The 55096-nt window shown below is 34.5% G+C and carries 81 protein-coding genes and 2 tRNA genes (2 of these 83 cut by a window edge); 58 read left to right on the top strand and 25 right to left on the bottom strand.

What is annotated here, in order from left to right:
• From D1B32_RS12150 to D1B32_RS12030, 24 genes are all read right to left on the bottom strand, one after another.
• Window positions 1-1061, bottom strand: partial view of a hypothetical protein gene (locus tag D1B32_RS12150; RefSeq protein ID WP_118889542.1) — the 5' portion only. Its footprint begins 1033 nt before the window's first position; the window shows 1061 of its 2094 coding nt (coding positions 1-1061); the start codon lies at window positions 1059-1061; the stop codon falls past the left edge of the window.
• 33 nt (window positions 1062-1094) lie between these two features.
• Window positions 1095-3014, bottom strand: coding sequence for a hypothetical protein (locus D1B32_RS12145; RefSeq protein WP_118889541.1), 1920 nt, complete (start codon window positions 3012-3014; stop codon window positions 1095-1097).
• A gap of 52 nt (window positions 3015-3066) precedes the next feature.
• Window positions 3067-3462, bottom strand: coding sequence for a hypothetical protein (locus D1B32_RS12140; RefSeq protein WP_118889540.1), 396 nt, complete (start codon window positions 3460-3462; stop codon window positions 3067-3069).
• 66 nt (window positions 3463-3528) lie between these two features.
• Entirely contained in the window at window positions 3529-4614 is a 1086-nt protein-coding gene (locus D1B32_RS12135) for a phage major capsid protein (protein WP_118889539.1), read from the bottom strand.
• 41 nt (window positions 4615-4655) lie between these two features.
• Window positions 4656-5870, bottom strand: coding sequence for a hypothetical protein (locus tag D1B32_RS12130; RefSeq protein WP_118889538.1), 1215 nt, complete (start codon window positions 5868-5870; stop codon window positions 4656-4658).
• Between the two features lie 20 nt (window positions 5871-5890).
• The gene (locus D1B32_RS12125) at window positions 5891-7336 is read right to left on the bottom strand and encodes a hypothetical protein (protein ID WP_118889537.1); all 1446 of its coding nucleotides are present in this window, start codon (window positions 7334-7336) and stop codon (window positions 5891-5893) included.
• Between the two features lie 7 nt (window positions 7337-7343).
• Window positions 7344-9476, bottom strand: coding sequence for a phage portal family protein (locus D1B32_RS12120; RefSeq protein ID WP_118889536.1), 2133 nt, complete (start codon window positions 9474-9476; stop codon window positions 7344-7346).
• 87 nt (window positions 9477-9563) lie between these two features.
• Complete coding sequence (locus tag D1B32_RS12115) at window positions 9564-10799, bottom strand: hypothetical protein (protein ID WP_118889535.1); 1236 nt, start codon at window positions 10797-10799, stop codon at window positions 9564-9566.
• Between the two features lie 154 nt (window positions 10800-10953).
• Window positions 10954-12738, bottom strand: a complete 1785-nt coding sequence (locus D1B32_RS12110; protein ID WP_118889534.1) for a phage terminase large subunit — start codon at window positions 12736-12738, stop codon at window positions 10954-10956.
• A gap of 10 nt (window positions 12739-12748) precedes the next feature.
• The gene (locus D1B32_RS12105; protein WP_118889533.1) at window positions 12749-13162 is read right to left on the bottom strand and encodes a hypothetical protein; all 414 of its coding nucleotides are present in this window, start codon (window positions 13160-13162) and stop codon (window positions 12749-12751) included.
• Window positions 13163-13176: 14 nt separating this feature from the next.
• Window positions 13177-13608 carry a hypothetical protein gene (locus D1B32_RS12100; protein WP_118889532.1) on the bottom strand — a complete coding sequence of 144 codons (432 nt, stop codon included), beginning with the start codon at window positions 13606-13608 and terminating at the stop codon, window positions 13177-13179.
• Between the two features lie 5 nt (window positions 13609-13613).
• The gene (locus D1B32_RS12095) at window positions 13614-13955 is read right to left on the bottom strand and encodes a hypothetical protein (RefSeq protein ID WP_118889531.1); all 342 of its coding nucleotides are present in this window, start codon (window positions 13953-13955) and stop codon (window positions 13614-13616) included.
• Window positions 13956-13965: 10 nt separating this feature from the next.
• The gene (locus D1B32_RS12090; protein WP_118889530.1) at window positions 13966-14289 is read right to left on the bottom strand and encodes a hypothetical protein; all 324 of its coding nucleotides are present in this window, start codon (window positions 14287-14289) and stop codon (window positions 13966-13968) included.
• A gap of 5 nt (window positions 14290-14294) precedes the next feature.
• Complete coding sequence (locus D1B32_RS12085; protein ID WP_118889529.1) at window positions 14295-15050, bottom strand: hypothetical protein; 756 nt, start codon at window positions 15048-15050, stop codon at window positions 14295-14297.
• Window positions 15051-15294: 244 nt separating this feature from the next.
• A complete protein-coding gene (locus tag D1B32_RS12080) occupies window positions 15295-15480 on the bottom strand; it encodes a hypothetical protein (RefSeq protein ID WP_118889528.1) in 186 nt (61 codons plus the stop codon).
• On the bottom strand, window positions 15470-16627 hold the full coding sequence (locus D1B32_RS12075; RefSeq protein ID WP_118889527.1) for a ParM/StbA family protein: 1158 nt from the start codon (window positions 16625-16627) through the stop codon (window positions 15470-15472). The genes D1B32_RS12080 and D1B32_RS12075 overlap by 11 nt, the downstream gene beginning before the upstream one ends.
• A gap of 1173 nt (window positions 16628-17800) precedes the next feature.
• A tRNA-Pro gene (locus D1B32_RS12070) sits at window positions 17801-17875 on the bottom strand.
• A 92-nt stretch (window positions 17876-17967) separates the two neighbouring features.
• Window positions 17968-18039 (bottom strand) — tRNA-Asn (locus D1B32_RS12065).
• Between the two features lie 156 nt (window positions 18040-18195).
• Complete coding sequence (locus tag D1B32_RS12060; protein WP_118889526.1) at window positions 18196-18726, bottom strand: hypothetical protein; 531 nt, start codon at window positions 18724-18726, stop codon at window positions 18196-18198.
• A gap of 14 nt (window positions 18727-18740) precedes the next feature.
• Window positions 18741-19208: a DUF5662 family protein gene (locus D1B32_RS12055; RefSeq protein ID WP_118889525.1), complete on the bottom strand. Its 468-nt coding sequence runs from the start codon at window positions 19206-19208 to the stop codon at window positions 18741-18743.
• A 163-nt stretch (window positions 19209-19371) separates the two neighbouring features.
• On the bottom strand, window positions 19372-19908 hold the full coding sequence (locus tag D1B32_RS24150) for a hypothetical protein (protein WP_205126984.1): 537 nt from the start codon (window positions 19906-19908) through the stop codon (window positions 19372-19374).
• A complete protein-coding gene (locus tag D1B32_RS12045; protein ID WP_118889524.1) occupies window positions 19908-20156 on the bottom strand; it encodes a hypothetical protein in 249 nt (82 codons plus the stop codon). The genes D1B32_RS24150 and D1B32_RS12045 overlap by 1 nt, the downstream gene beginning before the upstream one ends.
• Window positions 20157-20422: 266 nt before the next feature.
• Window positions 20423-20779 carry a RyR domain-containing protein gene (locus tag D1B32_RS12035; RefSeq protein WP_118889522.1) on the bottom strand — a complete coding sequence of 119 codons (357 nt, stop codon included), beginning with the start codon at window positions 20777-20779 and terminating at the stop codon, window positions 20423-20425.
• A 3-nt stretch (window positions 20780-20782) separates the two neighbouring features.
• Complete coding sequence (locus D1B32_RS12030) at window positions 20783-21154, bottom strand: hypothetical protein (protein ID WP_118889521.1); 372 nt, start codon at window positions 21152-21154, stop codon at window positions 20783-20785.
• Between the two features lie 200 nt (window positions 21155-21354).
• Here D1B32_RS12030 and D1B32_RS23795 point away from each other — a divergent pair, with 200 nt between their 5' ends.
• The 26 genes from D1B32_RS23795 (at window position 21355) to D1B32_RS11910 (ending at window position 36468) form a co-directional block, all read left to right on the top strand.
• Window positions 21355-21531, top strand: a complete 177-nt coding sequence (locus tag D1B32_RS23795; RefSeq protein ID WP_158586259.1) for a hypothetical protein — start codon at window positions 21355-21357, stop codon at window positions 21529-21531.
• Between the two features lie 117 nt (window positions 21532-21648).
• Complete coding sequence (locus tag D1B32_RS12025; protein WP_118889520.1) at window positions 21649-22134, top strand: hypothetical protein; 486 nt, start codon at window positions 21649-21651, stop codon at window positions 22132-22134.
• Between the two features lie 240 nt (window positions 22135-22374).
• A complete protein-coding gene (locus tag D1B32_RS12020; protein ID WP_118889519.1) occupies window positions 22375-22569 on the top strand; it encodes a hypothetical protein in 195 nt (64 codons plus the stop codon).
• Window positions 22566-22961, top strand: a complete 396-nt coding sequence (locus tag D1B32_RS12015) for a hypothetical protein (protein WP_118889518.1) — start codon at window positions 22566-22568, stop codon at window positions 22959-22961. The genes D1B32_RS12020 and D1B32_RS12015 overlap by 4 nt, the downstream gene beginning before the upstream one ends.
• 27 nt (window positions 22962-22988) lie before the next feature.
• Window positions 22989-26516 (top strand): RNA dependent RNA polymerase, encoded by a 3528-nt coding sequence (locus D1B32_RS12010; protein ID WP_118889517.1) that lies wholly within the window; start codon window positions 22989-22991, stop codon window positions 26514-26516.
• A 1295-nt stretch (window positions 26517-27811) separates the two neighbouring features.
• Complete coding sequence (locus D1B32_RS12005; protein WP_118889516.1) at window positions 27812-28006, top strand: hypothetical protein; 195 nt, start codon at window positions 27812-27814, stop codon at window positions 28004-28006.
• A gap of 157 nt (window positions 28007-28163) precedes the next feature.
• Window positions 28164-28331: a hypothetical protein gene (locus D1B32_RS23790; protein WP_158586258.1), complete on the top strand. Its 168-nt coding sequence runs from the start codon at window positions 28164-28166 to the stop codon at window positions 28329-28331.
• 228 nt (window positions 28332-28559) lie between these two features.
• Window positions 28560-28772, top strand: coding sequence for a hypothetical protein (locus tag D1B32_RS12000; protein WP_118889515.1), 213 nt, complete (start codon window positions 28560-28562; stop codon window positions 28770-28772).
• A gap of 373 nt (window positions 28773-29145) precedes the next feature.
• Window positions 29146-29343, top strand: a complete 198-nt coding sequence (locus tag D1B32_RS23585; RefSeq protein ID WP_147379905.1) for a hypothetical protein — start codon at window positions 29146-29148, stop codon at window positions 29341-29343.
• A gap of 25 nt (window positions 29344-29368) precedes the next feature.
• The gene (locus D1B32_RS11990; protein ID WP_118889513.1) at window positions 29369-29662 is read left to right on the top strand and encodes a hypothetical protein; all 294 of its coding nucleotides are present in this window, start codon (window positions 29369-29371) and stop codon (window positions 29660-29662) included.
• Window positions 29663-29687: 25 nt separating this feature from the next.
• Entirely contained in the window at window positions 29688-30080 is a 393-nt protein-coding gene (locus D1B32_RS11985; RefSeq protein WP_118889512.1) for a hypothetical protein, read from the top strand.
• Between the two features lie 10 nt (window positions 30081-30090).
• Window positions 30091-30315 (top strand): hypothetical protein, encoded by a 225-nt coding sequence (locus D1B32_RS11980; protein WP_118889511.1) that lies wholly within the window; start codon window positions 30091-30093, stop codon window positions 30313-30315.
• A gap of 44 nt (window positions 30316-30359) precedes the next feature.
• Window positions 30360-30956: a hypothetical protein gene (locus tag D1B32_RS11975; protein WP_118889510.1), complete on the top strand. Its 597-nt coding sequence runs from the start codon at window positions 30360-30362 to the stop codon at window positions 30954-30956.
• 209 nt (window positions 30957-31165) lie between these two features.
• Complete coding sequence (locus D1B32_RS11970; RefSeq protein ID WP_118889509.1) at window positions 31166-31429, top strand: hypothetical protein; 264 nt, start codon at window positions 31166-31168, stop codon at window positions 31427-31429.
• Window positions 31430-31448: 19 nt separating this feature from the next.
• Window positions 31449-31826 (top strand): hypothetical protein, encoded by a 378-nt coding sequence (locus D1B32_RS11965; protein WP_118889508.1) that lies wholly within the window; start codon window positions 31449-31451, stop codon window positions 31824-31826.
• A 27-nt stretch (window positions 31827-31853) separates the two neighbouring features.
• A complete protein-coding gene (locus D1B32_RS11960) occupies window positions 31854-32051 on the top strand; it encodes a hypothetical protein (protein WP_118889507.1) in 198 nt (65 codons plus the stop codon).
• A gap of 34 nt (window positions 32052-32085) precedes the next feature.
• Complete coding sequence (locus tag D1B32_RS11955) at window positions 32086-32478, top strand: hypothetical protein (RefSeq protein WP_118889506.1); 393 nt, start codon at window positions 32086-32088, stop codon at window positions 32476-32478.
• Window positions 32468-32698 carry a hypothetical protein gene (locus D1B32_RS11950; RefSeq protein ID WP_118889505.1) on the top strand — a complete coding sequence of 77 codons (231 nt, stop codon included), beginning with the start codon at window positions 32468-32470 and terminating at the stop codon, window positions 32696-32698. Before D1B32_RS11955 ends, D1B32_RS11950 begins: the two co-directional genes overlap by 11 nt.
• Window positions 32699-32764: 66 nt before the next feature.
• Entirely contained in the window at window positions 32765-32977 is a 213-nt protein-coding gene (locus D1B32_RS11945; protein WP_118889504.1) for a hypothetical protein, read from the top strand.
• A 56-nt stretch (window positions 32978-33033) separates the two neighbouring features.
• Window positions 33034-33582, top strand: a complete 549-nt coding sequence (locus D1B32_RS11940; RefSeq protein ID WP_118889503.1) for a hypothetical protein — start codon at window positions 33034-33036, stop codon at window positions 33580-33582.
• Window positions 33575-33871, top strand: coding sequence for a DUF5983 family protein (locus D1B32_RS11935; RefSeq protein ID WP_118889502.1), 297 nt, complete (start codon window positions 33575-33577; stop codon window positions 33869-33871). Before D1B32_RS11940 ends, D1B32_RS11935 begins: the two co-directional genes overlap by 8 nt.
• 60 nt (window positions 33872-33931) lie before the next feature.
• Window positions 33932-34264 carry a hypothetical protein gene (locus tag D1B32_RS11930; protein WP_118889501.1) on the top strand — a complete coding sequence of 111 codons (333 nt, stop codon included), beginning with the start codon at window positions 33932-33934 and terminating at the stop codon, window positions 34262-34264.
• 3 nt (window positions 34265-34267) lie between these two features.
• The gene (locus tag D1B32_RS11925; RefSeq protein ID WP_118889500.1) at window positions 34268-35014 is read left to right on the top strand and encodes a metallophosphoesterase family protein; all 747 of its coding nucleotides are present in this window, start codon (window positions 34268-34270) and stop codon (window positions 35012-35014) included.
• A complete protein-coding gene (locus D1B32_RS11920; protein WP_118889499.1) occupies window positions 35001-35291 on the top strand; it encodes a hypothetical protein in 291 nt (96 codons plus the stop codon). Before D1B32_RS11925 ends, D1B32_RS11920 begins: the two co-directional genes overlap by 14 nt.
• 16 nt (window positions 35292-35307) lie before the next feature.
• Window positions 35308-35748, top strand: a complete 441-nt coding sequence (locus D1B32_RS11915) for a hypothetical protein (protein ID WP_118889498.1) — start codon at window positions 35308-35310, stop codon at window positions 35746-35748.
• 246 nt (window positions 35749-35994) lie between these two features.
• The gene (locus D1B32_RS11910) at window positions 35995-36468 is read left to right on the top strand and encodes a macro domain-containing protein (RefSeq protein ID WP_118889497.1); all 474 of its coding nucleotides are present in this window, start codon (window positions 35995-35997) and stop codon (window positions 36466-36468) included.
• A gap of 99 nt (window positions 36469-36567) precedes the next feature.
• On the opposite strand, the gene D1B32_RS11905 is transcribed toward D1B32_RS11910, so the two are convergent.
• A complete protein-coding gene (locus D1B32_RS11905) occupies window positions 36568-37167 on the bottom strand; it encodes a hypothetical protein (protein WP_118889496.1) in 600 nt (199 codons plus the stop codon).
• Window positions 37168-37807: 640 nt separating this feature from the next.
• Between D1B32_RS11905 and D1B32_RS11895 the strand changes: the two genes are divergently transcribed.
• The 32 genes from D1B32_RS11895 to D1B32_RS11750 form a co-directional block, all read left to right on the top strand.
• Complete coding sequence (locus D1B32_RS11895; protein ID WP_118889494.1) at window positions 37808-38305, top strand: RNase H family protein; 498 nt, start codon at window positions 37808-37810, stop codon at window positions 38303-38305.
• A gap of 19 nt (window positions 38306-38324) precedes the next feature.
• Window positions 38325-38663, top strand: coding sequence for a hypothetical protein (locus D1B32_RS11890; RefSeq protein ID WP_118889493.1), 339 nt, complete (start codon window positions 38325-38327; stop codon window positions 38661-38663).
• Window positions 38664-38940: 277 nt separating this feature from the next.
• On the top strand, window positions 38941-39177 hold the full coding sequence (locus tag D1B32_RS11885; RefSeq protein WP_118889492.1) for a hypothetical protein: 237 nt from the start codon (window positions 38941-38943) through the stop codon (window positions 39175-39177).
• A 117-nt stretch (window positions 39178-39294) separates the two neighbouring features.
• Window positions 39295-39729 (top strand): hypothetical protein, encoded by a 435-nt coding sequence (locus D1B32_RS11880; protein ID WP_118889491.1) that lies wholly within the window; start codon window positions 39295-39297, stop codon window positions 39727-39729.
• An 18-nt stretch (window positions 39730-39747) separates the two neighbouring features.
• Entirely contained in the window at window positions 39748-40410 is a 663-nt protein-coding gene (gene radC / locus D1B32_RS11875; RefSeq protein WP_118889490.1) for a RadC family protein, read from the top strand.
• 74 nt (window positions 40411-40484) lie between these two features.
• Entirely contained in the window at window positions 40485-41390 is a 906-nt protein-coding gene (locus D1B32_RS11870) for a hypothetical protein (protein WP_118889489.1), read from the top strand.
• 149 nt (window positions 41391-41539) lie between these two features.
• Window positions 41540-43396, top strand: a complete 1857-nt coding sequence (locus D1B32_RS11865; protein ID WP_118889488.1) for a DEAD/DEAH box helicase — start codon at window positions 41540-41542, stop codon at window positions 43394-43396.
• 33 nt (window positions 43397-43429) lie between these two features.
• Entirely contained in the window at window positions 43430-43771 is a 342-nt protein-coding gene (locus D1B32_RS11860) for a hypothetical protein (protein ID WP_118889487.1), read from the top strand.
• On the top strand, window positions 43764-44051 hold the full coding sequence (locus D1B32_RS11855; RefSeq protein WP_118889486.1) for a hypothetical protein: 288 nt from the start codon (window positions 43764-43766) through the stop codon (window positions 44049-44051). The genes D1B32_RS11860 and D1B32_RS11855 overlap by 8 nt, the downstream gene beginning before the upstream one ends.
• Entirely contained in the window at window positions 44048-44368 is a 321-nt protein-coding gene (locus D1B32_RS11850; RefSeq protein ID WP_118889485.1) for a hypothetical protein, read from the top strand. Before D1B32_RS11855 ends, D1B32_RS11850 begins: the two co-directional genes overlap by 4 nt.
• A 1-nt stretch (window position 44369) precedes the next feature.
• Entirely contained in the window at window positions 44370-44534 is a 165-nt protein-coding gene (locus D1B32_RS23785; protein ID WP_158586256.1) for a hypothetical protein, read from the top strand.
• Between the two features lie 20 nt (window positions 44535-44554).
• Complete coding sequence (locus D1B32_RS11845) at window positions 44555-45358, top strand: ThiF family adenylyltransferase (protein WP_118889484.1); 804 nt, start codon at window positions 44555-44557, stop codon at window positions 45356-45358.
• Window positions 45355-45684, top strand: coding sequence for a hypothetical protein (locus D1B32_RS11840; RefSeq protein ID WP_118889483.1), 330 nt, complete (start codon window positions 45355-45357; stop codon window positions 45682-45684). The genes D1B32_RS11845 and D1B32_RS11840 overlap by 4 nt, the downstream gene beginning before the upstream one ends.
• Complete coding sequence (locus D1B32_RS11835; RefSeq protein ID WP_118889482.1) at window positions 45681-46145, top strand: hypothetical protein; 465 nt, start codon at window positions 45681-45683, stop codon at window positions 46143-46145. The genes D1B32_RS11840 and D1B32_RS11835 overlap by 4 nt, the downstream gene beginning before the upstream one ends.
• A complete protein-coding gene (locus tag D1B32_RS11830) occupies window positions 46117-46803 on the top strand; it encodes a hypothetical protein (RefSeq protein WP_118889481.1) in 687 nt (228 codons plus the stop codon). Before D1B32_RS11835 ends, D1B32_RS11830 begins: the two co-directional genes overlap by 29 nt.
• 27 nt (window positions 46804-46830) lie before the next feature.
• The gene (locus D1B32_RS11825) at window positions 46831-47256 is read left to right on the top strand and encodes a hypothetical protein (protein ID WP_118889480.1); all 426 of its coding nucleotides are present in this window, start codon (window positions 46831-46833) and stop codon (window positions 47254-47256) included.
• Window positions 47256-47498, top strand: coding sequence for a hypothetical protein (locus D1B32_RS11820; protein ID WP_118889479.1), 243 nt, complete (start codon window positions 47256-47258; stop codon window positions 47496-47498). Before D1B32_RS11825 ends, D1B32_RS11820 begins: the two co-directional genes overlap by 1 nt.
• Before the next feature lie 184 nt (window positions 47499-47682).
• Window positions 47683-48144, top strand: a complete 462-nt coding sequence (locus D1B32_RS11815) for a hypothetical protein (protein WP_118889478.1) — start codon at window positions 47683-47685, stop codon at window positions 48142-48144.
• A gap of 105 nt (window positions 48145-48249) precedes the next feature.
• Window positions 48250-48423, top strand: a complete 174-nt coding sequence (locus D1B32_RS23780) for a hypothetical protein (protein ID WP_158586255.1) — start codon at window positions 48250-48252, stop codon at window positions 48421-48423.
• 94 nt (window positions 48424-48517) lie between these two features.
• Complete coding sequence (locus D1B32_RS11810; RefSeq protein WP_240033781.1) at window positions 48518-49228, top strand: 3D domain-containing protein; 711 nt, start codon at window positions 48518-48520, stop codon at window positions 49226-49228.
• A gap of 14 nt (window positions 49229-49242) precedes the next feature.
• The gene (locus tag D1B32_RS11805) at window positions 49243-49500 is read left to right on the top strand and encodes a hypothetical protein (protein ID WP_118889477.1); all 258 of its coding nucleotides are present in this window, start codon (window positions 49243-49245) and stop codon (window positions 49498-49500) included.
• A gap of 2 nt (window positions 49501-49502) precedes the next feature.
• Complete coding sequence (locus tag D1B32_RS11800; RefSeq protein ID WP_118889476.1) at window positions 49503-49862, top strand: hypothetical protein; 360 nt, start codon at window positions 49503-49505, stop codon at window positions 49860-49862.
• Window positions 49862-50044 carry a hypothetical protein gene (locus D1B32_RS11795; protein ID WP_118889475.1) on the top strand — a complete coding sequence of 61 codons (183 nt, stop codon included), beginning with the start codon at window positions 49862-49864 and terminating at the stop codon, window positions 50042-50044. The genes D1B32_RS11800 and D1B32_RS11795 overlap by 1 nt, the downstream gene beginning before the upstream one ends.
• A 63-nt stretch (window positions 50045-50107) precedes the next feature.
• Window positions 50108-50818 (top strand): single-stranded DNA-binding protein, encoded by a 711-nt coding sequence (locus D1B32_RS11790; protein ID WP_118889474.1) that lies wholly within the window; start codon window positions 50108-50110, stop codon window positions 50816-50818.
• A gap of 16 nt (window positions 50819-50834) precedes the next feature.
• Window positions 50835-51188: a hypothetical protein gene (locus D1B32_RS11785; RefSeq protein ID WP_118889473.1), complete on the top strand. Its 354-nt coding sequence runs from the start codon at window positions 50835-50837 to the stop codon at window positions 51186-51188.
• A 2-nt stretch (window positions 51189-51190) separates the two neighbouring features.
• The gene (recA, locus tag D1B32_RS11780; protein ID WP_118889472.1) at window positions 51191-52300 is read left to right on the top strand and encodes a recombinase RecA; all 1110 of its coding nucleotides are present in this window, start codon (window positions 51191-51193) and stop codon (window positions 52298-52300) included.
• Between the two features lie 14 nt (window positions 52301-52314).
• Window positions 52315-52944 carry a uracil-DNA glycosylase family protein gene (locus D1B32_RS24035; RefSeq protein ID WP_118889471.1) on the top strand — a complete coding sequence of 210 codons (630 nt, stop codon included), beginning with the start codon at window positions 52315-52317 and terminating at the stop codon, window positions 52942-52944.
• Complete coding sequence (locus D1B32_RS11770) at window positions 52835-53110, top strand: MerR family transcriptional regulator (protein WP_118889470.1); 276 nt, start codon at window positions 52835-52837, stop codon at window positions 53108-53110. The genes D1B32_RS24035 and D1B32_RS11770 overlap by 110 nt, the downstream gene beginning before the upstream one ends.
• 166 nt (window positions 53111-53276) lie before the next feature.
• A complete protein-coding gene (locus D1B32_RS11765) occupies window positions 53277-53822 on the top strand; it encodes a hypothetical protein (protein ID WP_118889469.1) in 546 nt (181 codons plus the stop codon).
• A 12-nt stretch (window positions 53823-53834) separates the two neighbouring features.
• Complete coding sequence (locus D1B32_RS11760; RefSeq protein ID WP_118889468.1) at window positions 53835-54110, top strand: hypothetical protein; 276 nt, start codon at window positions 53835-53837, stop codon at window positions 54108-54110.
• 13 nt (window positions 54111-54123) lie between these two features.
• Entirely contained in the window at window positions 54124-54603 is a 480-nt protein-coding gene (locus D1B32_RS11755; protein WP_118889467.1) for a hypothetical protein, read from the top strand.
• An 80-nt stretch (window positions 54604-54683) separates the two neighbouring features.
• A protein-coding gene (locus D1B32_RS11750) for a hypothetical protein (protein WP_118889466.1) crosses the window boundary here: on the top strand, window positions 54684-55096 show its 5' portion. Its footprint extends 118 nt past the window's final position; the window shows 413 of its 531 coding nt (coding positions 1-413); it begins with the start codon at window positions 54684-54686; the stop codon falls past the right edge of the window.

Raw genomic sequence — 55096 nt, 5'->3', positions numbered from 1 at the left:
ATAGTATATGGAGCAACTGAAGTTGTGTTATAAGCTGTCGGTGTATGGAATTTATTTGTGTGATTTTCAAATTCATGAATTAATCCATTCATGTCTTTTGAAAAAGCATCAAATTTAATTCCAGCAATTTGGAGATTACCTACACTTAGCTCATCATTTAAACCTGTAAACTCTAAATCGACTTCTGTTTCTGTTTGATGGTCCTGAACATTAAATCTTTTAGATTTTTTCAATACCTCTTCATCTTGCAATTCACTATTGTAAGTATCAATTGTATCAACAAGGACACCATCGATATGAACACCAAGCTTACCGCCTTTATTATGTTCATTATATTCCACAACAAAGTTGCTGATTTTTTCTTTAAATGAAAGCAGGCTGTTTACTTCACTAGCTTGCTTAACACCATCTCCAGAAAAACCTTCGTACTGCAATCGATCATCGTTCAAATTTATAGCATAATTTTCTCCATCGCCTAGTCCAATAAAGAGATTAGAGAATGTGCTGTATATTTCAGCAGTCAATGGAGCAGTGTTTGTATTTTGCTCTGAATGAATAGAGAAAGCTTTTAAATTAGGCTCTGTTGACACTTCTTCTTTCACATAAAGAGTATTTGGATAATACGCATACTCAATTTCAAAGTCATCATCATTTACAACTTTCCATAACTCGTTAGGATGATGCGTAATAATGTTCTTTTCATTTTCAACGGAAAGTATTTCATTTAATGGAGCATGATAAGTGTGGCTTATCCCATTTTTTGGTACTCGGTTTTTATATAGAATTCGAGCTGGATCACCACTAAATGCTCGAAGTAGTATTTCTTCTGATCCATCAACAACTAGGTTCTTCTGGTCTGCTAAGACACCAACCACTTCACCCTCACTATTAATAGCTTCTATTTGAATGTGGCCTTCTGGCTTCATATGAAACTCATCATGCAGTCCGTCTGGCTTTTCATTAACTTTCTTTTTGTATGCATGAAGTTTTGCATACAATTGCTTTTTCCCTTCACCTTCAGGCATTACTGCAATTAGTTTCTCTAAAGATTTTAAATTCACGCTAAAACACCTCGCATAGTATAATTGTTATTCTTATCTCCCTTGAAGTGTGCTTCTACCCAACACAAATTCACCAATTGGAGAATTTCCTGTGACACTATCAGTAGTGTAATGCACTTCATCTATGTCTTTCATTAAGTAGATATCTGAAGGCATTGAATGAACGACAACTTCATTATTGTCTTTTCTAACATTAATGTGAGTATCCATGAGATAAGGCAAATAAACATTTAGATAGTTCATTTGAGTACTTGCATTTAATCTATCTCTATTTCCATGGATTTCATTTCTACTATCTACCTTCAAGTGGTCACTAAACCAAATTCTTTCAAATAGATTAGCTATCTTACTTTCTTTGATTTGTTTACTTTTAACATCATCCTGATAATAAATAGATTTCCGATCATTTTGAATGTTTTTATCAATCAGTTGCTGAGATAAATATTGATCTAAAACTCTCATGATGACTTTTTGCTGATAAGGTTGACTTTCAGATGTAGACACTATCTGTATCAAATCGCCTAGATTACTTTGAAACTGATAAGAAAGACTTTTTCGCTTTTGAGTGTCAACCTTGTGGAGGTTTTCAAATACGTCTGGTGTTTTCTTTTCACTTATTGTCAATCTACTTGTAGAATCAACTAGACTTGTCTTTGAGCTAATTGAAGTAATGTACTCAATCAATTCAACAGGAGCATATTCTATCCATAAGGATAATTTGTGTTCTCTTGCAGGAGTTATGATATGTTCAAGAAAGTCGATTGTTAAGTCTTGAATTGGTTTATCAAAATCATGTATTAAAAGTTCTATAATATCTCTCACCATTGACTCCTTAACAATGTGATTATGATGAATATATTCAATCTCTGTTGGAGTTTCTGTAACTCTAGACAAGTTCTTATCCTTTAAGTCACTCTCTAATAATACCGATTGTTGATCTAACACTAATAATGGCAAATAAATTTCTTCCAACATTGTTTTAAATAGATTGTAATAAGTTTCATTTTGCTTATATACAATCTCCTCGTAGACAATTGGTTCTGAGATTAATTGTACTGTATCATTCACTAAAGACACAAAGTGATCATCTATATTCGTACGGTAAAGAGCATTGATTAGGCTACCCTTAACGTCTAACTCATAAGCTGTTTGCAATAATAAGTGAATTTCCTCGTCATTTCTCAAAATAGCTTCATAGGTTGCATTCTTTACAATATTATCTAATTTCTCCTCTAAGAAGGATTCTAAAAGAAGATATATAAAGTCAGTCTGTTTTTCTTCAAACCTATCCATAACATTATATGAACGAAGAAGTTCGACAAATGATTGAACAGAACTTACTAAGTTTTCATTAAAATCCCTTTTCATTACAGAACTTAATAAAGCACTTGCAGATTTGATGGAGGTACTGAGTTCTTCATCATCAGAGAATTGACTTTGAATTTCTGGTGCCTCCTCTAACATAATACTTTGCATCATGTCTGCTGCCATCGTATCAATAACATACTCTAAGTCTTCATCGTTTGCTGTCAGTAAAACTTCTAATATATCATGAAGTAATTCATATAAAACCGTGTCATTTTTATCATCTTTCACATTAGAATAAACCCAATCACTTCGCAGCTTTTTATCCGACACACCACGAATGCGATAGTGATTAATCTTATCTATTCCTGCTATTGCCTCTTCTTTCTGTTCTAGCCAATAAGATTCTCTTACACCAGCAACAGCCATTGAAAGCTTTGCTCGTACACGATAGCGACTACCATAACCACTATCCATTCCTAAATCAACTTTTACTTGATTTAAAGTTTCAACTGTATTTCTCTCAAAATCTAAAACTTTTATACGGATATTATCATTTGGATGATAATCAGGTAAAGAAATTGTTCGGTATAGTCGATCAATATGCTTTTCATTTGCCACTGGTTTGAGTGAGATATTATCTTCCATACATCTCACCCCCTTACTTTTGTTTTATGTGCCACCTAAATATTAAGAATGATTAAGCACCTGCTTCAGGATCTTCTGCATCTGGATCTTCAGGAACCTCTGGTTCTTCAGGCTCTTCATGGTCATCTACTGGAGGTTCAATAACTTCTGGCTCCTCTGGATCAGTATCCTTGCTCTTATCTTGATTCACATCAGCCCTATTCAAAGCTTGCTTCCCTACAAGTCCATATTTAGCTTTCCAAGCATCTAATGTTTTCTTAGGAAATTTACCTTCATATAAATTTAGCGCTGGAATATGAGAATTTACAGCATGGCAAATTCCTGACAAGTTTGTATTTGGACCATATGTTATTTCACGAACTGGATTTAACTTTGTAATATATGTGTTTGTTTTTGCATCATAATAGCTATTTGTGTTCCCTGATAAACCTACTACTAATTTAGGCATTGCTTTTCCTCCTATGAAAAAGGGCGAGCAACCATTATCGCTCGCCCTTTCGGTCATTTATTTTTATTAAGATACAACTTTAATACGTTCTGGTGCAGGGTAAGATTTATCGAATGCAATGTTTCGAGCTGCGGCTACCGCTTTACCTTGATTTAAGATTCCAATACCATAACGTTCTTTCACTTTAATTGATTGAATATCACGTTCAGGGTCATCAAATTGCTCTGTAGATAGCGGATCTTTTTCAAGTAAAATCCCTACATGATTTCGATCAATCACATACATGTCGAACATCTTCGCATCATGATTAAATGGTGCAAATGGTGTAAAGTTCAAGTTAATTGCGAAAGGAATACGTCCTTGAACTTGATCTGGATTAATCTTTAGATTTGTAATCTGAGATCCACCAAGTGCTGCATGTGTCAAACTATTGATAATATCGTTCTTAAAGAACATAGACCATGCTAGTGGATGCATAATAATGTCTGTTGGGTTGAAACCATTAGCCATTACACCAATAAACATGTCGATTAAGTCTTCTGTAGACATGGTATTATTGTAATTCCCTTCGATATCCATACCAGTCGTACCAGCTTCCTTGTGCTTTTCACGAATTTCGTTATTAAACACTGTATGTCCGTGTGCAGAGAATTGTCTAAATGCTTTTTCCTCTTTCAATCTAGCCATAGCTGATCCAGCTTGACGTAGCAAGATTCCAATTACATCCCATTGAGAGTCTGTAATCATTTCATCAGAAATTCGTACGATCATCCCCGACTTACCAACCTTAACCTCTTGATTTCGGTGTAGTTGGAAGTTAGGAGTGTCTTCTGGATACGCTTGTGTTTCTCCAATATCAAAAGCTCTTAATGCACTCATAGATGGGAATTCAATTGAACGTCCCTCTGTTAATCTAACTTTTTGAAGAAAATCAGCTGCGATGTAGTTGGGCTCAGCCGCTTCTCTCATCATTCCAGAAATTACACGTGGCATTAATATTTTTGCATCTTGTGTATTTAAAGCTTCTTTCACAGTAACAAGCTCTGATTTTGGAATCTGGTTCCAATCCTCATCCAGACTCAATTGACGAGTCATGCGTTTTAAAATATCTTGAGACGATTCACTTAATTCAAGCGTGTCTGTATTAATCATTACGTGTTCCTCCTTATGTCTATCAATTCATTAATTCATTGTTATTTTTGAAGTAAAATACGAACTGCTCCTTGAGCGCCTTTAAAGTCCCATCCAGTTGGTACACCAGGTGTTTGTCCAGTTGCTTTAAATGTAGCTGTCACTTTTTGAGGTGCTGCACCTTCATTTGTTTCAACGACTAATGTAACTAGGCCAGATTTATAATCAATATAGTCTGGTTCAACTACTTGTCCATCAATCTTCACTACAAGTGACCCTGCTACTACTGGAGTTTGTTGGATTCGGAAATCATGACGACCTTTTTGACCTGGGTTAATCTCACCAATTAAAATGTCTTCAAAAGGCATTTCAAGATTTGATCCATTTGTTAATCCTGGGATTCCTTGAGGATAGTATCTGTTTGATTTAACATCAGTGTTTGCATATGTTCTTTCATAAGGATAACCTGGGAACTCATCATCAATATCATCTGCAGTCATTCCATTTGGATTCCAGTCCTGAGCACGTTGCTCATCAGTCCATCCAAGCATTCCTAACCAACCCTGTGGTGGAAGATTTGTTTCAACTGTCCAAACTTGACCAAGAACTTGCTCTTGTAATCTAGCAATCTCTGCAAGTGCTGCGAATTTATCATCTGCAGAAGCATTTGTATTTTTTAGAATTTCACGTTGTGTTTCAAAATCCGCTTTAATAAATCGACCATTTTCATCAGAGATAACGTAATCGCCATTTTTGATTCGCTTTGTTGGATCTGCGTCATAAAGGCTTCCCCACTCAACTGCTTCAGCATCTGATCTACTAGGAATGTAAGGTAACTCAATGTAAATTTCGTTCTCAATAGTTGGCTGCATGCCATTAAATCCATCTACAAACTCTTCATAAATGTTTGCATAAGATACACCAATTGGAGTATTAGCTTCACGTGTATGTTCCTTACCGGTTTTTCCAATCTCTACGACATCTTTACCGCCGTTTGCTAAAGTAAGAACTGGACGAAATACATTACCATCAAAGTCCTTAATATTACCATTTTTAATTCCACCATTATTATCTGTAGATGGAGCTACAATACGACCTTTTGGAATTACTACCCATCCATTACCACCGAAATGATATTGAAACAATCGTTTTAAACGAGGGTCTACCAAAAACTTCTCACCTGGTGAATCGTGTGTACTCACTTGCAACTTCGTATTAGAACGAACATATTGATCTGCTGTGCCCTCTACAGGCTTCATACCTTCAAATAATGCCATTTCATTTCAACTCCTATTTCTTATTTTTTATTTCTTAACAATTTCAAGAAGCCTTCTACGCCTTCATCAAGACTGAATTTCTCTTTTTGCTTTGCATCTTTATCCGCTTCACTTAACCCAGGATTTTTTACAACTCCTGGTTCCATTGTTTTGCGTGACTTAGATTCTGCTAATAAATCTACTAATGAATCATTGAGTGAATCAACAGAGCGTTTTGTGTGCTCAGAAACTGCTTCGTCATACTCTTTTCCAATAACATCTGTTTTGCGAAGATTTATTTTTAAATCAACAACTTTTTCAGCTAAATGTAAATGCTTATCTTCTAGAAGCTTTGACTTTTCAAGCAGTAGATCTTGATTTTCTGATTCAACAGTGCTTAGTTTATTTTCTAGCCTTTGATTTTTTAAAAGTAGATCTGATAATGATGCTTGCAACTTTATGACTTTTTCATTAAGCTTTACAGAATCTAATTCTTCTTCGACTTGGGCAGTAGGATTTTCAGTGACCTTTTCTTCTGTTCCATTTGGAACCTTATCTTTTTCAGTAACTTTAGGTTCTTTTGGATCCTCTAGATTTTCTGGCTCTTTGTCCTTTTCTGGCTCTTTGTCCTTTTCTTCTACCTTGTCTTTTTCCTTGTCTTTTAGTTCTTTATCCTTATCTTCCAAGTCATCTTTTTTCTCCTCTTTAGCTTCGGCCATAGAGTTGAGCATTTCTTTAACATCATCACTTAAATGTTCGTATAGATTCACTTCTGGATTATCTGCATCCTGATATAATCCCTCTGCCATTTGATAGATTTTTAAGTTTTGATGCTCGTTTGTGCTGCTAGATTGACTTTCATCGATGACTTCTACAGAGCGGTTTCCAGCATTTTCATCAGCAGGAGTATTTACATAACTAACCTCTCTCCCATAGGTGTTTCCAACAATAAAGTGACATTGCTGTTCATCATACTGCTTTCCTGGGTAGTGTTCACACCACTCTTGAGATCGATCTGTTCCACAGATATTACATGTAACTTTATCTGTTGATGCTCCAATAGATACTGTATGGTATCGTCCATCTAAAACCTTCTCAATTGCAGTTGGATCTGTAATTTCTACAGTAAACACTAATCCACCTTTACCAGAAAGTGTGCTGTCACTATATTCAGCACTAAGAATTCGACCAATAGCTTCTCCATTATAAGAGTTGTGATGGGTTAGAACTGGCTTATTATAAGGTGTAGTCCAAGACTTTAAACCGCCTTTTAATCCTTCTTCTGTATAATAAGTAAAGTTTTTAGTTCTACCTGTATGAATAGCTTCCATCTTAACGATAAGCTTACGTTTCTTCTTATTACTGGCTGACTCCTGAAGGACTTTCACATTCTCCTCACTGATCTTTGCAGCAATAGATGCAGTTTCATTCAACTGAGCAGCACTAACTAGTTTCTTTGCAGTGTGCTCTTCTAATGTGTAAAGCATTTCATACCTAACCTCCTTTAACATTTTTCAATTCGCATTCGCAATTTGGATGCCAAGATGGTATCCGATAAAATATAGCAATCTCATCTAAAGATGAAAATTGTTTTAAGTTTATAATTTCTTTAGAGCGTGATAAACAAGATTTACATTCACCTTCATAATAAACAGAAGCATAAGACTCATCAGCACTGAGTAAACCTAATGCGTAACCATAGTTGTAGCTTTTCACATAAGCACTCTTTACGCTTGAAATCATTTGATGTTGAAGAGATTTAAAAACAGAGTGAATTGCTAACCCTACTTCTTTTTCGGAAGTAATCGTCTTTAAACGAGAATCGATTACCTTTTTTAATCTTTCTTCTAAACTCTTATTATTCTCAGTGATAAAGGTCCTAATTGTACCATGTGCAACTGACATTTTCACCTGTTTATAAGAGCTGACAGATTCATGTGCGGATAGGATTCCACTCATAAGCATCTCTTTAGCATGACTTTCCATAGTCTTAGATAAACGATCTTGCTCCAATTGATTGAATCGAATCATACCTGATTTAATATTCATTGGGAAGGTGTTGCGACTTTCTCTTCTTTCAATCTGATATAGTACGCTTTTCTTCATATCCTCGTATATCTGACTTAATGTGTCAGCTGACTGCTTAATATTTTTCTCTAAGAGAGATTGAAAAGGTGTTTGCTCATCTGATTCATCTAAACTGTAATGCTTTTCACTTTCTGTCTGCCTTTTAGGACCATCACGTTTTCCGTTTTGGTTCTCTGGTTGACTTTTATTCTCTGTAGCTGCTTGAGCTGCTTCATTTGCTGTGTTTCCAAACATATTAAAGTGAAGTCTGGACTCATCAACAGTTGGATCTTTTCCAATCGCTGCTCGTGTCTCTTCAAAAGATTGAAGATTGCTATTAAATTTGTGAATCTCATGATTTTCTTTTGCTATCAATCGTTCTTGCTCAATTTCATTGAAGACAAAATCTACATCAAATTCTGGATTCACTAGTGGATCAAATCCACCTTCAATTAATAATTCATCAATGATCAGAGAATCGATTGCAGACTGGAGACTTTGTTGCCATCCTTTGATGCGGTCCGCTTTCTTCCCTGTCATTGCATCTGCAGTGTTTCTGTTAGCTGTATCCCCTCTACCGAAATCAACTTGAGACAATCCCATTCCCGAAAATACACGGTTTTCAAAATAATCTAAGTAAGGTTTTCCATCAATTGCATTGATATTTAGAGCGTCAACATCATGTCGGTTTGGCATTATAAACAGACTGTCATTATCCATACCATTAATCATAGCTTGAACGTCTTCTATTTCCTCATCAGTAGCTTCTTGACCTGGCTCGTCATTTCCTATTTTATATTTCAATACAGGGAAGATATGTTTATAAAGAAGAAGGGAAATGTTCTCTTCAATTTTACGAAGTAGACGAATATCTTCTATAACAGGGGCAATCCAAGGATCACCAAATGCTGCACCTGACCTTACATTTGTTTTGATGTGAATTATATCTTCTGGTTTAAATTCAATGGCATCGCCTCCACCTTCAACTTCTTGCGTATAACCAGTTACAGTGCCATTTTCGTCTCTCGTTATACTTATTGTTTGGGGAGGTAATAAGAAATATCCAACAACCGGTTCTTTTGAAGGTAGAACAGGAGTTAAGCTTACTCCAGGTGGCAATCCAATACCGTTTCTAGCTCTTGCTTTAACAATGAAGCAGTTGCTTGACCAAACAATATCTCTTGCTATTCCCTCGAATAATTGCTCTAAACTGATTCCTGTAGCGACTTGCATCATCTCTAATCGAAACTTCAGATAATCTAATACTTGTTCATTTTTAGACTGTAGCGTCCATCCTGATTTAAATATTAGTTCCTGATAGGTTAGAACACCTTGTGTTAGATATGAATCTGTCCTTATTGCCTGAGAAATCGCTTCTAAGTCAATATCTATTTCTTCTGCTTCACCAGCAGAGCCATTGCTTATTTGATAACCGACTCTCTTGGCTTTTACAGCTTTTGGATCTCTATTAATAGCACCTCTTGTTGATCCAGATGGAGCGGAAGGAGCTGACGCATTACTAATCAGTTTGTTTATAAAACTATAAACCAGTCTTGACAATAATGTCCCTCCTCTTCCTCATACCTCTAGATAGGTGTGTAAGTTAATTCTTCATAAACCATTATACATGAAATGCATTACAATTAGCTAAGTCTGTCTAGTCACATATCCTTTGTTCTGAACGTACTCCTTAATCCATTCCTCGGATGGTCTAACCACATCTTCTAAATCCTCAATTATCCTAATAAAATGTCTAATTTCCTCTTTTTTCTGGATAAGCGTTATTTGGCGACCATAAAAAACTGCTTCTTGTCGATAAAAACTCATCAAATCTGCAAGCGTATTTTCATATACTTCCTTTGTTTGTTTGATAGATTCGACCATGATATTAGCAAATAGGTCAAAAGATTTCCCAGTATCCTCCGGCTGCTCATATAACCAATTTTTTATATTGTCATTGGTTTTGGTCATAATTTGCTGGTAAGTATAACTTCTTTCAGAAGCATATATTTCTTTCTGTACATCAATCATCATATATTGGTTTTTCATAAGATTATGTTTTTGCTTATATTCTTTAAAACTAAGAATTAAATGAGAGCGAAAATCTGGCAGATTGTTTGCATTTGCTAATTGATTCATCAACAACTCCACATTGCCATCAATAAACTGTTGTGGCTGATTAATAAGAATGTCTGCTTTGTCTACAATCTCATCTAAGTTTAGATAGCGATTCCGATGTGTGTATGCTGAATCTGCAATTGTTGTATGCAATTGATCTAAGTCTCTTCGTTTCTTCTCTAATGCATCAATCTCTGCCTGAATGATAGGATCATAATCCGCTCCATGACTTACTTCATCATATAATGCTGACAAATCATACTCAGTACGAATCCAGTTATTAATTGATTCTCCTTCTGCTTCTATCATTTGCTCATCTTCTGTTTTATCTGTGTATTGTGTACGATAGTTTTCATCAAGAAAATCTGCTTGCTCTTCGACTGACTTCTTCATTAGATATAGCATTGTATATAATTCATAATCTAGTGTGCCATCATATCCATTATGGCTATTTTCAAATTCAATGACTTCAGTTAGTTTGTTCTCGTTCAGCAGCTCTAAATATTCACTAAATGAAGAACTTTCTGCCCTGCCAAAAATCATATTTAGCAGTTCCTGTATCCTTTCAGCCAATGCACGATAATCTAATATTGCAGAAGTCATCATAAAATCTTGAGATCGGCTAATTTGCCTGATTACGTCTAGTGTCATTGGATGACTAGATTCTTTCTCTGGAAAAACTAAATTGGGCCGATAATATATAAGTGATCTTTCGTATGGGGTATCAATACCTTTATTCCCATACCATCTTTGATGATTCTCCATTTTATTAACCTCATTATTTTTAAATTTATGTATGGCGTAGTAGAGACTACGCCTTGGGAGAAATAAGCAAAAAAATGAAACAGGGGAGTTTCTATCCTCCACCCACTAGAAATAGCGGGGACAACAACGCATTATTTAAGATATTCCAATACGCTTAAATTCTCGATCTCTTAAAGGATCCTAAGCTTCCACCTCTCCTACCAATAGCCAGAGATGTTGCTTTACGTGAATTAGACCTCTTTTTCGAATATCCTAAAGGCACTTTCTCTAATCGCCAGTTCGGATTATCTCTAGGCTCCAATTCTCGCTTCTTACTCTTATGATGAAATACACTACTTTCAGTGCCATAAACCTTTTCTTGTACTGATTTTGATTGTAAACCATCTTTACGAAATGCTTTTCGTGCTGGCTCAAATTTATCAAGTATCTTCGTTATGTCAGGAAACTCAATGGTGAAACCCAAGATAGTTAACATCAGTGCATCCAGTGCATGTTCATTTTCTGATGTATACTCTGGCTTACCAGTTTTCGATATACGAACTACCTGATAATCCATCATTTGTTTCCATACCATATCATCAAAAGGAGAAAGGACTAATTGGTTCCGTTCAACCACAATACTTGTCTGATTTACCATAAAGTTTTTTGCATCTTTTTTATAAACTTCATTTGTTGCTGGATCTCGTATCTCAATATTTTGGGAAAAGTGGATACGTTTCACTTTAGTTAACATACCTGTTTCAGGATTGTTTTTCCCATGCTTTCTCAATGCTTCGTACTGATATTCCCCATGCCCCGCATCAATATAGATAAACTTAGGGCTCCAAATATCATTAACTTCTATAATTTTATTTACGGCATTATCATAGGTGAATTCTCCTCTAGGAATCTCATATCTTTTAGCCACTCGAAACTTTTTAATCACTTCATCGAACTCATTTACGATGATTTGAGTGGCCGTTCCGTATTTATCCCAATCAACCCCTACAATTCTATGTGCAGGTGGTGCAGGATTCTTTTTTGTATATTCAGGGAAGTACGTTATATCTTTTAAATTAATACCCTGTTTCTTATACTGTTCTTTCTCATAAGAATTCAGTTCTCTGTAAGAATATAAGTATTGTGACTTAGCCTTTTCTACTGCTGCCTTATTAAATACTCCAACAGTCTCTTCACCAAATTCAGCTTCTACCTCATGAATATAACCTTGAGCTGTCATAGTTGAACGAAGCTCTGCTTCCATCGAGTCATCAAAGTCAGGGTTAACCATGGAAGGAAAATGATAAGCTTTATAACCAGTATCTGGATTTGTACAAACTTCATAGAAAAAATCACGCTTACCAGTTGGTGTACTAGATACCCAGATTCCTATTCTCTTAGGATCTTCCATTGCAATAGCTGTTACAGCGTCAATACCATCTCTACTCATATAATCGATTTCATCCATGAAGATAAAATCAGCTCGTTGCCCACGAACGCTGGCGCCTGATTGGGAACCAGAATTGGCTCCACCTGTAAAGCCCATGATTTTGGCTCCATTTGGGAAATCTGCGATAAATGGATTTTTGGTTATATTCACACCAGCCATTTCATCGCAATCACGAACTAACTCTGCAAGTCTCATAAATATTAATCGAACCTGATGCTCGTAAGGAGTAACGATTAAAAGACGAGAATTCTTGTTGTGAAAGGCATACCATAAACAAAATACAACCATTGTTTCTGTTTTCCCAACACGTCGGCCCATCCTTGCCGCAATACGTCTATCACCATCCATGATGTCTTTAATCATGAGTTTTTGGTACCATCGAGCTTTCCACGGATTCCCTTTAGGGTCTTTTAATTTCCAATAAGCCCACTTAATAGGATCACTCCGTATTTCCCTCTCCACTTCATCCATTTCTTGTTCTGATAGATCTACTGACTCTAATGCTTCCATTGCTTACAGCCTATTCTGAATACATTCCAGCTACAGCTCCAATGCCGCCCCCAGCCAGTCCATAACCCGCATACCTTGCAACTTTTCCAAGTCTACTATTACCAAATAACATTCCACGAGTATTACCCATTACTGTTCTTTTTTCAACAGGAGCCATCGTATCAATTCCCATAGCCTTTCGATCTTCTGGAGAAAGTTTACGTAACGCTTTACTATCAATATTAATATTTCCATTTTCATTACTCATTGTTCTGCCAGTTTCTCTGGTTTGTCTAAATCGACTCATTCCAAAATCTGTTGCAGCTGCTGAAGCTAAAGCAATAGAAGATCCCGCTACAGCACCCACTCCAATTCCTGAATCAACTCGTTGGTATGGCTGATTGCTTGCTTGAGGGTTATAAGCTTCATTGCTTGCCATATACATGTTTTTATCCTCCTTTAATAAACTCGTTGTGCTCCACGGGCATGATTCGCTACATTAGCGACATGCTGTCTTGCTTGCTGAATTTGATTAATTCCTTGTTGTTGAAGGGATTGCTGAGCAGCTGTTGACTGATAGTTACTTCCAAAACGGTTTAAGTTTTGATGAAATTCAGCTTTTTTCTGTTCTGCTTTATTAATTAGATCTGGTGCGATTTGCACGGCAGCGGCACCTGCAGATATTGCCAGTCCACCTAAAACTCCTCCAGGAGCCATTGCCCACACTGCATTTGTTAATAAAGCTTTTCCTACTGCAACAGGGGCAGATTCTCCCTCTTGCATACGCATGTATGAATCTACTCCAACAAATCCAATCCCTAATCCAGCATTAAGACGATTTAATTTATTTATTGAACCTTTTCCATTCTGTGGTTCTTGTTTTACTGCCATTTATATCACCCGCCATGCCTTAAATTATGAAGAGCAAATGCTAAGTCTCCGCTGACTTCCATATTAGATATATTTGGTGTATACTCTTGCATGTCTCCACGTGTTCCAGGAAGTGATTGAGGAGCTTGCATTTCAGCTTCTTGCCTAATACGCTCATATGGAGCCGAATAAATTTGATGCCCACCAAAGCCAATGGCACTTGCTGCAATTGCAATTTTTCCTTTTCCACCAACTTCTCTACCTGTCCATAAGTTATTTACATTTCGATAGTCTACTTTTTTAATAAAAGGATCTTTTGGATTAAACTCTCTTTTTAATCCTTGTATAAACCTTCCAGCCCTAGCCATAGTCTCACCCCTATATCATTGGAATCCCAACAACGTCACTTTCTCCAGAGCTATTTCGATAAGCAGAACCACCACTTAATGTTCGGTAAGTTGCATCTCCACCTACGTAAGCGGCACCTGCAGCGGCAGCAGCACGTCTTCGGTTAAAGCTACCTCTATCCCATTTATGTCCTGCTCTTTGATCTAATGGAAGTTTGTCATAAGCCGCTCTTGCTTCTGGGGTTCGAAAAGCATAAGTTAAGTCTTTACCATCACCTGTAAAAGTAGAACGGACATCTCTCCCCATGCTTCTAAAACTGTTAACTGCTTGATTAGCAATAAGTCTTGGATTCATTCTTCTCACTCCTTTTCAAAATCTATTGGTTCTACATCAATAACATCGGGAATGCTTGAATTCATTTTTTTATAATAGGCTAATTCAGCTTCCTTCTCTTCTTGTTCAATCCGAGCCATGTCTTCATGTACCTTTAACATTTCAGCGGCTCGTACTGAAGGATCAGCAGATACCGTTATTTTTGATCCTACTTTGTCTTTACGTGTGGAGTTCAACAGTTGGAAGGTTTTATGTTTGCGGTTAACTAATTTCTCTCGATAATCTGTTAAAGGATGAAGCTCCTGTTTTGTAATTGGATCACCGTTATCAGTTACCCCAACTGTGTTGTGTATGATATAGTCAGCGTCCCAAGCCATCTTACTATCGCATCGCAGTATTCCTATATCAGCATCAACCAGATCTTTTACCATCATCAAATCAACTGTATCTCCAGCTTTTTTATTATCTAAATTAATATCAAAGTGTTCTGCATATCTGCCAAACAAATCTTCAATAGCTGCTATTTCTATTGGACACTTTTCACCATATGGTGCTTGTGCCATTTCTAGTAACGGACATGACTGAGCATATGGACAACCATCTGCTTTACAGATAATTGGCACTGCAGCATACATTCCGTGCTTTGTATTTCTTAATCGCTTTGCTGTTTCTATTGCTTCTACAGCTTCTGGATTTTTTGTCCATGCAGAGTGGTCAAGCTCTCTTGAATTTGCTGAAACCGTTGCTAATCCAGCTTCTGTTTTCGGGCCAGTCTTTCCCATGATTTGCACCTCCCTATATCAAAAAAAGGCTCTACTCACTCGATCCCCCTAAACCAATGGTCCTGTATGAGGCGGTGCAGTAGGCCCGTATCTTAATTCTACAACGTCCTAACATATTAATAAACGTCGCTAAATCCACGCAAAAAAGGCAGAATACATCTCTTGTACTCTGCCTTGGCATGCTTATATTCAAATGATAGAATTGCTCTAAATTGCTTGAAATAACTCTTCAAATGAGATGGAGTTACTGTTCCTCTTTTAATTTTCGTATTTCTTCTTTTTCTTTTTGTTCTATGATGATAGCTTTTTCAAGCAATCTTCTGACTTCGTATGCTCGATCACTCTGTTTTATATCATTAAAGTAATCTCTCAAAATATGATCGTCTTTTCTGATTCGAGCTACAAGCATTTGCTTATCACTATGCGACATGCTCATGCAACTCCTTAACCGGATTCACATATAGCTCCATTACTTTTTCAGTACCATAAGTATCTGATAGCTCCAATGCTCCATACATGTAGAATCCTAAGAGATTTGTGAACCTAGAATTTTCCATAATAATGAATCCTTGGATATTCTCTGACTCAAAATTCCTTCTTACTTCTTGAGCATAAACATGAGCTCCTCCACCAGTCGCAATAATCAATTGAAGACGGTTCGCTTCATTGCCCCAGGCAGTAGTAATTGAATCAGTAATAGGTCTTGCACGATCCCTAACAACCATTTCAATTTCATCTGATATATCAAAGTCTTGATTGCGATAACGGATATGGTTTGTTTGAATCGCATAATCAAGATCTTGATCTGAAGGGTGGAACATATAGCCCATGTCACTGAACTTCAATTCTACAGCTTGACGAAGACGTTTATACACTTCTGTTACACCGATAGTTGACTTGTTTTTGGTTGGGTCTTCTATTACTACTCCATTTCTAAATAGCGCATAGTCAGTAGAAACATGTCCGAAATCAATTACTCCAAGATAATCAGCACGACTGTTAGACGGCACAATGAACGATTCAGGATCAAATCTAAATTGATTATACGTAACTGTTCCCTCTGGCTGACGCAAGATAATTACTTTAGCTACTTTTACCTCTTTTTTTATACTATTTTCTCTATCCAAGTAAAACTCTACTGTAAAATCTTTTTCTAAGAAAGCTCGTAAATCATCATGAATGCTTTTGTCGTAGTCACTGTTTGGAAGACCAGTCACAATTGTAACTTCATATTTTCCATCTATATCAGGTAAGCTTAAACCAATTCCAGTGTGGAATAAAACTCGGCTTTTTACATCATGAGCACGATTACGCTTTTCTGTACGCACACTAACATTCTCTTCTACTGGCATACCTAACGCATTCTCTCCAACAAAGTATGTGCCTTCTTCTGTTTGGACTACTAACTCATTAATATTAATATCACTTGATGATAGTAATGGTCTACTTGCTGGTACACCAGTAACAACTCCACTTGGTATAACCTGTGGCTCTGGCTTGCTGTTTGACATGTACTTTAATCCCCCAAAACCTACATCGACTGCCACTAGATGCATCTGCTTCTTTTCGTTTGCCATTTTTCCTTCCACCCTTCATTTGTTTAAAATGTTTATTATGTTTAGTATGTTTAATTTGTTAACATTTTTAACTTAATGTCATTTTACCTATATATGCCATAAAAGGCAAGTCTTTTCTCTATTAAAAACAAAAAAAATGAAGAACAGCTACATGGCTAAAAGCTGCTCCCCATTTTTGGAAGGAATTTTACAATCCTAATTAAGAGATAGTAAGTGATTTAAAACTTAATTAACGGAAAGGTGGTTTATATATGAACAGGAAGTGCACTTACTATCCCTCTCGGAAGGTGTTAAGGAAAAACTGGAGGAAAAACCTTAACTCCTTCCGAGAAAAATAGTATGTAATGAAAGAGCTGAGACTAAACTCTTTCTTAGTCATCTTTAGTGAGATTATGTATTCCTCACGTGTCCACTTGAACCTATAAGCGCTCAAGTAATGACCACGACTGCTTTAGTTTAATGTGTCTAGCATAATATGACACATCGAAATAACTACTCTGCTCTTCAAATTCAGTCAACGTTGCCACGCTACAAATCTCCGCTAAGAGAACCTTGCAAATCGGAACAAAAGCTTTTGAGCCTTGCGAGACTCATCAGCCCCTTCATTCTCATGGAGTGAAGGATTAAGTCGCTTTCGTTATTTCGTGGAACAGGCTTTCACTGTAATGTAATATGTTGTATTGGACTCTTATTCCCAAATAAGAAACTATAATTTATTATTTATCCTTTCAACTGATGATGTGCTGTTCCAGTGGCTTCATTCCCTTTTGGAGAACAAAATACCACACACCACCCTGTTCTTTCACCGACTAGTTACTCGAACGATCCCTAAAGGTACTGTGCCAATCTTATATGTAGTTGACAGGTCTCTTTAGACATTGACTAACGCCTTTGGTTGTCAAACCTCAAACTGATAGCCTTCCGATTCTTTCTCACTTTTTAATCAAATTGGCGTGGAGCGCATCAGTGCCACCTAATGCCACCTCGCTACAGCGTTGCCCTCGCAAGGAACTCTCCTTTGATTTCAAAAGCTATCTCCATTGGTTACATGAAGACCTGGAAAGTCGTAGTGCTTGGATTGACTACATATGTAGCGGCAGTTTGTCAAACCACCTTTACTATACTCACGCATAGCTATCATCGCCAAGCCGATATTTCTTTTAATATTATCGATTGCAGTGACAGGACTTGAACCTGCGACCTCTTGGACCCAAACCAAGCGCTCTACACAAACTGAGCTACACCGCATTATGCCGCTCCCTGTTGGAATCGAACCTCCTCGTCCATAGTTACTGTACACTCGCTATGGAGTCAACTACCATCTAGTAGGGAACATATTACTGGGATAGTAGGTTTCGAACCTACGACCTATCGGTTAACAGCCGATTGCTCTACCGCTGAGCTATATCCCAATTTTTTTAGACATGTATGGGGGATACATGTCTAATGATAATCACAAATTCGAAAGGAGTTGGAAAACTGAAAACTCATCAATCATACCTTAAATACATATTACATCAAAATGTAATGCATTACAAGTGCTTTTGTAAACTTTTTTAAATTTATTATTATTTAATTATGAGATGGGCATCCATTGTATTAAACAAGAAATCTACAGATTCTTTTGAATCAATAAAGTTAAATTCTCTATCATCTGTAATGATTAATTTGTTTGAAACAGGTGTAAGGGCATTAATGAGACTCATATTTAATTTGGCATCGTCTACATACACTGCATCCACACGTAAACCTTTTGTATTTACAAATCCTTTTGAAGATATGAAATAAACCTTTTTCTCTTTACCTTTATACTTTATATTGAATATTGTTCCAGATCTTTCAAGTTTTAAATCGAACTCTTCACTTATTATCTTTATTAGATAATCTAAATTAAAATAGGAATGACATACCCATAAAGCAGTTTCGTTATCACTCTCTAATAAATGATAAAACATATTAAATGTTTTACCTGTGGCTCTATCTGCTAGTATATAAATACGGTCTGCATCTAGCTCATGGAATCTATGCCACCTCGGATGAATCTCAACTTCTTTTTTCTTCTTAAAAAAGCTTTTAATTTTTAACCATATATTCTTCATGTTAATAATCTCCCTTATTCTAAGATATTTCTTTCAAATGTATTTTTGAATATTTGATACAGCTGGTTATCTAAGTTAAATCTATTTTTATTAATCTCTAGGCTTCTCATAACGTCACCGTCATCATGTCTCTTGCATGCTGCAACCCAATCACAAAGCATTTCAATGACATCGAAGATGTCCATTCCACTTACTCCGTTTTCATAATACTCTGGATGATGTGTGTTATTTTCATAGTGATGCTGCAAGGCTTTATTCATTTCTTTTAAATTATTTTTATATTCATCTGAACCGTAGGTTGTTTCTTTCAACCTGGGACCATATTCTGCAAAGATAGAGAGCTCAGGTTCTTCTAACTTTGATTGATCATGATACTTTGCTCGACATTCTAATTCTTTAATGGCAGCCTGTATTGCATTTCGCACTTCGTCGATGTGTTTCAATGTATCCTGTTTACTTTTTTCAATTTTTTCTTGTGTCATAGAATCACTCCTTTAACTATCTTCTAACCAAAACTTGTTCTACCGTAAGCTTCATTTGTACACTTTATAATATATAACCTTCTTAGCAATTCGAGTCTTTATAAACTCGAACCAGTTATTTGTGTATAAATCTTTCACACCTAAGCCATTTAGATATTTAACCTCATACTTCCACCCCACTGTTTGTCACCCCCTTTTTATCTCTTTTATTTAATACATCTTTTCTGAAAACTTCATAGGTTTTCCAATCATAATAATGATTGTCAGTAAGAACTACATGCTCTTTAAAAATACCAACTATCCTCCCACCGTAATGCTCTACATACTTGTCATACATCTTTTCGGCAGGATTACCAACTACAACACTGAATTTGATTTTATTGAAGTTAAATTTAAATAAAAGGTCATCTAAAAACTGTCGAAAATCTTTAGAGAATGTGTAGTTAACATCATAGAAATTGATTACACTCAATGAGCTGACAGAATTTGAATTTCTATCAATCCTTGCTCCAAGAAATCCTAATAGATTATTATCTTTGTCGATACTGACAAATTCGATTGCAGTCCAACTATCCCGCTGTAGGTTTAGTTCGAAATCAACATAGTTATTGCTAACGTAATATTTATATTTTTCCTCGTAAGCCGTTTCGATAAATTTACTTTCTAGTTGATCTTTAAAAAGTAAAGCTGGTTTTAACATTATTTTCCCTCCCCCATCCATTCCTTTGGTGATGTAGATAATGCGGCTTTATACATATCAAAGCTTAGTTCAGCAGATTGTTCTCGATACCACTTTGAGCTTCTTTCTTTTCTTGTTAGTTCCTCTCTATACTTGCGATGTTCTATATTAAACATGGAACGATATACTTGCAGAGCATAATAGCATTCTTCATGTGTTGGCATCTTACTAGCTTGCATGTCTTCAACAATCTCATAAAGTGTTCGCATTTTACTTTTCTCCTTTTTTATTTTCACACTATTAGTCTCATAGTCTAAAAAACTTATTCCAATTCACCTTTATATTTTTCTTCTGGATGTATTTTCTGACAAGATATACCATCGAAAAAATTATAGAAATCATATTTAAAAATGGTATTAAGACATATAGTAGATCAATGAAAGTAACTGGACTTCTACTTATCTTTAATGAAATTCTTGCCAAAATCCAAGAGACACTTGAAGTAAGAACCCAGATTATCATGAAAGTTAACATATTAATTTTCCCTTAATGCTTTCACGGTATCTACGACATCTTTAAACAAGTAGTCTTTCACTCTTTGTTCTGGTGGCAGCTCACTGTAAGGAACTAAACAAGGATGCTCTTTTTTAATAGGATCCTTTACTTCTCCAAATTTCCATCCATCTAATATTTTCTGTTTACTCCAGCTTTCATGAGAATCCTCTGGAGTTACTTCATTATTCATGTGGAACTCTACACCTGCAATAGCGCTTTTCTTCTGCCATCCAGGGGCATCTTCCCACGAAGGTTGGGAGTAATCACCAATACTTTCACAGTATGCTTTGTTTATGCTGTGACATAGATTTGCAATTTCCTCATTTGTTATTCTCATCGTTTACTTCACTCCTTTTTTCTTTTCTTTCCTAAGGTTCCATACATCTAATAAGCTCAACCTAACTCCTTCAGGTAAATCAATCTTTCGCTTGTTGTGAAGGTTAATTGCGATATACATAAGCTTTCTGTTATACCAGGCTTTTAATTTCTCCAACAGTTTATATGGAATCTTTATAAAACCTAATGACTTCGAAATGATGACATCAGTTCCAAAGATAGGGTCATATTTCAATAGTGTGAAGTCACCTTTATTCTCACAACAGTAATTAAAGTACACATAAGGTATGGCAGTTGGCCTATATATTTTTTTATTTTTTAATTCCTTATATTCGACAGACTCCGACTCTAAATCCACAAGCTTTAATCTACTCATAACTTACCTCCTTTTATGTAATGCATTACAAACAGTGTATAACAAACTTTCTCAATTGTCATCCCACAAACATGGGGAAATCCCTATATGGGACATTTTTTATAAAAAAATTGCGTAGGGTAGCACCTTTTTTAATAGGGTTTTCTAATAGGCGTTTGTCGCCCCCACCCCCTACTACTAATTGAAAAGGATGATGAAGAATGCAAACAAACACACTGGTAACTCTATTCAAGCAAATCAAAGGACAAGGAAAGGTTATTCGTTTCGGAGACTTAATGAAACGAGGATACAATCAGCACTTGATTATTAATGCGGTTAAGAAAGCAGAAGTAAATCTTGGAGTAGATGCTGAAGGATACACAATCATATCCCTTTAATGTCGAAACACCCTAGAGGAGGGGTGTCTGTAGGTGATTGACTATCCCTGCATTGATAAGACAAGTCAAACTAGTCCAGCTCATGACATAAAACCGAGCATATAGAAAGGATTTACCATGATTATCACAGTACAAGCGAAAGAAGACATGAAAGGTAATGTATTTGCTGATGTTTTAGAGAGTGTGAAGAAAGGTTGGAGTAAGTTTAAGGCATCTAAAGCTGTCACTTCTGTAAAGCGAGGGCTAGGCTCAGCTTACAAGAACGTGAAGGAACTGTCGGCTAAGCATTGGAAATCAGCTGCTCTAGTGACAACAACTTCATTTGCAGCAGGCCTTGTCACACAAGGAGCCTTGTTTATACCTGTTAGTGCAACATTCTATGCAGGAGTAAAGATGATCTCCTACTACAACAGATACAAGCATCTAGCTACTGGTAGAGATATGGTTGCAACAGCATTCAAACATTTAAGTGTTGGTCTCTTATCATCAACAGGTATCTTGCTTGCTATAGCACCTATCTACTTCATATCAACAGTTATGCATGAAGGCTTTGTAGGGCTTAGTGAAGTGTTTGATGTATTCGCTTATTCATTGATAGCTTAACTAGCTATGTTGTCGTTGCTTCAGGAACATCCCCTCACCCTATCTATGTAGTGGTCGAAGATAGGCATGGGTCTTAGACCACTCAGCACGTTGAAGCATGTGAACATCCCACTGTATTGGGTTAAACAGATGCCATAGATGGTTCTCTTAGAGTGACCGCTCGCTGTCTATGAGAGGCTTATGCCTGTTTGAAATGTATTACTTTAATCAACTTAAAAACAAACAAAAGGAGTGTTAACTATGAGAGTTTCATTTAGAAGACTAGTAACAAATGGCGAGTATTTAGGTTATGACGATGACTTTGGTTATCTATATTCAATCTTTATCGGATATGACAAGAAACATCGTGCAAGATATGGGGTTTATTCGGTTAGAAGTAATGTAATCGAATGCTTAATCACTTATCCAGTTCTAAGAGAGGAGAAGCAGAAATGAGTACGTCTTATCGTAGCAATATGAGTCATGGTGAATATGTAGAAGCATACGTATTGGATCTATTTGAGGACCTCTTCTATGAAGAGTATCGTCCTTCTACAGAGGAAGAAGATTTTTATTATGGAACAGACTGTTTCATTGGTGATGTCCCTGTTGACGTCACCTTGTCTGACTCCAAGAATTATGTGAAGTATGTTAAGAAGTATATGTTGGAGGGCGTTACCATACATGTTTTGAGACGATATGGCAACGCTCACCATAAGTTTCCAAGACCTGTGTTGGTCTTCCACTTTGATGTCTACGGTTTAGTAGACCGTTCAGAGATTTGCTTCCTGATCGAAGAGAATCTCACAAGAGATATTGTAGCCGATATCTTAGGCCTATACAACTAATAGCTAATAAAAGGAGAAATGATTACTATGAAAAATCAAACTGCGAAATCTTTATCAACTAAATTAAACAACCAAACTAAAGGAGATGTTTTAACTATGAACACAACTATCGAAAATCGCTCACTACTACAAGAAAATGGATACCTATTTACTGTACAAGATATCTTAGCAGCTCTTTCTGTTGCTGAAGGATTCAAGTCACGTAACTCTAAGAACTTTGCTCGTGTATTAAATGCTATGTCAAAAGGTAATGTACTACTTGATATTCTTAAAGATCCATCTATTGCTGATGTACCATCTAATCAGTTTCGCTACTTCAAAGAGTTTGTTAGTTCACACAAACTAGCTAATCGTGTATATGCACCAACACGTAAAGGTGTTCTTGTTCCTATTGCTAAGATAAATAGCATGGAGCTACGTGAAGATAAAGTATATTCTACAATTGATTATACTGAAGTGAATGTTGATTCTTACAAAGAGATCAGTGAGTCATTCCTAAGTGAAAGCTTTGCATCCGCTTCTGAAGTAATTGAATTCACGAAGGATGGTCAATTGATTAAACAACGTGTTATGCTGCCAATGCGTCACATCTTCTTTGCAGACTTGTACATTGAGCTTCCAGAGGATGAAATGGATTACACTGAAGAAGATCATGAATTAGTAGAGCTTCGTACGAAAGTTATGAAAGAAGGTTTCTATTACATGAATGAGCATGGTGATGAAAGTCATGCATTCTTCTTATTACGCTCAGCTTCACAAGCAAGACTATTGCAAGCAGTATTCATTGATACAAATGTAATGTCCCCTATCGATGCATATCGTGTGCTTGGACATGATTTCTTAGCTTATGCAAAAGTAGATCGTGATGGCAACTATGTAATCGATGTAGACAAAATGATGACTCGTCCAGGACTAGCTGGTACGAACAGTATTGCATCTAAGACAGTCCGCTTTGGTAACGAAGTAGTCACTAATATTGAGACTGGAGATCAATATCTAACTGGTGGAACTCATACGATTGCATTGGTAGAAGACCGCTTTGTTGAAATCAACACTGGTACGTACCGTGCTTGGGATAAGGAACGTCAAGAGTTCAGAGTATTCGATGCAAGTGAGCATCCAATTACACTAACTGCAGCTGATGGAGCTTTATTCTGTGATGAAGAAATGTATCATACACTTGGAGCGGAGTTTGGCCAGTTCAATGATGCATGGCAAATTCGTATTACTCCATTTGTAAAAGGCTTAATGATCTTTGTTCCTAACTTACGCAGCTATTATGATGCACATGTAGTTGCACTTAAGTCAGCAGTAAAAGGTAGCTTTGAGTTACTATTCAAATCTAACCCTAACTTTGTACCACAATTACGTATTGCTATGTTCAACAAGCCAATGAGTAAAGTTAAGTCTTACACTGATATGCCATATCAATTCATTCAAGCTTCTTCACTCAATGTTAATGACTTGTGGAATGTATTGAAACCACATTTAGATGAAATCGGTAATGCATTGCATGATCCATCTCTTATGAAGAAGTATGTCGGATTAGATAAAGTCATTGATTCCGATTTACTTGATGCAGAAGTAGAACACTATCTGTTAGATCAATCTCGTGTATCCACGTTTACTACTTTCTTGGATATGTTCGAATGGTCCTACGATGATGTACAAATGAAACGTTATGCATTAGATGTGTTGAAAGAAAAGATTCAAGAGTGGAAAACTGGTAACATTCCAGTAGAAGGACACTACCGCTACATGATTCAAGATCCATATGCTGTACTAGAAGCTGGTACAAAATATGAAGTGCGTAATGATGAAGGTCAACTGATGATTACTAATCGTGGTGACTATCACATTCAACCAAATGAAGCTTACATCCCATCTGCACACAAAGATAAATCACCTTTGTATGTAGCGGCTGGTCGTAATCCAATGATTGCTAAAGGTGAGTGGCAAGTACTACGTAATCGTGGTATTGAAGTGTATAATCAAGCTTCTCGTAAAGGTGGATTCCGTAACTTGCTAGTTATGAGTGTTCATGACTTTGCTACATTCGCAATGGGTGGAGCAGACAACGATGGTGATACAGCATTAACTGTTACAGAGCCAGCAGTTGTAGAAGCATTACAACGTAAAGTATTCCCACCATTAATGGATATCTCTTTCACAGATGTGAATGGAGAAGTAGAATTTCTTGGAGATGGTGTTCCATACTCTAAGCCAATGACTGGTGTGTATCGCTTACCAGTTGACATGGTTGTTAGCCAAAGCAACTATCGTGTTACTTTCACAGATAGACAGAAAACAACCGCTCTTTATGAAGAGATTCATAAACTAGGTATCGACTATGTTATCAGAACGTTGAAGCCTAACAAAATCGGATTAGCAACAAACATCGCTAGTATCTTAGCTGATGGTGTTCGTGGTATCGGCTATGACTATATGATTAAAGATGCATCACCTCAAGAGAAAGATAATATGCTACAACGTATTAACAAGTATGAAAACTGGATCAACATTCTTCGCCTTGTACAAGGATGGGAAATTGATGCAGCTAAACACGGTGGTGCTTATCAAGAAGTGATGAAAGAAACATTAGACTTCATGGTTAACCCACCTGAAGAGCTATCTTACTTCAATAAAGGATTAGGCAGAAGAGTATGGAATAAGCCTAACTGGTTGGCAAGCCGTAAAGGTAAAGACGGACATGATGTAGGATCCGTATTATCTAGACTAATGGAAATGGTACAAGACTTTGAAGATAAAGAGCTTACTAACAAAATAGAAGTTATGTATCAAGATGCTAACAGCTACTCATTGCTTACTAAGATGAACAGTTCATTCAACTTAGATCCAAACTACTTTAACATGCTATTGAATCAAGTAAAACAAATCAAAGCAGGTTACGGTGGCGCTGTTCGTCAAACATACAGAGGAGCAGAAGAATATAAGAATAAGATTATGAGTGGCAACCTTGAAGAAGGAGAACGTGAACTTAAAATGAATGAAATCGATGAGATGGTTTCAACTCACATCGGTACGATTGCTGAACAAGCTCGTGACAGAGTAGCAGAACTAATGAGCCAGTATCCAGCTAAAGATATCGGATATGCAGCATACTATGCAACATATGTAGATCGTAAACAAGATGCAGGTCTTTCATTCCCTTGGACGATTACACGTGAAGCATTCATTCAAACTCTTTCTTACATGGAGAATAAACCGAAGCAAGATCAAATTGTATCTAATCAAGTGATTGATAATAACTTCACTGTTGCTGTATGTATTCCAGATGACATTCAAGAGAAGTTTACATTAGACACAGTATTAGAAGGCTTATCTACTCAAAGCATCTTTATTCAAGGTGTAGGTGACAAGTATAAGCTATTCATTAATAAGACTGAAGTAGGTTTTGCATATAACTCAAGAAACAACATTTCCCCACTACTAGGTCATGATAAGTTCATGTTATCAGTAGATGCTTGTAACCTCGGCAAAGGTACTCGCACTGTTAACCTAGAAGTAGGGAAGCTAATCAAGCTAGGCGCTTAATAACTGTAATTATAGCTTAATCACCCAAGTATGACAATGGAGAACTCCTTCGGATAGGGGTTCTCCCACCCTTCGGGTGTGCATGCTACATCCTCATATATGATAACCCTCAACATACTACCCTCTCTCCCTCCCTCTCTACCTTCGGAGAAGGCTATCCACACCATCCGCTCCCTATCATTGTTCGCCTTTCACCACACACATAGCATACTTTGACCGAGCAAAAGTATATATCAGTCTCGCATTATCCGTACGCCACCATCCGAACACTCACACATTGTACGTGTTCTACTCAACACCCACACACACCGCATGCTACCATCCTTCTTATCGCTAAACCGCTCAGGATTAAATAGAAGGCTCTCTCAGCTTCCCTGATGCCAACGTGACATTTAACCTTCGGTAACATTGCAACTCCCGTCAGACAATCTCATTCACCTCCCAGTGGGTGTGGTAGCTCCTACATGTGGTGGGTTTATTATTATCGGCAACACTGCCGGCACCCTACATTCCCCAAGTTTACTACAGGCGACCATACTGTCAGTGTACTATGTAAGGTGTGTCATCTATAGGTGATATGTTGACAGCATACTATATAGTATTGGCGTATTTTATTAGTGTTAAGAAGTATGAGCACTGTCATGCTATTGTGGTAAGAAGTATGTATTTTATGGTGATGTCACTTATATGTATGGCGGTTATATATGGAAGCGGAACACGAGGGAAATACTATATGAAAGCTTGGTGGTATCAATTTTCTTACTCCCTTGTCAAACGTACATACATTGACTCGAAGGTTTTAGATTTATGCTGTTTCCAAAAGGGCATACGGGGGCCACGGACGACATCATCCTCACGCTATGGCTGGGAGGTACCGGTTAACTCGATGATGGTGTCGTAGCTTTCTATACTTGGAGGACTATTCTTGAAGAGTATTACATTTTCTCTAGTAGTTTGCTATCTTTTTGATGAGGCTATCTTTTTTCATTATGCCTACACTGTAAGTATGAGGTTTTCACTGTTAGTTTTCGATGTTTGTTGTAAAACCCTCTCACATAGTATTAAGACGGGGAATTCCTAAGGTTTCGCTACATTATACTTTAACTGTCACAAATTGTTCACTATTTGTTCGTATGTGTTCGTATAGATATTTACTATAATCTAATGTATTGTGTGTTATGATGATGTAGTGTATTACATAGTAAGTTAATCGAACTTAATTTGGGATGCCTATCGGCAGTTACGAAGATATAAATATATAAAAGAGATAGAATAACAAAGGAGAAGGTATTAGCATGACAGAGAGAGAATGTGCCAAGTTCCACTATAGGTTAGGGTATTATGAAGAGCTTATTCAAAACAAGTTGAAACCACAAGGGGATCAAAGAAAGCTTAGTCGATTAGAAAGAAAGATAGACGAATGGTATTTTCATTCTATTGATGTAGTAGATGAATCTGTTGGTAAAGATGAGATAACATTTGCTATATAGTTTCTAGTAGTTAGAGGGGATTAATATTTCTTACATAGTCTTTATATTATACTTACATACTATCCCCTCTCTGATATGTATTATTAACCACTCTTTTAAAATTGGGGTGGCTTGTATAGATGTCTGAATATTCTTTAAACAGCAGGAGTGTATGGTAATGGATAATAACATCGAAGATTTATATAACTATCATGAGGTAATCTATTACTATGAAGACCTGCTTCTTGAAAGTTCTCATAAGCGTTATACGTTAATTAATAAACGCATATTATCTAAGCTAGATGAATGGTATGTTTATTTTAATGAATTGTATAGTATTGAATAATTGCCTGTCGGCTAATTGTGTAGAAGTATTATTATAATAGGAGTGTTGTTTATGTTGATGCAATCTGATTATATTATTGATGAAATGCAGGATAGTTCTTGCTGTTTGAAATGCCGTACACTGGAAGACCCCTTTGGTGGTTGTGCTTGTAAACAAGAGGAGTTAATGTCTTCTTATTCACTTAATAATAAATGATTGTAAGCATTATATTATATTGGAGGTTAATTTATGCATGAGTATACTTTAGTTGTTAGCAATAGAATGATTAGTTTTCATGATCATAGTAGCCTAGAAGATTTCTTACGTAAACTTGTAAAAGAGTTTGGTTACTCTAATAAGACTTCAATGAGTGTATTTGTTGAAGCTGATGGAGATTTAGTTGACCAATTTGTTGGTGAGATATGGCATTATGTAGATGACTTATGTGAGGAGGTTGCATAATGCAGTCTAATGATATTGTAGATGAATCAAAGAAGAATGATGATTGCTCTTGTGATAATACAGAGTCAGATTTCTTTCAAGCACATGGTTGTTGTGAGTATTGTTTCTTTATAGGTTAAGTATGTATGTCTCTCCCCTATTAGTAAGAGGTATATCTTTTTCTTTTAGGAGGAGTGTAAGTGTCTGAATATTCCATAATTAGAGAAAGAAGGTTTTTACTATGCACTACGGAGAATGTAAGAATTGTGGTTATGTTCTCGAGATGCACTATGAGTTGTTTTGCCCTAAATGTAATACTGATGTCTTAGAGATTAAAGATAATCGTGTCTTTGATTTATTCAAAGTTATGTATCATATGGAGGCTAATGGGTATATGAGTAAGGATGATTTCTGGAAGAAGTACATCCTCTCAAGGTATCGTGTTCATAATGATATGTACATACGAATGCATATAGATTGGGATCATCGAGAAAATGTTGAGTTAGATGAAATTGAAATGTATTTCAAGGCAATGTCTGAAATATTAGGACTTGAAAATGGTGACGTAGTTGCTATGTGGATTTCATGGTAGATATATTATATTGGAGGTTTTTCTATTGAATAAAGACGAATTGTTTAATGCATTAGTTAATGGATTTGTTGGTAGTTGGGCTTCTGGCATTAATGCTGTTGTTTGTGAAAGAAAGCCTATTTCATATGGTGTTCAATGTATTCTTGAAGGATTTGATACAATCGATACCGTTCAAGTAAATGTATATAATTCTAAAAAAGGAGTTCGTATTGTCATTCAAGGTAAGGACTCTGAGTTATTAGAGTTAGCTAAGAAAGCTATTCCTTCTGGTGAAATTACTGAAGAGCTATTGCGTGACCGGAAATATATTTACGTATGATTAACTATTTGGAGGAGTGTTTGATATGAGCAATGCTAAAGACGATGTTTTAGATATAATTCCTTTTGATGAAGATGGAGATCTAAGTTACTTGCATGACCCTATTCATTGGATAGATAAATCTGTCCTTGAAAGTTTAGAGGATAGTCTTCTTAAGACAGATAAGTTTGTTCTTCAAAATGATCTATATTATCGTGATTACTTGTATTGCTTATTACATAACTTTGAAGAGCTACATGATGTGTCTTCCATTCTTGGACATAACGATGAGGAATTGTTTGGTTTTCTGTTATCATCAGACTTCTTTAAGATGAAACAGCTTGATGATAACAGAACAGAGTTTACTAAGATTCCAAAGAACTCTACTTTATATACTAATCTGTTTGAAAAGATAGAGGAACTTAATTTATTTGTATAGGAGGATTGTTATGTTTCAAGATGTTATCGACAGGTTAAAGGAAACTGAGAAACAAATAAGAGAATTAGAAAGGCAGAAAGCTCAGGCCCAACACTTCTTGGCTTTTGTTGTAAAAAAGATGGGTCGATTTGAAGTAGACACTGATGAATTATATAAGGTTGATTATACGAAAGTGAAACTTCAACCAGTGGAACAAGAACCATCGAAGCTTATAATGTTTTATGAGAATAACTAATTCGAATTTGATAGAAAATACAAAGCATTGAAAGGGTGGTAAAAATGAGAGAAATTGAAGAAATGGAACAGGAAATAAAGGATAAATGGTTCAATAATCATGAAGCAAAAATAACTGAGTATGACGGTATAACTATCTTAGATTGGAGAGAGCCAGGAACATCTATTTATTCAGTAAGATATATTTTCTGCGGTTCAAGATTATATGTTTCAGGAGATATTGGTGATGCAATTTTCAATTTGACATGGATAGCTACTCCGCAAAGTTTTAACAATATAGATCTAGGATATTTGCTAGGAAAACTATCATGCCATTCAAGAGAACGCTGGTATTTTGATGAACGGAAAGCCAAAAACGATTTGAAAGATTGGTATGAAGAAAATACTTATGATGCAGAAGATAAGTCGCTTAAAGAAGCTAAAGAAATATATAAATTTCTGAAAGGCACTATAGAATCCGTATGTACACCAAAAGAATTGGAAAGAGAGCTTTTTAATTATTATATGGACAACTCATTTTATTATTTCGATGGCGAAGATTTTTCAATCTTATCCGAATTCGGAAAGAAGTTGCCAATGTGTTTCGTGGCTTATCTATTAGGCATTAAATTAGCAAACGAACAATTAAAAGTTACTGCATAGTCCGAATAAAATCCGAACCAGTGAGGTGTTAGACGATGGATGTTATTTATGTTAAATGGCATAACAATTACGACTTTATACTAGGCGAAATGTACAAGGCACAACAGTATAAAGAAGGTTGGTTATTGATAGATGGGCAATTATATCGTGAAGAATGTTTTAAAAAAAGTTAGTGCATAGTTCGAATAAAATATAAAGGAGTAATTACATTGACTATCGATATGAATAAAAAACATGAAGCTATTACTATCGCTACACTTGCATGGCAATTGATTGAAGAAGTTAAGATTGAAGATGAACGTTCTAAAGTTGCTATTATTTCTCCTGAAAGTGAAGAAAAGGCATATGTTAATTCACTTAAGTTTTTTATAGATAATAATATTATTGAACCAACAGATGTAGATCAGAGATATATTCTTACTGAATTGTTTTTTGATGCTATGAAATTATATCTAGAAAGGCACGTACATTAATTGTTTGGAGGAATAACAAATGAATAATAAAGAATTAATGAAAAAAGTTATTGAATTAGATACCCAACCATTGTACACCAGAGAACAAAGTCAACGTGTAATGATACAAATTAGCATCATCCGTAAAGCATTTGGAGTTAAAAATTCAGAAACAGATGCAAAAGTATTGGATTATGAAAGAGAGCGAATTTTATCAAATCAAGAGATCGAAAAAGAGTTTAAACAATATGTTGGTTACTGGGAATGGGCTATTAAACCAAATAATCAAGACAAAGCAAGAACATTTGAAAATCAAGTTTATGATTTTATTGAAGGTGTTCGATTCTTTGATGAAAACTTAGCAGAGAGCTTCAAAGAATCATTTGCAATCCTATTTAAAAACAGGTTAAAACTATAATTTTATCCAAAAAGGAGAGAGAAGAGAATGTTAGATAAAATAAAGAGAGCATTAAGTAACCAGTTTCATATTGATAACTTAGAGCTACAGTATGAATCACCTAACGATTTTCTATTTGGTGCAAATAAGGGGCATATAATAGTAGAGAAAGGGAGTATGAAAGTAGTCTCAACTGTATCTGGTTTTTTAGGTATTTTGATTATTGAAAATAACATTTTAATTTAAAATCTATAATTTTATCGAGAAAAGGAGAATGAAAATGAATAAATCTATCAACAATAAATTATTGGCTTCTTTTATTGGTAGTCAAGAGATTCAGCAGTTAGCCGTCATGTATGGATTTACTAATGAATTGCGTTCTATAGAAACTAAACTGGCCGCTCCAGTATTGTCTGAACAAGAATATAAAGTTAGCTTTATCTTAGAAGACGAGTTAACTCTTACGTATACTCTCTATCATTCTAATATGACTGAGCTCTCGGACGATGAAATCCGTCAGTATTCATATGATGTTATCTCAAAGCATAACAACATAGATAAAACTTTATTTTATGAACATGCAATGATTGAAGTCTTATCTAAGACTGACGCTTCAGGTAATCCCCTTCCCTTAGTGTTGTCTTCTAAAAAAGGAGAAAATCATGCTATTTAATAAATCCTTTAGGATTAAAACCTGGGGAGAAGATGATAACGAAGTAATTGACTACTTGGAATATAATGCAAAAAGTATTCAGACTGAAATCATAAAAAAGGTTGAAGATAAAGATTATAATAGTAGTTGCCATTATATATATATATATATTATAAAAGCAAAAAGTAATAAACGTGATTACAATAAACTAAAAGTTCTTGGTGATATCCATTTATGTTAGCAATTGAAAAGGAGCACATAAGAAATGAACTATTGAACAGTATCAATAGTAAAGGAGAGTACAATTATGAAGGCTATGCTTCTATTTCATGAAATCGAATACTGGTTTGAAATGGATGAGAACAAGAATCTATCTGAAATTGATGAAGACTACATCAAGCATATGATTAATAAAGGTTATAGCTCTGGGCAACTGGCACATTATGATGAGGAAGCAGACAAGGAATCCTACGGATGGTGGCAGATCAAAGGTTTTGAAACTCAGAAAGGAAATGATTAAATCTAAACCGCCTGTCGGCTAATGCTGTGAAGTAAATAATAATTGGGGGTTTTATTGTGAGCCAAGAACGATTTGATGGATATATAGAAAGCTTACTTGAAGGAAAGGAAGTGTCTGTCAGTGAGTTTATGTATTACGACTTCCTTAAACATGTGAAACACAAGGCTTTAGAAGATAAAAATATAGAAGAAAAGTTTAAAACGTTTTATAGAACAGTGCACAATGATGAAGATGTCCCCTATATTACTATGGAATTGCTAGATAAATCAGGTAAGCAAAATAAGCCAGACTACTATAAGTGGGGCGAAAAAGATTATGAGCTATATGTAAAGGGTGAAATGATTCTATCAGGACATCAAGCAGATGTAAGAGAAAAGATTGAGGAAATGTTAGAAGAAGTTACGGATATTTATCACGTATCACTTCAGGAGTCTAGTGATGAAGGGTATTTTCAAGTCTATCTCCACAGTGATAATGAGCAAGAAGATTTTGATACTCTTGATACTTATGATTTGGATTATGATATGGATGAAGATAAACAAACACGTATCATTAAAGAAATCTGTAAGATTAACGATATCAAGGAGGTTGTTTATAATGATTAAATCACCAAGAACATTTAAAGCTGTTGAGCTATCTACTTCTCATCTTAAAGAAGATGTGGCTCAACAAATAGAACAATGGGTCTCTACAGGTTTTGGCCCTGGAGACTTAATCATTTATCCAAAATCAGAGTATGGCTGGTTTATTCCTATAACAGATGAAATAGATTTAATGTCTCTTCCCTATAGTCTTGCTTATGTTATATCTACATGTCTAGTTATGGAAGCAGAATGGATTATTTTTGATAGAGATGTAGAAATTGCTGAATACCTCCCCTACTATGATTGGTAATAATAACTGTCGTTAAACACATAACATAAATACTATATAAATAAAGGAGAAAAATTAAATATGCAAATTGAAAATATACAGCAAGCGTTAATAGCATTGAATGACCATTTTGATGGACCGCTATCTGAAACTAGTGATAGTAAAAGATTTAAACTTGCATCTGGTCAAATATTGAAAATCACATCTGATTTAGGTAAGTTATCAACAAAGCTTTTGAAAAGAAATACTGCTGATTTAGGTCCTGAATTATCTAGTCTTTTAACCAGTGTAATAATGGCTGCTTGCTATTTAGATATTAATTTAGAAGGCAGTTTACACACGTATTTTGAAGCTCTTGATAAAGAGATTATTGACAATACTGGACTTTCTTTGACAGATATTTTAGAACCCTAAGAAATGAGGATTTATATGAAAAAGACTATATTAGCAATAAGTGATATACATGGATGTTATGACCAGCTTAAGGAGATACTGCATAAGGTGAATTATAATTCTTATAAACATCAATTAATTTTAGTTGGTGATTATGTTGATCGTGGTCAGAAGTCAAAGCAAGTTATTGATTTAATTATGAATCTAGTAGATGATGGAGCTATTGCATTACGTGGTAACCACGATCAAATGTTTTTGGATTTTTTACTTACAAATAGTGGTGTTAATGATCAACTGTTTTTATCAAATGGTGGACTTTCTACAATTGAAAGCTATGTTGGGTATGAATGGTTTACTGAAGGAGTGACTTTTGAATCTTTACATGAAGCAAGGAAGTTTATTAACAATAATTTTAGTGAGCATGTTAGATTCTTTTATCACCTTCCTCTTTTCCATAAATTAGATAACTATTTATTTGTTCATGCAGGTATTGATCCATCTCTATCTGATTGGATTCTTACTCCAGCTGAAGAAATGATTTGGATTAGAGAGGATTTTTATAAAAAAGAACATCCTCATGATTTCACAATTGTACACGGCCATACACCGTGTATCAATTTTCATGACTCTCATGAACCTTTTTTTGTTGGAAAACGTATCGGAATTGATGGTGGCTGTGCATATAGTGGTCAACTCAATTGTCTAGAAATCAATGAAGATAACTATATTGTTCATTCTGTTGAGAAAGGAAATAAACATGCAGTTTTATAATTATAAACAGCTTTTAAGAGAAATATCTAAATCAAAAGATGTTGTTGTAACTCTTAGTATATGGACATACAGAAGTAAACGTATGGTTTTTAAAGCGTATCTTAAAAACATTGATCCCCATTTCGATAAAGATATGTTCTATAATAATAAGCACAATAATTTTACCTTTAAATCTGTAAATGGTAAAAAGTTTAAAGCACATAGAAGCGACTTGAAAATTGTTAAAGTTGATTGTGTTGAATTTTTTAAGCCAAACAATGAGGAAATTACTAATTAGTATGGATTGATAAAATATGAATAATAATGACATATACATTGGCTCTATAATCTCCTCCCCTATCTGGCAGCATCTTTTAGAGGAAGAGAAAGTAACTTTCCGATTCGATATGGTTGATATCGGAATTTATAAACGTGAGAATCACAGCCTATATATAGCTCGCTCTCAATCTCATAATATAGAATATATGGGTGAGCTAAATACGAAAACATTAATATCATTTTATAATGAAGAACCAACTAACAATGAACCAATACATACCTCACTATTAAAAAGCTATGACTTTCATATCATAGCTGAAAGTGAGTTGTATTATGCAACTAAGAATCCTCAAATTGAAAGACTTACAACTGATATCTTTTTCTTTCGTAAAGAATGTCCTTGTGTAGTGACTTATGATGGTGAGCTATCACCCTATCACATACAAGATTTTTTGGAATCTAAAATAGATATTTAAATTATGAGGAGATGTTTTTTATGGATTGCTCTGTTTGTTCAAATGAACGTGTAGTAATATTTGAAAAAGAAGAGATTTCTTGTCCTGTATGTGAAGAATATCTATAAGGAGTGATTTTATGTATTTTAAAAAATATCTGATTGAGAGAACCTGCCCAAAAAGTGGTTTTGTTGAATCTATTGTATATACCGGTTCATTATTGAATAAGCCAAAGGGCTGGATAGTTATACGAGTGGTGAATTAGTTATGCTATATACTGTGAACACTAATTTGCTAACAAGTGATTGTACGGTCATAGCTCATGTTATGAATTGTTTTTCAGATATGGATTATGGTATAGCTAGTGAAATTAACGACAAATATCCAATGGCTCAATCAATGGATAGCCAACTCCCCTACTCACCTGAAGAAAAATTAGGTGAGTTATCTTTTGCCTATGAGTCTGACAAGCCTATTATTATATTCAATCTATATGGTCAATACTCTTATGGCAGAGGTCGTCATCTAGATTACAGTGCTTTCCCTTCATCTTTAGATAAAATGTTTGATATTTTACTCACTCTTCCTGATGATGTAAAAAAAGTATCACCAGGAATTAAGATCGGCTTCCCCTACCTCATAGGTCAGAAATTAACCCCTTATGAGTTGAAGCGAAGCCATGAAATACTGGAGTATTATTCTCATAAGTATAAGAAAAACATCTTCCTTTATAAGAGTTAGAAAATATTTTGTTGTTTCGTGATTAAATATCAATATATTTATAGACAATATATTTTGTAACAAAATAACAAAAAAGTAGCAGAGCTTTGATTAGCACTACTACTTTTTTGTGTTCTTCATCGGATTCTTACTAAATATCTTTTTGTATGCAGGAAGTTTCAAGTATTCTTCTATCATCTTTTGTGTTTCACGCTGCTCTGCTAGGTATTGATCCATCCTTTTAATTCGTCTTTCTTCAATATCATCGAGCTTGTTATTTAACTCGACTCTCATATTATTAGATACTTTTTCGCTTATCTCTTCCGAGAGACCGTCTGTTGCACGTTGAATGATGCCACCTATGAATTCTTGAAAATCTCTTTGTTGCACTAAATGCTCTAAGTCTATTTCTGACAATTGAGCTTTATGTTTTGGCACTGCTGGAACACTACCTTTTTGACGCAACTCAAATTTATCATTTTCAGCAATCACATAGGCTATATCTGTTGTTGTTGTCTTTCTATTATATTTGCTTTTTTGTTCAGCCATGTATCTAAATATCTTGATGTCACTTTCATAGAAGATTCGTTCGTCTCTATGATTCCGCTCTAAATAATGAACTTGCAGCTCTTCTAGCTTGTCTGCCCAACCACGTAATGTTGGAGCTGGTGTATCAATTATTTTTGAAGCATTCCCCAATGTAACAAATTCTACTTCCATGACCCTCACATCCTTTCATATAGCTATATTAAACCATATTTAAAGCCATATGAAAAGCTCGCTCTCCTTAATAGCTCGTAAGCAGCTGTGTAAATGGTCGTACATACTAAGCTATTTATTAACTCGTTTCATCTCATAAGTCACATATCAATTCCTATGAGTGAACTCGACTTATGTCATGTGTCAATGTCTAAAACAATACACCAACTATGAGAACACTCGCTATATGTAAGATTTCATATCTCATAAGCTATGATGGAACTCGATATATATGATAGTTCATAAAGCGAACTTTGATATACTCTATTGTTTAGCTATTGAATAACTCGAAATATATCATTTTACATAGCTTATAGGCTATATAAGTAGATAATTTTTGCCTATCGGCAGTTAGAGGAAAGAAGGAGGAACCAATAATGATCGATTTATCAAAAGTTAATTATCATATCAAATCACATAGAAACCAATTTGCAATACTGATTCGTTATAAGTCTTATTCTTTTTACATTTATAAGGGAGATTTACAGACTACCAGAAAGAAATTCATATCTATAGTTAATAATCCGATTATCTTAAAACCAATTTTAGAACATTATTTTAATCATTATGTACGAAAGACTACAAGAGAGGGGACTGCTGTATGAGCAAGAAAGAATTTGATCAACTACGCATTGATATGTATGTGACAGGAACTGCTGATAAAGATGGTAATGGTGGATATGCAACTATGCTTTACTCTGTCATAAGTGGAACTCCATATAAAAAGAACATAGGTGGCTATGCAATAGACACAACTGTTACTCGTATGACTCTTAAAGCTATCGTTGAGGGCCTACGTAATATTAAAAATCGCTCTATCATTCATATTCACACAAACATTCCAAATGTATCTGCTGGATTAAATAAAAACATGTTTATCTGGGAGAAAAAAGAGTGGAGGAGAAAGGATGGTGGTTTTTTAAAGCATGCAGATCTATGGCAAGAAGTATTTCAATTACTTCAAGAGAAAACAATTAGTTATAAAGTGCATTATGAAAAGCCATACCCGAATCAAGAGAATCAATTGTATACGATTCATAAGTCTAGTGAGTATGTCATGAAAGCCAAAAAGGAATTATATGAAGTAGCTATATCATAGCTAAATAGGAGGAATATTAATGGAAGCTTCAGGTGCGTTAAAAAGGCGAAGAAAACGTTTAGCTGATTATTGGACTACTGATGTTCAAATTTATTTAATAGCATTCATTGTTGTCATTTTAATTTTCATTGCAATTAGACAAGCTATGCCAAGTGACTATGATGTAGACTTTATTTCTTATCAGATGAAAGAGGGGGACACTATTGTAACCGCTATTTCTAAAGTAAATAAAGATTATAATGGTCCTTATAATGTTTTAGACTTGGCTCAAATTACAATAGATGAAAATAATTTATCTAGCAGTGTTGTTTATGCAGGAGAAACTTATTTAATACCACTGGTAAAGAAATCACATTAGAGGTGTAACAGTATGAGTGAAAACAATAAGCATCCTTGGAATGATTTATCTCTTTTAGATATTACATTGGGATTAATTGGAACAGGTATCATAATAGGTATAATTATGTATCCAATATTATCGATGTAGTTACGGTCTGCTAGTAGGCTTAATTACATGAGCCTACAATGGAGCTCGCAACTCCTTTTTTTTATAGTAATGATTTCTTCTTACAGAGCTACTAAAAGTAGTTCTTTTTTAATTCAATAATTAAATTTAAATATAGGAAGGTGTTTATATGATAAAAATTAAATCACACCAACATTTAGCTTCAAAATTAGAAAACAATGGATTAAAAACCAACAAAAACTATTTACTTGAATTGATAGAAAAACTTGATGAGGACGTTGAACTTGCTTTATCTAATCATAATCATCAAGCAGCTACACTTCTCATGTCACAAATATTATTAATTGAGTCAGAACTTGATTCAATTGAGGGAAGACTAGATGTATTATCAAATATGATTGTATGATATATGGATTTTTATTTATTTTGATTTGTCTAAGTGGAGAATTGATATTTCTCCCTTTCTTGTTAATTTTACATGCTTTAGAAGATATAATTAGAAATAAATTTAGGAGGAGATAATATGTCTCAAGTTGAAAATAAAGTGCGTATGGCTACTACAGTATGTTCAAAATGTAAAACAACTGTTCAATTAGATCTTGGTGATTTAAGCTATGATGAAGCTATCAAAATGATTGATACTCTTGACAATTCAAATCGTGAGTTCCCAGGTTTTCATGTTGAATTTGGCGGTTGGAGAAAGCGTTGGGATTTAGATAATGCTTTCGATTTAGCCTATACAGAAAAAGAAAAGTTTGGTTCAACTATCGTTCATACGATTGAAATTCTATCAGAAAATGAAGGTAAGAAAACATTTGAAGGATTTGACTGCTCTAAGGAAGCAGATAGATATTTAGGAAGCATAATGAGTAAACCTAATGCATTACAAAGAAATCGTATTTACTATATTGAGAAGAATCGTGTTGGAGAAATCATTGATAAAGATACTATCTATTAAATCCAAGGAAGTGATTACATGTCAATATTTGTGAAAGAAGCAAAAGCACACTATATGAGTAAAGGTTATGAATTTGAACATTTAACGAATAGGGAGCTACTTACTTTGATAATTGGCCAGCTTCCTAAAAAATCTATGACAGATGATATCGTATCTACATTGATTCAGTTAGATGAAAAAATTGGTATGTTGGAATTATCTTATCATGACTTGATTTCTATCAATGGAGTGGGGGAAGCACTTGCATCTAGGATTCTTTCATCTATTGAATTAGGAAAGCGACTAGTTAAACGTGAAAAGCAATCAAATCAATTTATTTTAAATATTCCAGATGCTGTAGATTACTTTCATTATATTAAACATTATAAACAAGAACATTTTGTTGTTTTATTTCTAGATACTAAACATAAAGTCATTGGTGAGAAAACAATCTTCAAGGGTTCTTTAAATGCATGTCTTGTTCATCCCAGAGAGGTGTATAAAGAAGCTTTAAGAATGTCATCAGCTAGTATAATTATTGGACATAATCATCCAAGCCAGAGTCCAACAATTTCACCTGAAGACATTAAATCAACACAAAGAATGCAAAAGGCAGGGGAAGTTGTAGGTATAGAGCTTATAGATCACATTGTAATTGCTGGTGAAAAGTATGCTTCCTTTAGAGAAAAAGGATACTTTTAAACTTGTATAAGTAACGCATTACAATCAATAGAAGAATCAACATAATAAAAAACAAATAATTGGAGATGATATACATGTCAGCTATTTTAAATCAAATTAAAGAAATGGTATCTAAAAATATAAATGTAGAAGTTCACAATACACCTCAATATGGGAAGTATCCAGTAGTTGTTAGAGATAACTCAACTAGTATTACTTCTGGATGGGAGCTTCTTTATAAAATTGATAAATCTAAATTTAATGGTAGAGCAATGGATTACTTTGGTCACTTCTCAGAAGTTCGTATTCCTCAATTTAATAATCTATATACACTGGTGCAACAGGTATACTCACAATTTAAACAAGGAGTTAATGTTGAACAGCGATATGATACAAACTTTGCTACTTATCAGCCTAATGAAAAGTTGTGGTTTACTGCTTTAGAGAGGAAGAATGGAGTAAACATTAAGTTAACGATAACAGATGATGCTTCACCTCTTCATTTATTATCAATTAATTTCTTTATTACAATTTCAAATGAGACAAATCAACCTTATCTTGTAGGTTATGATTCTGCTTATAACCAACAAGCAGATGTATTTGTTGATCGATATAACGCTCAAATGTTACCTAAGAAAAAACGTTATGTTCCAATCTATAAAAATGATGGCATCTCTACAATTAAAGCCGCTGGTCAAGTTAATCAGCAGGGACTTGTTCAAATTGATGAAGTGACAACGGATATTGTATATCTTCAAGAGACATCAAATGAGCGTCAATTACTTGCATCTGTATATGAAAAAGCAATCATTGAGATTGTCCTTGAGAAATCTAATGAATTGTTTACGTCAAATGAATCAGGCTCGAATTGGAATAATCAAATACCTTCCAATTCTCCTTTTAATATGCAGCAGCCTGTTAATGCATTTAATAATGTACAATCAAATACAGCTCCTAATGCTTTTACACAAAATATGGTCCCAACAGGTAATGTATTTTAGGATAATAAACTATATAATGCGTTACATGATGATTGTAGCGCATTATATAGCCTCTAATAAACTTTTTCCTCTAAATATCTCCTATTTTTATTTGCTTTCTCAAAAGTTCTGTTATAATAGTTTTAGTTATGTTTGGAGGTGAATCTTTTTTGATTCAAGTTCGAAAACAATATGGGAACATATATGTCCGTATTCTTGATAATATGGAAACATTTGAATATACATTAGAAAAAATACGTAATATTAGACAAAGATCATTTAAGGCAAGTACTGGTGAGTGGATGTTTCCTCAAGAGACAATTGAAGACCTACTTCATGAATTTGGTAATCAAATTGTTTGGATGCAGCCGTTAGAAGAAATAGTAAAAGATTTACCTGTTAAACAAGAGTTAGTAACAAAGCATCTAAAGTGGAAAGATGAGCATGATTTTAAAAATTGGCTTTTACAGCCGTATGGGTATCAAAAAGTGGGTGCTCACTTCTTAGCAGATCGAGGAAATGCTGCTATATTTGATGGCGTAGGGTTAGGTAAAACGAATCAAGTCCTTGGATCTTGTCAAATATTATTTAATCAAGGTAAAGCTAAACAAGCACTAATCGTTACACTAAGTAGCATTAAGCGACAATGGGCTAAAGAGGTCACTAAGTTTATGGGTGAGTCAGCTATACCTGTTTACGGAATACCTTCACAGCGAGAAAAGCAAATGAAGCAATTTAAGAAGGATAAAAGTTGTCGCTTTTTAATTATCAATTATGAAATGCTACGTAATCAAAAGTATTTAAAGCTAATTCATTCTATGAATTTTGATATTGTTGCTTTAGATGAAGCTCAAAAAATAAAAACTGGTGTAACCGATAAAATGTTGAATCTTAACCCATCACAAAATGCTGAAGGAGCTTATAAGTTAACTAATATTCCATATAGGATAATTGCTACGGCTACACCAATACAATCAAAAGCAGAGGAAATTTGGAGCTTATACCATTTCATAAATGAAGACATATTAGGTCCATGGGAGTATTTTAGAGAAAGATACTGTAAATATCATCCACGCTTTGGAATAAACGGCTATCAAAATGAAGGAGAATTATACTATCGTATTGCTCCTCACTTTATTCGAAGAACTAAAGAGATGCCAGAAATTCAACAACAGCTGCCAAAAGTGAAACATGACCATATCTTCCTGGAGACTACCGCTACACAGGAGAAAATAGAATCCTACTTATTGGATAAGATTGAAGAAATAAAAGATCAGTCTCGTAGCTCACCACCTAATGGGAAAGTTATTAATGGACAGCTTATGTATGGTGAACAATTGCAAGAGTATTATGATGGTCTGATACAAGGTTATACGAGTTTCTTATTAACTAATACAGATTCCCCAGAGCTATTTAAAATGTCGGAATCATCGTTAGCTCATAATATGATAAGTGAATTGAGCCTAACTGATAATGAGATGAAAAAGTCTCCAAAATTAGAACAATTAATTGATTTCTTTAAGCAACTGGAACATGATGAGCCAAATGCTAAAGTTGTTATCTTTTCTAGATTCGAAAGAATGGTTCGTCTTATTTATAATCAGATTCCTAATAGCGTCATGTATTCAGGTGAAATATCTGAGCGGGATAAGGAATATGCTAAAGAGCAATTTGTTAATAATCCATATTGTAAAGTCTTTGTTGGTACTGATTCTGCTTCTACTGGTTTGAACTTGCAGGTGGCAGCATACTTAATTCATATTGATATGCCTTGGGATCCAACAATGATTGAACAACGTAATGGGCGAATTGACCGTACAGGGAATCCGAATCCGAATATCACAATTATGTATTATGTGATGGGAGAAACATATGAAGAGGATTTGATTCAAACATTGGAAAGAAAAGCTTCACTAGCATCGTCTATATTGGAAGGTGGAAGAATGAAGCCATCATCACAAGACTTTACTAAATTAGCATTAAATAAAATGCTAAAGCGAAAAGAGAAAGCTAAAAATAGAGGTTGACTAACTAATCAACCTCTTGAAAGGAGAATTAGAATGAGTGAACACTTGGAAGAAGCAAAACTTGTAGTCTTAAGTATGATAGATGCTATTAGAGAAGAGTGGGGTATGGAAGATTCCGATATCGAAAAGGCAGAATATGTAATTCAACAAGCAGAACGTGTGAAAGAGTTAGAGAATTTAAGGCTAAAAGATTTAACAAAGATGGGAAAATTAGCCGACATGATTAATGATTTGCGGGATGAAAATCAGAACTACAAGCGGGCCTTGGAAAACATACGAAAAGAAGCAATTGAACATAAAAAAGATGGATACAGCATACAGCATTGGGCACTTATTAAACAAATTAACTTAGCATTGGAGGGGTTAAATGACTGAGGAGGAAGTATTGACAGGAATAAGAGAAAAACATTTATCAGAAGTTACTTCACTTGAACTAGTATGGCTATATAAACAGGTAGATGAAAAAATAAAGTTGAAAGAAAGATTTGAAGTTTTATCAGAACACCATAATCAAGCTCTTGAAGATATTCAGCTCTATAATTTAGTCTTGCAGTTTTATGCTGATGGACGTAACTACCTGGAGGGTTTTTTACCATCATCTATCAAACTTGATGGTGGACGTAAAGCAAGTAAATTATTGGAGGCTATGAAATGAGTCAGCATTTAGAAGAAATGGCAAGAAAGATTCAAAACAATGTGATGGAAATCATGGAAGTGTTACAGCAGAAAGATGAACTATCAGAACAAGTAGATAAGCTAGAAGGAGTATTTAAATCACATGCTCCTGAAGGCCGTAATTATACAAATCATCAATATATAACTTTACTATTAAAGAATAGTCGTTATCTGAAAGGATTAAAACAATTACAAAAAGATTTATATGACCATGATAAGTATCGAGGACGAATCTCTAAAGGCACAATACATGAATTAGATTTGCAAATAGATGATATTTTAGAAGGAGAATCTTGAAATGAAAGAAATATCATTTTCGATAAACACAATTATTGAGCGGGCTTACGATGATGAAAAAGAATGCATTGAAGATGAGTCTTCAATGAAATTAAATAATTTTAGAGTAATTGAAGAAAATCATGATATCTATAAATATTATCGTAAATATAAAATGACTATTTAATGTTGTGAAAGGAGCCTGAAATGTATTACCCAACAATAGACTTATCTTCTAACTACTCACGAAATTTTTTCAATATTGTTCAAGTAGGTGCTGGTGGAAATGGTGGTTATTTGGTTCAACGTTTATCTAAATTACTATATGCTCTTTCAGAAAAGGATAAGAACCTTGAGTTCTCCTATAAAATTATTGATGGAGATATCGTCGAGCCAAAAAATCTACAAAGACAGCCATTTATTAGCCAAGATTTAGACCAGCCAAAAGCAAAAGTATTAGCTGAGAGATACAGTAATGCATATCAGATTCCAATTTTTTATAAAGATGAATATATTAACTCACCTGATAACTTACATGAACTTTTTAATATTGAATATTCATTCGGTTCTCCTATTCAAATTTTAATCGGTTGTGTCGATAATAATGCAAGTAGGCAGATTATGCATAAGTATTTCGAATCATCTAATACGATAATTTATTTAGATAGTGGTATTGACTCTGTAGATCCAGAAGCATCCAAAGAAAGTGGGTATTCAGGTCAAGTAGTCTGCGGCTATCGAAGGAGTTCTAAAACCATTCTTGCTCCTGTCGGAGGTGTATATGAGAACATTTTGACTGACAAAGATTCTCGTCTTCCAATGGAAGCTTGCGGTCAACAAGTAGTTAATTACCCTCAGCGTATGCAAACAAATGAGATGGCTGCTCTTATTATGAATGGTTATTTAAATACTATTCTTGCAGACCATGAAATTGTATCGCATTACACAAATTTTAATGCTCGTAATAATATTGTTTCACCAACTTATTTAACAAAGGACATGGTTTCATGAAACAAGAATTTAATTTATCTGCTTTTGGTAAGAAAATATGTAATACAACTTCCTTAGATAGTGAAAGAGTTCATATCTATGATCGGTTATTAACAATGGATGATATTATTTCTAGAAATTCGATGATAACAGAGGATTTCTTGTCTAATTTTTCAGAAGAAGATTTAGAGTGGTATTTTGACTTTATAACTTATTGGCCTTCAATGGAGATGACTTTAGAGCCTGAAGATTATGACCATGAAATTCTTCAACAAGAAAAAATAATTACATGTATTAATGAACTGTCAAGGATGAAGGGAATCCAAAGGAGTGTTGCATTCATATGATATCAGAAGAGTTTAGGTTAGATATGTTAGAAAGAGTTCAAGTCATTCAAATGAGTAAGATGATGCATGTAAATAATTATGCAATTGAATACTTTAATTACAATAGTACTTCACCATATCATGCATTTAAACTTTATCTAGATCAAATAATAACAAGATATCCTATTATTGAGTTTAACGAATTGGAGGATGTTATAGATATTGGATTCATTCTTAATTTTGTTATATCAGATTGTATAAAGGATCAAAAAGGATTTTTAGAGGATTTAAGAGATGCTATCCATTCTTCCTTTGACTTTTCAATGACAGGAGAAGCAAAATATACAAGTAATGGGATTGAAATCCTATTGGAAGATTCTATGTCATTCTTTCCATTACTATCTAATACTCAAAATTTTCTTAAAGAGTTTTATTTGAAGGAGGGGAGTATAGTTGAACAAAGCAACCATCATACTAAATGAGTTTAAGCCAGCTCAAGTTATAATTGAAAAGGCAGGTGCGAAGCATGAAATTTATATGAATGTTCAAGATCTTGTTCAGCAACTTATTGAATCTATGAAGGCTGATGATGATATAGAAGTTATTGAGAAGCCAACTCCTGTAGTTGTATCTCCATCTCTTCCTATGAATACTGTAAAATATTCAAAACTTAGCGATGAAACTGATATTGTTTTCTTAAACCATCCAGAAGTGAATGTGGATATTAGATATCATAATCATTCTTTTGAACAAGTACCTGTTCCAAATTTAGTGTTTGCTTTATTTGTGAGAAATAATCGTATTGTTAATAAATACGTGTTTTGCTATAAAGATCGTTTCTTACGTGATGAATCACTTTTATATATTTTTCCATATGCAAATGTTTTTGAAGGGAATGGTTCACTATGTTATTACAATAATCAAGAAGTAAAGGACCTTGTTCAATTGCAAACCTACCCGATGACTTGGTTATCGGAACCATTTAATGATCATTTGTATCATCAAGGCAGTACAAATAAGTTCAATAAGCCATTACGTCAAATTTTAGAAGAAACGCAACATACAAAATTTGATTATAGCAAGCTAAAAGAAACAGGTAAAACATTTGCAGGCTGGAGCACTTCATTAATAGTAAATTAATCAATACAATAAAAAAGGAGAATTTATATGTCACAATTAGAATTTGAAAATGAAAAAGAACAAGAGGTAACTTTTGGTACACAGTTAGAGCAAATAGATTCAGATGAAAAGAAAGATGATAATGCTGCAGAAACAAATGAGGAATCAGTTAACGTAGAAGAAAACGGTCAGTTTTCGTTATTTGATGCTCCTGAAGAGAAAAAAGAGGAACCTAAGAAGAAGAAATCTTCAAATGCAAAGAAAGCTAAGCCAGAAGATAAGGTTGATACAGAGTACACTGTTTATTATGCTGGACACCAAGTACCTGTTCCTGAAAGCGATATGACATTAGAAACTTTACGCTCTTATTTAGAAATGGACTTTCCAGAGCTATCTAAGGAACGAACAGAAATGTTAATTGATAAAAAAGAAAAGCAGGTTGTCCCTGTTGTAAAAGGAGCTAAAAAAGGATAATGAGTATTCCTAATTTTAAATTTCCTACAGAAGTAGATTTTGAAAAAATGGAAAGAGATGAATATGCTGCAGCAAAGAATAACAAAGAGAATATGTCTTATTGGCTTCCAAAAATTGAAACTTCAAATACAAGAAATAAATCATCATTAAAAATACCTAAAACAAAAACAGAAAAACTTGATTTCAACACTATTCAATGGTTAAGATCCGACTCTTACTCTAAAGAAGCGTTGATGTTATGAAAAATGGAAATAAAATTTGGATCATAGATATGGCTCGCATGCAAAGAAGTGCATTAGTTAATCGAATGGAGCCTGTAACAATACCAGAAGGTTATATTATGTCTAATGAAGAATAGACATTATTATTTGAAACTGTTATAATACCACATGAAATGCATTACCATAAAAATAGAGGAGTGTTTAAATGTTTCAATTAGAAAATTCTTTAGCAGACGAAAAACGTATTATAAATTTTTTGTCACAAATCGGTATTAATTTAATGGAAGAAGAGACTGTTGATAAGAAAGAAGATTTGTATACAATCTATGATGTAGTTAATCATCCTGTTATTAATGAGACTTTTATTGGAAAGAACACTGGATTCGAGTTTAAAAAGGTTGTCGTGGATGATAAAGTTCATTATATGACACTTGACGGTAGCCCTATCAAATTGACAGAAGACTTAATGAACGATGTGTTTAAAAAGAAAGAGACTGATATTATGGTTTCTTACGAAGATGCACATAATGCTTTCCTAAAAGGGAAGAAAATAGCTTTGGATTATGAAGATAGGTCATTTACATTTGATCCTACAAAATTAAGAACAACAGATTTCGTAGTTCCATTTGACTCTGCACTTACAGGGGTATGGTATATCTTAAATTAAAGGATTGAAACTTTATAATAGATTGTTTTCTACACATATATACATAGCCTAATAGGGTTTTTAATTCCTTATTAGGCTATGTTAATTTAAGGAGGTATTCTACCTATGATAGTTTATATAACTCCTATAGATTATCACTATTTTAAAACAGGGTTATTATCTTTAGGGTATAAAAGTAAACCATCGTTTGACCAGGAATTTAAAAAAATAACTGTACTGACAGATGAAATTGTAGATGATTTGGGAGATAGTAGATTACTGTTAACAAAAAGAGTGTAATGTATTTCATTTTATTTTATGTAATGTATTGCATAAACCTATGGAAAGTGATAACATAGTGTCAGATGCAGGGGAGATTAAAAGGAGTTCTATTATGAAGAAACTGCAAGGAAAAGCGATTATTGTCACTGTAATTGCGCTGATTACGCTTAGTGTCGCTTCATATCACCTCTATTCTCTAATAAATGCTCATATACAGCTAAAAAGGGAACATGAAAATGTCATAGAAATGAACAAGTCTTACCAAGAAGCTCTGAATGATTTAGAGCAAAAAAAGAAAAATGTTGAACGTTCATTACTTGAAGCTGAACAAGAGATTGAGGATAAAAATTCAACATTGAAAGAGCGGCAACAAAAGATTGATGGTTTAAAAGAAGAGCGTCAATCTTTGGAGCAGGATATTAAAAAGTTGAAAAGTGATTTAGAAGCAAAACAAGAAGTAAAATCTGCTAAAGAGAGTAATCTACAACTGTTATCCCATGAGACTAGTAAGGATGAAGAGTGGAGAACTTTTACAGCAACGTATTATGATGCTAACTATCAATCAACTGGCAAAAATCCAGGAGACATTGGATATGGTGTAACTGCTAGTGGAAAGAAGGTAGAATCTGGAGTGACAATAGCCGTAGATCCTGATGTTATTCCACTTGGTTCATGGGTAATGATTAAATACCCAGATGGCAGCACTGAAAAGCGAAGAGCTGATGATACTGGGTCTGCTATCCAAGGACATAAGGTTGATATTTATATTAACCAGGCATCTATTACAAGTGGAAAGCATCAAGTTCAACTAAAGATACTATAAAGGAGATGTCTGTCTTGGGTAGAGATGAGCAAGAACTTAATTTTTTAAAAGAAGTGCTTCCAGATGAAAACGAAGAGGAAAATAAAGTAAAGCTTACCATGTTTGAAGAAGGTTCATTACTTCCTTCAAAAGATGAAATGATTTTTTCTTCTTATATGTTAACAAATGCAATGCTTAATTTATTACTTCAAAACAAGTTTATAAACCAAGAAGATTTATCTATGATTTTAGAAGAACTTCATCGTCAAATGAAGGGTGATAGGGGGAATTAATTTTGTTCGAGAAGTTGGAAAAATATGCGACTCATTTTTCAGAGCAAATTAAGAATGAGTGTAATCATCTTGATTCTGTTGTGGTAGCAGGAAAAATTTTATCAATAATACCTCCTATTACAGATGACATCAAGCTGCTTTCATCACATTATATCTTAGAATTAGATGATCATGTAGGAACAATATTTATTTTTGTTTCTCCTATGATGAAAAGTAATTTTGATTTTATTGAAGTTGGAAACTACCTTACTTTTAATGGATATGTGAATGTTCTCCTTCGGAAAATTAAAGATGACTATAAAAAAGATTACTCTATTGTTGCTTTTGATGCTGCAGTATTGGACATTAAAGAAGCATCTTAATGAGAAATGTGCTTATTTTTCCTGAAGGATATGAAATAGATTTCATGTATCCAAAAGATAAAGATTTAGAAGTCGATTTAGAACTTGAAGTTAAGACTAATAAAGGTCTTGAAAAGGTAAAAATCTTTGATATTAAAATTCAAGGAAATTCAATATATTACTATTTGCAATATGTAAACTAATAACGCCTGTCGGCTAGTTCAGTAGAAAAAATAAAAACTCAAAAACTGAGAGGAGAAATAATTATGAATAACGGATTTAATAACAATGGATTTCAACAGCCACAAGGAGGTTTCCAACAACCTCAAGGAGGGTTTCAACAACCTCAAGGTCAATTTAACCCTAATCAAAATACAGGTGGTAATGGTGGAGGTTCAAATTCACCAAGTTTTTCTGAAATCACAATCATTGCTCGTTTAACAGAAGACCCGAAATCAGAAGTCATGTCAAGTGGTGCAAAAGTCGCAAAAGCAACTATTGCAAACAATCATCGTGGACAAGATGCTCCAACAGATTTTTGGAATATTGAAGTGTGGGTGAATCAAGGTGGAAGATCGTCTACGCATGATTTCCTAATGGATTATTGTAAGTCTGGTCGTCAAGTTTTTGTGAAAGGTATTCCTCATTTGAAACGCAGAAAGCGTCAAAACAATGGTCAAGATGTGTTAGATCCAAATGGTAAAGCAATTTATGACTATTACCCAACAATTCGTGTGAATGAATTAATGGGACTTGGTGCTGGTCAAAATAAAGGTAATAATTCTGGTTCTGGACAGCAACAACAGACACAGCAGAACAATTTCCAAAATCAAGGAAATCCACAGCAGTTCCAAGGACAGCAACCACAAGGTGGGTTTGTACCTCCACAAGGTGGTTTCGGTGGACCAGGTGTAGCTCCTCAACAACCACAAGGACAACAATTTGGACCACCTCAAGGACAGTTCGTAGGACAATAAGGAGAGTTGTTGTCAGATGAGTAGGAAACCAGCTAAGCCAATATATGCCTTTCATCGTTTTTTGAAAGGCATATATGCTTACTATTTAGATAAGGGCGTACCATCAAAAACCGCAAAAGTAAAAATGTTTAAAGAAACGTATGACATTTGTTTTGATTTTGCTAAAGATGAAGAAGAAGCTCCCGATCATGTATTAGTTACAACTATGCAGCATGCGTCTAGACATTTGAATCAACGAGGAGCAGAACTAACAAAAATTGCAAAACAAAACCCAGAGCAATCAGAAGAAATTCGAAAGCTTTTGCAAACCATTAAGCAAGCAAAAGATGCTTCCGATGAATTCATTGCTACATATGAGGGAGTGAAATAATTTTGTCTAACTTTAAAGATATGATGAACAAAAAGTTAGGGGCTGGTACAGTCTTTTCGTTTGAAGATACAGAAAGTGTTAAAGTCCAACCAGTTCCAACTGCTATACCTAGTTTTGATTATGCGCTTGGAATTGGTGGATGGCCACTTGGTAGAGTTATAGAATTATATGGACCAGAATCAAGCGGAAAAACAACAATTGCTCTACAAACTGTTGCTCAATATCAAAAATTAGCTAAAGATCCTAATCACCTTTTCTCCAAAAGACCTAATGTGTGCTATATAGATGCAGAGCACGCTTTAGATCCACTCCATGTTGAGCGTTTAGGAGTAGATGTTTCAGAAGAAACTGGAATGCTTATTAATCAGCCAGATTATGGGGAGCAAGCCTTTGATACTACCGAAGCAATGATTCACTCCGGTGAAGTAGGACTTGTTGTTATTGATTCAGTTGCTGCTCTAACTCCTAAAAAAGAGATTGAAGGAAGTAATGAAGATAATCAAGTGGGTTTACAAGCACGAATGGTATCTAAAGCACTTCGAAAAATTACTGCTCCAGCATTAAAAAACGATGTATTAATTATTTGTATTAATCAGATTCGTGAGAAGGTTGGAGTAATGTACGGAAACCCGGAGACGACTCCAGGAGGCCGTGCATTGAAATTCTTTGCTTCTATTCGAGTAGAAGTAAGAAAGAAAGAAATTAAAAAAGGTGATATGGTTTATGGTCAAACAATGACTCTTTCTGTTAAGAAAAACAAAGTAGCTAGACCATTTACAAAATCTGAAGTTGATTATTACTATGACACCTTATTTGACACATCAAAAGATATTATGAATGTTGCTATTGAAATGGGTATCATTCATCGAAAAGGAGCTTATTACTTCTTAGGAGCAGATCCTGAAGATTCTAAATCTCCTTACTTAGATGAACAAGGTAAAGAATTAAAATGGCAAGGTAAGGATACTTTAGAGAGAGTATTGAAAGAGTCACCTGAATTATTTAAGTATATCAATGATATTGTTCAAGGCCGTATACCAAAAGATGTACAGTTTATCGATGCTACAAGCATGGAAGAAGATATAGAAGAAGAATTACAATTAACTGAATAAAGGAGAGTTCATTTATGAAAGATGATTTTGCATTTGATATGTCAGATATATCTCCTATTATATTTAAACCTGATTATTACAATTCTTATCCTTCCTTTGTTAATAGGAGTAATGGAATTTCTCATTTTCATTTGAAAACAAGTATTATGAGTTGTAGTACGTGTTCATATCATGAAGGAGATTATACATTGCCATTAAACAATATGCATGCATCTTTTATGATTGTGGGTGAGACTCCTTATGATGTTCACTTTGAAACTGAACATGGTCAAATTTTATCTCACATTATTAGACAATTGCATGTAGATTTAGATCATATTTATTTAACCTCTATTAAGAAGTCTGTTGAAGCTGTAGATCCTTGCCATAAGCACCTATCGTCTGAAGTTATCGTCATTCAACCAAAGATGATAGTTGCTCTTGGCTATGGACCGGCAAATTCATTATCTGATCAAATAGATTTTCCTGGTCAAGGAAAAACACTTATTAATGGTTCTGATTTTGTGGTAACACATTCCTTAGAAGATATAATACATGAGCCTTCTAAATACGAGGAATTATTTCAACACATGCAAATGGCTTTTAATCAGTGGCAATTTCGTTTACAGCAACAAAGGAGTGATTACAATTATTCGAGAGTATAAATTGTCAGAAGCAGCGAAAAAAGTTGGAGTTCACAGAGATACCATTATCTACTGGGAAGAAAGAGGTCTAATTCCCAAGCCTAGAAGGAATCCAAAAAACAATTATCGAACATACAATGATAAAGAGATAGAGGAAATTAGAGACATCCGTGGAATTAAAGTTTAATGATACGAAACGATCTATATATTTCCTTTTCTATCGTTATCTCAAATAACATTTAATTTTTAGTGCATAATATTGTAATGCTTTTACAAAATATAAAATGTAATGTATTATAATGGAGGACTTATGTGAATAATAATGTTATCGAAAAAACTGGAGGGGTAATACGATGGCAAGGAATGAGAATGAAATATTAGGTCGCTTAAAGCCAAGTGCTAAGAAAGTGCATGACTATATTCAAGAAAAATCAAAGGAGACTGATGGACGCTTAAGAGAATCAATGGCCAAAATTGGTGAGAACATTGGGTTAAGTGATGCTACAGTTCATCGTAGTGTTCGAATTCTTCAATCTGAAGGTATTATAGGTATAGTCCCTTCAAGTGATAAGACCGAATCGAATGAGATTATATACTATGGTGTTCCAGATGAAGAGAAAGAAGTTAATGACATTCTTACAATGGCTTCAGATCTAAACAGTAGCTTGAATCGCTTTCAGGCACTAATGAAAACAAAAGATGATACAATCCGATCCTTACAAGCTGAAAAAGATCACTTGCTAAAACAAGTTAAAGAGCAACAGGGGTTAATTACAGGGCTTCAAGATATTGTTAAATCATATGAAAATGGTTTATCAATATTGAGTGAAGAGAATATTATTGGCATAACTGAATTGGGCGAAGACACAAAAGCATTAATTTTCAAAGAAAAAAACTGAGGGGTGTACGATTTGTTATCCATAACACATACAACTGGTGCTAGCAGCGAGAAAGTCTTATATTTTGCAAATGAGTTATTTAAAATGATTCAAGAAATAGAGTATCATTCATCAAGCAATGATACTCAACGCTTGATTCAAGAGTTAAAACAAGAGATATCTTTAACTCCATCACTAGCAAGTGAGATAAAAAAAGAATTACAGAATATTTACTTATTTAAGCTTTCTGAAGTTGCTAATGATATCTCTATGGGATCAAGGACAAATGAGGTTGCTAATTTATTTTAATAGGTGATTATAGATGATATTAGAAAGATTGCTAATGGAAAATTTAAATGAGTGGGAAACCATCGTCGACAATTTAAGTTGTCGAAATAATGAGTTGTTAGTGCCAACTGTAAATGATACTACAACATTACATGATTTTAATGTAAACCTTGCGAATTTTTTCTCAGAAGTGAACTTCTATTTTGCAAAGGCTCGTAGAAATAAGGATGCAATTACACGCCTTATAAAAAATGTTTTGCGTGATAATTATAGAGGCCAAAATGATCTTGCTAGAAGAGCTGCTGGGATACAACTCGCTCAAAGATATCCTGTTCCTGAAGCTGTATTACCCTTTCAGCAAAATGATCATATAGATTTATTTGATTTAGAGGATGTCTTTAATGGACATTATTATATCTTAGAGTCGATTATTCAAACCCTTCATGTGAAGTCTGGCGCAAAAATTACAAACAATTCACTTTTAAATCTAGAAAGAAGCTTATTAGAAGCTTAATTTTCAAAATGGTAATGAAATGCATTAAGGGGGAGTTCTCAATTTTGAGTCTCCTCCTTAATTTAACCGAGGTGTATAACATGGAGTGCAAATTTGCAGAAGAATGCGCAAATTTAAACAAATCTTGCTATAAATGCTTTAATTTTAATATGTATAGTCCCCATAAAGAAAAAACAACACTACGAACTCGATCAAATCAAAATAAGCACATAAAACAAGGAATTGATTTTGAAAATCAAGGTACTAAAAAATACAATACAACTGTAAAACAAGCGAAAGAAGTCGCTCGCAGGCAAATTGCTAGTGGAGCCTTACACTTTGCATTAGGAGATATGATAACGGAAGAAGAGATTACAGCTTCCTTAGCAGAGTTTAAAGAAAGAGGTTCTAGAGATGCAAGAGGAGTGAAGCAAATAACTATCAAGAAAGAGTGGCTTGATGGTATTAAGAAAGAAGCTTCTCAAATGGGAAAAGAATATTATTTTCTACCTTT

The organism is Oceanobacillus profundus (assembly GCF_003515705.1).
In the GTDB taxonomy this organism is placed as follows: Bacteria; Bacillota; Bacilli; order Bacillales; family Amphibacillaceae; genus Oceanobacillus; species Oceanobacillus profundus.
The sequence above is the reverse complement of the archived record's forward strand: the minus strand, read 5'-3'. Positions and strand labels throughout refer to the sequence as shown.

Excerpts from the sequence above, each read along its gene's own strand:
- D1B32_RS11930 (WP_118889501.1), top strand. The coding sequence starts at position 33,932 with ATGCAAATTGAAAATATACAGCAAGCGTTAATAGCATTGAATGACCAT.
- D1B32_RS11810 (WP_240033781.1), top strand. The coding sequence starts at position 48,518 with ATGAAGAAACTGCAAGGAAAAGCGATTATTGTCACTGTAATTGCGCTG.
- D1B32_RS11840 (WP_118889483.1), top strand. The coding sequence starts at position 45,355 with ATGAAACAAGAATTTAATTTATCTGCTTTTGGTAAGAAAATATGTAAT.
- D1B32_RS11790 (WP_118889474.1), top strand. The coding sequence starts at position 50,108 with ATGAATAACGGATTTAATAACAATGGATTTCAACAGCCACAAGGAGGT.
- D1B32_RS12125 (WP_118889537.1), bottom strand. The coding sequence starts at position 7,336 with ATGCTTTACACATTAGAAGAGCACACTGCAAAGAAACTAGTTAGTGCT.
- D1B32_RS11755 (WP_118889467.1), top strand. The coding sequence starts at position 54,124 with ATGATATTAGAAAGATTGCTAATGGAAAATTTAAATGAGTGGGAAACC.
- D1B32_RS11980 (WP_118889511.1), top strand. The coding sequence starts at position 30,091 with ATGTTTCAAGATGTTATCGACAGGTTAAAGGAAACTGAGAAACAAATA.
- D1B32_RS23585 (WP_147379905.1), top strand. The coding sequence starts at position 29,146 with ATGAGTAAGGATGATTTCTGGAAGAAGTACATCCTCTCAAGGTATCGT.
- D1B32_RS12130 (WP_118889538.1), bottom strand. The coding sequence starts at position 5,870 with ATGGCATTATTTGAAGGTATGAAGCCTGTAGAGGGCACAGCAGATCAA.
- D1B32_RS11890 (WP_118889493.1), top strand. The coding sequence starts at position 38,325 with ATGGAAGCTTCAGGTGCGTTAAAAAGGCGAAGAAAACGTTTAGCTGAT.
- D1B32_RS12145 (WP_118889541.1), bottom strand. The coding sequence starts at position 3,014 with ATGGAAGATAATATCTCACTCAAACCAGTGGCAAATGAAAAGCATATT.
- D1B32_RS11905 (WP_118889496.1), bottom strand. The coding sequence starts at position 37,167 with ATGGAAGTAGAATTTGTTACATTGGGGAATGCTTCAAAAATAATTGAT.
- D1B32_RS23780 (WP_158586255.1), top strand. The coding sequence starts at position 48,250 with ATGATAGTTTATATAACTCCTATAGATTATCACTATTTTAAAACAGGG.
- D1B32_RS11960 (WP_118889507.1), top strand. The coding sequence starts at position 31,854 with ATGTTAGATAAAATAAAGAGAGCATTAAGTAACCAGTTTCATATTGAT.
- D1B32_RS12010 (WP_118889517.1), top strand. The coding sequence starts at position 22,989 with ATGAAAAATCAAACTGCGAAATCTTTATCAACTAAATTAAACAACCAA.
- D1B32_RS11915 (WP_118889498.1), top strand. The coding sequence starts at position 35,308 with ATGAATAATAATGACATATACATTGGCTCTATAATCTCCTCCCCTATC.
- D1B32_RS12030 (WP_118889521.1), bottom strand. The coding sequence starts at position 21,154 with ATGAGTAGATTAAAGCTTGTGGATTTAGAGTCGGAGTCTGTCGAATAT.
- D1B32_RS12095 (WP_118889531.1), bottom strand. The coding sequence starts at position 13,955 with ATGGCTAGGGCTGGAAGGTTTATACAAGGATTAAAAAGAGAGTTTAAT.
- D1B32_RS11820 (WP_118889479.1), top strand. The coding sequence starts at position 47,256 with ATGAGTATTCCTAATTTTAAATTTCCTACAGAAGTAGATTTTGAAAAA.
- D1B32_RS12015 (WP_118889518.1), top strand. The coding sequence starts at position 22,566 with ATGAGTACGTCTTATCGTAGCAATATGAGTCATGGTGAATATGTAGAA.
- D1B32_RS11885 (WP_118889492.1), top strand. The coding sequence starts at position 38,941 with ATGATAAAAATTAAATCACACCAACATTTAGCTTCAAAATTAGAAAAC.
- D1B32_RS11770 (WP_118889470.1), top strand. The coding sequence starts at position 52,835 with ATGAGCCTTCTAAATACGAGGAATTATTTCAACACATGCAAATGGCTT.
- D1B32_RS11860 (WP_118889487.1), top strand. The coding sequence starts at position 43,430 with ATGAGTGAACACTTGGAAGAAGCAAAACTTGTAGTCTTAAGTATGATA.
- D1B32_RS23795 (WP_158586259.1), top strand. The coding sequence starts at position 21,355 with ATGCAAACAAACACACTGGTAACTCTATTCAAGCAAATCAAAGGACAA.
- D1B32_RS11975 (WP_118889510.1), top strand. The coding sequence starts at position 30,360 with ATGAGAGAAATTGAAGAAATGGAACAGGAAATAAAGGATAAATGGTTC.
- D1B32_RS12105 (WP_118889533.1), bottom strand. The coding sequence starts at position 13,162 with ATGTATATGGCAAGCAATGAAGCTTATAACCCTCAAGCAAGCAATCAG.
- D1B32_RS11895 (WP_118889494.1), top strand. The coding sequence starts at position 37,808 with ATGAGCAAGAAAGAATTTGATCAACTACGCATTGATATGTATGTGACA.
- D1B32_RS12045 (WP_118889524.1), bottom strand. The coding sequence starts at position 20,156 with ATGCGAACACTTTATGAGATTGTTGAAGACATGCAAGCTAGTAAGATG.
- D1B32_RS23790 (WP_158586258.1), top strand. The coding sequence starts at position 28,164 with ATGGATAATAACATCGAAGATTTATATAACTATCATGAGGTAATCTAT.
- D1B32_RS12135 (WP_118889539.1), bottom strand. The coding sequence starts at position 4,614 with ATGATTAATACAGACACGCTTGAATTAAGTGAATCGTCTCAAGATATT.
- D1B32_RS11880 (WP_118889491.1), top strand. The coding sequence starts at position 39,295 with ATGTCTCAAGTTGAAAATAAAGTGCGTATGGCTACTACAGTATGTTCA.
- D1B32_RS12080 (WP_118889528.1), bottom strand. The coding sequence starts at position 15,480 with ATGTCGCATAGTGATAAGCAAATGCTTGTAGCTCGAATCAGAAAAGAC.
- D1B32_RS11935 (WP_118889502.1), top strand. The coding sequence starts at position 33,575 with ATGATTAAATCACCAAGAACATTTAAAGCTGTTGAGCTATCTACTTCT.
- D1B32_RS11925 (WP_118889500.1), top strand. The coding sequence starts at position 34,268 with ATGAGGATTTATATGAAAAAGACTATATTAGCAATAAGTGATATACAT.
- radC (WP_118889490.1), top strand. The coding sequence starts at position 39,748 with ATGTCAATATTTGTGAAAGAAGCAAAAGCACACTATATGAGTAAAGGT.
- D1B32_RS12140 (WP_118889540.1), bottom strand. The coding sequence starts at position 3,462 with ATGCCTAAATTAGTAGTAGGTTTATCAGGGAACACAAATAGCTATTAT.
- D1B32_RS12020 (WP_118889519.1), top strand. The coding sequence starts at position 22,375 with ATGAGAGTTTCATTTAGAAGACTAGTAACAAATGGCGAGTATTTAGGT.
- D1B32_RS24035 (WP_118889471.1), top strand. The coding sequence starts at position 52,315 with ATGAAAGATGATTTTGCATTTGATATGTCAGATATATCTCCTATTATA.
- D1B32_RS11785 (WP_118889473.1), top strand. The coding sequence starts at position 50,835 with ATGAGTAGGAAACCAGCTAAGCCAATATATGCCTTTCATCGTTTTTTG.
- D1B32_RS23785 (WP_158586256.1), top strand. The coding sequence starts at position 44,370 with ATGAAAGAAATATCATTTTCGATAAACACAATTATTGAGCGGGCTTAC.
- D1B32_RS12100 (WP_118889532.1), bottom strand. The coding sequence starts at position 13,608 with ATGGCAGTAAAACAAGAACCACAGAATGGAAAAGGTTCAATAAATAAA.
- D1B32_RS12090 (WP_118889530.1), bottom strand. The coding sequence starts at position 14,289 with ATGAATCCAAGACTTATTGCTAATCAAGCAGTTAACAGTTTTAGAAGC.
- D1B32_RS11815 (WP_118889478.1), top strand. The coding sequence starts at position 47,683 with ATGTTTCAATTAGAAAATTCTTTAGCAGACGAAAAACGTATTATAAAT.
- D1B32_RS11950 (WP_118889505.1), top strand. The coding sequence starts at position 32,468 with ATGCTATTTAATAAATCCTTTAGGATTAAAACCTGGGGAGAAGATGAT.
- D1B32_RS11910 (WP_118889497.1), top strand. The coding sequence starts at position 35,995 with ATGCTATATACTGTGAACACTAATTTGCTAACAAGTGATTGTACGGTC.
- D1B32_RS11825 (WP_118889480.1), top strand. The coding sequence starts at position 46,831 with ATGTCACAATTAGAATTTGAAAATGAAAAAGAACAAGAGGTAACTTTT.
- D1B32_RS12110 (WP_118889534.1), bottom strand. The coding sequence starts at position 12,738 with ATGGAAGCATTAGAGTCAGTAGATCTATCAGAACAAGAAATGGATGAA.
- D1B32_RS11795 (WP_118889475.1), top strand. The coding sequence starts at position 49,862 with ATGAGAAATGTGCTTATTTTTCCTGAAGGATATGAAATAGATTTCATG.
- D1B32_RS11850 (WP_118889485.1), top strand. The coding sequence starts at position 44,048 with ATGAGTCAGCATTTAGAAGAAATGGCAAGAAAGATTCAAAACAATGTG.
- D1B32_RS12055 (WP_118889525.1), bottom strand. The coding sequence starts at position 19,208 with ATGACACAAGAAAAAATTGAAAAAAGTAAACAGGATACATTGAAACAC.
- D1B32_RS11765 (WP_118889469.1), top strand. The coding sequence starts at position 53,277 with ATGGCAAGGAATGAGAATGAAATATTAGGTCGCTTAAAGCCAAGTGCT.
- D1B32_RS12000 (WP_118889515.1), top strand. The coding sequence starts at position 28,560 with ATGCATGAGTATACTTTAGTTGTTAGCAATAGAATGATTAGTTTTCAT.
- D1B32_RS11985 (WP_118889512.1), top strand. The coding sequence starts at position 29,688 with ATGAGCAATGCTAAAGACGATGTTTTAGATATAATTCCTTTTGATGAA.
- D1B32_RS12005 (WP_118889516.1), top strand. The coding sequence starts at position 27,812 with ATGACAGAGAGAGAATGTGCCAAGTTCCACTATAGGTTAGGGTATTAT.
- D1B32_RS11920 (WP_118889499.1), top strand. The coding sequence starts at position 35,001 with ATGCAGTTTTATAATTATAAACAGCTTTTAAGAGAAATATCTAAATCA.
- D1B32_RS12025 (WP_118889520.1), top strand. The coding sequence starts at position 21,649 with ATGATTATCACAGTACAAGCGAAAGAAGACATGAAAGGTAATGTATTT.
- D1B32_RS12035 (WP_118889522.1), bottom strand. The coding sequence starts at position 20,779 with ATGAGAATAACAAATGAGGAAATTGCAAATCTATGTCACAGCATAAAC.
- D1B32_RS11835 (WP_118889482.1), top strand. The coding sequence starts at position 45,681 with ATGATATCAGAAGAGTTTAGGTTAGATATGTTAGAAAGAGTTCAAGTC.
- D1B32_RS12115 (WP_118889535.1), bottom strand. The coding sequence starts at position 10,799 with ATGGAGAATCATCAAAGATGGTATGGGAATAAAGGTATTGATACCCCA.
- D1B32_RS11965 (WP_118889508.1), top strand. The coding sequence starts at position 31,449 with ATGAATAATAAAGAATTAATGAAAAAAGTTATTGAATTAGATACCCAA.
- D1B32_RS11955 (WP_118889506.1), top strand. The coding sequence starts at position 32,086 with ATGAATAAATCTATCAACAATAAATTATTGGCTTCTTTTATTGGTAGT.
- D1B32_RS24150 (WP_205126984.1), bottom strand. The coding sequence starts at position 19,908 with ATGTTAAAACCAGCTTTACTTTTTAAAGATCAACTAGAAAGTAAATTT.
- D1B32_RS11945 (WP_118889504.1), top strand. The coding sequence starts at position 32,765 with ATGAAGGCTATGCTTCTATTTCATGAAATCGAATACTGGTTTGAAATG.
- D1B32_RS12075 (WP_118889527.1), bottom strand. The coding sequence starts at position 16,627 with ATGGCAAACGAAAAGAAGCAGATGCATCTAGTGGCAGTCGATGTAGGT.
- D1B32_RS12085 (WP_118889529.1), bottom strand. The coding sequence starts at position 15,050 with ATGGGAAAGACTGGCCCGAAAACAGAAGCTGGATTAGCAACGGTTTCA.
- D1B32_RS12060 (WP_118889526.1), bottom strand. The coding sequence starts at position 18,726 with ATGAAGAATATATGGTTAAAAATTAAAAGCTTTTTTAAGAAGAAAAAA.
- D1B32_RS11845 (WP_118889484.1), top strand. The coding sequence starts at position 44,555 with ATGTATTACCCAACAATAGACTTATCTTCTAACTACTCACGAAATTTT.
- D1B32_RS11870 (WP_118889489.1), top strand. The coding sequence starts at position 40,485 with ATGTCAGCTATTTTAAATCAAATTAAAGAAATGGTATCTAAAAATATA.
- D1B32_RS11855 (WP_118889486.1), top strand. The coding sequence starts at position 43,764 with ATGACTGAGGAGGAAGTATTGACAGGAATAAGAGAAAAACATTTATCA.